Below are 57671 nucleotides of genomic sequence, written 5' to 3'. Positions count from 1 at the left end.
GCCACGCCGGTCGTCGTGTACGACGGCGGACAGGGCTGGGCGGCCGCCCGCGCGTGGTGGCTGCTGCGCTGGACAGGTCACCCGGACGTGCGAGTCCTTGACGGCGGGTTGCCGTCCTGGGAGGGGCGACTTCAGTCCTCCGTGCCCGGTTCCGCCCTCGCCGAGGGCGACTTCGAGCCGGTCCCCGGCGCGACGGGCCTCCTGGACGCCGACGAGGCCGCCGCGCTGGCCCGCGCGGGGGTTCTGCTGGACGCGCGCGCGGGGGAGCGCTACCGCGGCGAGGTGGAGCCGATCGACCGGGTCGGCGGCCACATCCCGGGCGCCCGGTCCGCGCCCACCACGGACAACGTCGGCCCGGACGGCCGCTTCCTGCCCGCGGAGGAGCTGAACGCCCGTTTCAAGGCCCTCGGCGCCACCGACGACACCGAGGTCGGCGTCTACTGCGGCTCGGGAGTCTCCGGCGCCCACGAGGTCCTGGCCCTGGCGGTCGCGGGCATCCCGGCGGCCCTGTACGTCGGTTCCTGGTCGGAGTGGTCCTCGGACCCGGAGCGGCCGGTCGCGGTGGGCCCCGACCCCCAGTAGCCAGAGCGCCGTACGACGAGAAAGGGCCGCGCTCCACGAGCGCGGCCCTTTCTCGTCGTACGACTGACTACTCCTGCTTCTTTCTGCGCGTGCCGAACACGATCTCGTCCCAGCTCGGCACGGCCGCTCTGCGACCGGGGCGGACGCCGTCGGCCTCGGCCTGGCGGTCGGTGGCGCCGATGAGACGGTCGCGGTGGCTGGCCACCGAACGCGGCATGAGGACGTCCGCGTAGGCGGAACCGGCCGAGGCCGCGGGAGCGGGTGGCTCCTCCACCTCGGGCTCCTCCTCAAGGGCGGCAGGTTCCTCGGCGGTCGCCGTCTCGGACGGCCGCTCCGGTACGACCATGTCGCCCCGGAAGCTCGGTACGGCCTCCAACAGGCTGGTCAGCGAGTCCCGTTCACCGACGGTCTCCTCGACGGGCTCGGCCGGCGGCAGGCTCGGCCGGTCGAGGGCACGGTCCAGCGGCCGGTCGCGCGGCAGCCTGGCGATACGCGGCACGAACGGAAAGCTGGGCTCCGGTGCGCCGAGGTCCTCGGACTCGCCGATCAGCGAGCGCGCCTCCTCGTCGACGGCCTGGACGAGCCGCCGGGGCGGGTCGTAGGTCCAGCTCGCCGAGTGCGGTTCGCCCGCGACGCAGTAGACCAACAGGACTTCCCAGGTGCCGTCGTCACGGCGCCAGGAGTCCCACTGGACGGTGTCCTTCTCGGCTCCGCGCAGCAGCAGCCGCTCCTGCACGGCCTCGCCGAGCTGCGGTCCGGCGTTCTCGCCGGGCCGGCGGACCGGGGTCTTGCGGGCTCGTTCGGCCATGAAGGCGCGCTCGGCGAGCACAGGGCCCTCGAAACGCCGTACACGGTCTACGGGAATTCCTGCGAGCTGGGCTACCTCTTCCGCGGTGGCACCCGCGCGTATACGCGCCTGGATGTCGCGGGGACGGAGATGGCTTTCGACCTCGATCTCGATCTGACCGAGGCGGGGACGGTCGCCGCGTACCGCCGCGCGCAGTCGCTCGTCGATCGGAAGCGTGTACTCCGTTGAGTCGGCAGCCTTCAGCACCAGCCGTGTGCCGTCATTCGAGACGGCCACGACACGCAGTTCGGGCATGGGGACCTCCCGGGTGGTGCCTGCCGACGTCACGTGCGTCGCTGCTTCCGCTAGTCGAGTGTGGCCTGCCCGGGTGCAGCCTGCCACAACCTTGCCGAGTTGCCCGGCGTGTCGGGCCGGGGCCCTGGATCACCGTTATGGCACGGTTACTTATTCGCAACGCTAAGTGACGAACTCCGTCACCCTGTGCAACTAGCCCCCTCCCGGCCGCCCTTGAAGGCCACGGACGCCCTGGCGGGAGACCGGACCCAGGGCTCGCAACAGTACTCCATTTGGGCCACGTGCGTGGATTGCCGCGCTACTCAACTTCGTTCAAGAAGCGATCTCGGGCCGTCCGTTGAGCGGTTTTCGCGATCTTGAAAGTGGCGTACTTCACGGAATCCCTACGCCCCCAACACCCGCCGCAGATAGTCGTTCTGGAACCGCCGGTCGGGATCCAGCCGGTCCCGGAGCGCGGTGAACTCGCCGAAGCGCGGGTAGACCCCGCTGAAGTACTCGGCGTCGCGCGTGTGCACCTTGCCCCAGTGCGGGCGCCCCTCGTGCGCCGTGAAGATCCGCTCCGCGGCCGTGAAGTACGCCTGGTACGGCGTCCCCTTGACCATGTGGACGGCGATGTACGCGCTGTCGCGGCCGGACGCGGTGGACAGCGTGATGTCGTCGGCGGGCGCGGTACGCACCTCCACGGGGAAGCTGACCCGCAGTCCGGAGCGGTCGATCGTCCTCTTCAGTTCGCGCAGCGTCTCGACGACGGCCTCGCGCGGGACGGCGTACTCCATCTCCACGAACCGCACCCTGCGGGGCGATGTGAAGACCTTGTACGGGATGTCGGTGTAGCTCCGCGCGGACAGCGCCTTGCTGGAGATCCGGGCGATCGAGGGGATCGTGCCCGGCGCCGCCCGGCCGACCCACTGGGCCACCTGGAAGACCCCGTTGGAGAGGAACTCGTCCTCGAACCAGCCCTGGAGTTGCGGCACCGGCTTCTCGGGCCCCGCGCTGCGGTTGTTGCGCTTGGTGTTGGTGCTGCCGGTGTGCGGGAACCAGTAGAACTCGAAGTGCTCGTTCTCGGCCCAGAGTTCGTCGAAGGTGCTGGTGACCTTGTCGAAGCTCATGGGCTCCTCGCGGGCCGTGAGCAGGAAGATCGGCTCGACGGCGAACGTGATCGCGGTGACGACGCCGAGCGCCCCCAGGCCGATCCGGGCGGCCGCGAAGACCGCGCGCTCTTCTTCGGTCCCCTTCTCAGAACAGCTGAGCACCGAGCCGTCGGCCGTGACCAGCTCAAGTCCTCTGATCTGGGCGGCGATCGAGCCGGACTCACGGCCGGTGCCGTGGGTGCCGGTGCTGGTGGCCCCGGAGACCGTCTGTTCCATGATGTCGCCCATGTTGGTGAGCGACAGACCCTCGCGCGCGAGAGCCATGTTGAGCCTCTTGAGCGGGGTACCGGCCTCGACCGTGACCGTCATGGCATCGCGATCAATGTTGCGGATGCCGGTCAACAGTTGAGGGCGGATCAACACACCGTCGGTGGCGGCGATGGCCGTGAAGGAGTGCCCGGTGCCGACGGCCTTCACCCTCAGGCCGTCCTCGGCGGCCCTGCGCACGGCAGCCGCCAGCTCGTCGACCGAGGCGGGCGTGACCTCCCGCGCGGGACGGGCGGCGACATTGCCGCCCCAGTTACGCCACGTGCCGTTCTTCCCGCTCGCTGCCGTGCTCAACGGTGCCTCCCCGACGTGGAGCCGGCCTGCTGAGCCGGCGGTACCCCAGGAAACCGACCGCGACCGCGACGGCCCCGGACACCGCCGGAACCCCGTACCCGGCCCGCGCACCGGCCGCGTCGATGACCCAGCCGGCGATGGAGGAGCCGAGCGCCACCCCGACCGCCAGCCCGGTGCTGATCCAGGTCATGCCCTCGGTCAGTTGCGCGCGTGGTACGTGCTGTTCGATCAGGGACATCGTCGTGATCATCGTCGGAGCGATGGACAGACCCGCAACGAACAGCGCCACGGCCAGAAACGGCAAGTTTCCGACCAGTAGGAGGGGGATCATACTCACGGCCATCGCGCATATGCCCAGCAGCCAGCGAGGTTCGGGGGCCCCTGTGAAGCGCAACAGTCCGAACACGAGGCCGGCCACGCAGGAACCGGCCGCATAGAGCGCCAGTACGAGGCTCGCTGCGCCCTTGTGGCCCTGTTCGTCGGCGAAGGCCACGGTGACCACGTCCACCGCTCCGAAGATCGCGCCGGTCGCCACGAAGGTGGCCACCAGGACCTGCAGGCCGGCGGAGCGCAGGGCCGAACCGCGGCTGTGGTCCGTACGCGGATGCGGTGCCGGTTCGGTGGCGCGCTGCGCGGTCAGCCAGAAGACGCCGATCGCCAGGAAGCAGGCGGCGAGCAGTGGCCCGGCCTCAGGGAACCAGGCCGTGGACAGACCGATGGAGATGATCGGGCCGAAGATGAAGCACACCTCGTCGATCACGGACTCGAAGGAGTACGCGGTGTGCAGCTGCGGGGTGTCCCGGTACAACGCCGCCCAGCGCGCACGGATCATCGCGCCGAGGCTCGGCACCGCCCCGATGCCGACGGCGCAGACGAACAGGGTCCAGTCCGGCCATCCGAAGTGCGCGGCGAGCAATAGTCCGGCGGATGCCGCGAGCGCGACGAGCGTCGCGGGGCGCAGTACCCGCCGCTGCCCGTGCTGGTCCACCAGGCGTGAGATCTGCGGTCCGACCGCCGCGGCGGCCAGCGCGATGGTGGCCGACAGCGAGCCCGCGAGGCCGTACCTGCCGGTGAGCTGGGAGATCATCGTGACCACGCCGATGCCCATCATCGACAGGGGCATCCGGCCGACGAAGCCCGCGGCGGAGAAGCCCTTGGAGCCGGGAGCGGCGAACAGGGCGCGGTAGGGGCTGGGCACGGGATCTCCGGTCGGACAGGGGCAGCTGGGGGCTTGAGGCTGGGGTAAGGCGCGAACTCGGCTTATACAGCTTACGAGTGAGGTGACCCTAACGCACCCGGTCGAACAGCCCGGGAACCCGGGTGGTCACCCCGCCGTTTCCCGGCTGTCAGTACCGGATGACAGGATCGCCCCATGCGAGACGCGCTCGACGCCACCCCCTACGACGCCCTGCTCCTGCTCTCGTTCGGAGGCCCCGAGGGTCCGGACGACGTGGTCCCGTTCCTGGAGAACGTGACGCGAGGGCGTGGCATCCCCAAGGAACGCCTCAAGGAAGTCGGTCAGCACTACTTCCTGTTCGGCGGGGTCAGCCCCATCAACGACCAGAACCGCGCCCTCCTGGACGCCCTCCGCAAGGACTTCGCGGACCACGGCCTGGGCCTGCCGATCTACTGGGGCAACCGCAACTGGGCGCCCTACCTCACCGACACCCTGCGCGAGATGGTCGCCGACGGTCACCGTCGCATCCTGGTCCTCGCCACCAGCGCCTACGCCTCCTACTCGGGCTGCCGCCAGTACCGCGAGAACCTCGCCGACTCGCTGGCCGCGCTCGAGGCCGAGGGCCTGGAGCTGCCGAAGATCGACAAGTTGCGGCACTACTTCAACCACCCCGGCTTCCTGGAGCCCATGATCGACGGGGTGCTCGCCTCCCTCGCCGAGCTCCCCGAGGACGTCCGCGACGGCGCCCACCTCGCCTTCTCGACCCACTCGATCCCGAACGCCTCCGCGGACACCTCGGGACCGGTGGAGGGCCACGGCGAGGGCGGCGCGTACGTTGCGCAGCACCTGGAGGTCTCCCGGCTGATCGCCGACGCGGTCCGCGAGCGCACCGGCGTCGACCACCCCTGGCAGCTCGTCTACCAGTCCCGTTCCGGGGCCCCGCACATCCCGTGGCTGGAGCCCGACATCTGCGACCACCTGGAGGAGCGCCACGAGTCCGGCGCCCCGGCCGTGGTGATCGCCCCCGTCGGCTTCGTCTCCGACCACATGGAGGTCCTCTACGACCTCGACACTGAGGCCAAGGCCAAGGCCGAGGAGCTGGGCCTGCCGATGCGCCGCTCGGCGACCGTCGGCGACGACCCGCGATTCGCCGCCGCGGTCCGCGACCTGGTCCTGGAGCGCGCCGCGGTGGAGCGCGGCCAGGAGGTCACGCCCTGCGCCCTGGGCGCCCTCGGAGCCGACCACAACCTCTGCCCGGTCGGCTGCTGCCCGGCCCGCGCGCCCAAGCCCGCCGCCGCGGGCGCCGACAGCCCGTACGCGTGAGGAGCCCCGTGACCGACCCCCTGCACGCCGAACTGCTCCAGCTCGCCCAGGAGGCGGCCCGTCGCGCCGGCACCCTGCTGCGGGACGGCCGCCCGGCCGACCTCGCGGTCGCCAGGACCAAGTCCAGCCCCATCGACGTGGTGACCGAGATGGACATCGCGGCGGAGAAGCTGATCACCGACCTGATCTCCGAACACCGCCCGGACGACGGCTTCCTGGGGGAGGAGGGCGCCTCGACGCCGGGAACCAGCGGCGTCCGCTGGGTGATCGACCCCCTCGACGGCACGGTCAACTACCTCTACGGGCTGCCGACCTGGTCCGTCTCCATCGCGGCCGAGCAGGACGGCGAGACCGTCGTCGGGGTCGTGGTGGCGCCGATGCGCGGGGAGACGTACCACGCGGTCCGGGGCGGGGGTGCCTGGGCCACGGGCGCCTGGGAGGGCGAGCGGAAGCTGACCTGCCGCCCCTCCCCGCCCCTGGAGCAGGCCCTCGTCTCGACGGGCTTCAACTACGTCACCGGTGTCCGCACCCACCAGGCCGAGGTGGCCGGGAAGCTGATCCCGCTCCTGCGTGACATCCGGCGCGGCGGCTCGGCGGCGGTCGACCTGTGCGACCTGGCCGCGGGCCGCCTCGACGGCTACTACGAGCGGGGCCTGAACGCCTGGGACTACGGCGCGGGCGACCTCATCGCCAGAGAAGCGGGCGCCCTGACCGGCGGACGCCCCGGAGAACGCCCCAACCCCGCCCTGACGGTCGCGGCCACCCCGGGCGTCTTCGCACCCCTCCAGCGGCTCCTGGAGGACTTCGGCGCCTGGCACGACTGACGGGCTGACGCCGTACGAACACGAGGTGAACAGGTTCGTGCGCCGACGCAGCGGGCCCCCGGCGCTGGATTCGCCGGGGGCCCGCTGTCGTGCCGCGAAGTCGATCAGACGCTAGGCGCTGACCTCCACACCGTGTTCGGCGGCGAGGCGGCGCAGGTCGTCGAGTTCGCCCTGCTCCACCTCGACGAGGAAGTCGTCGCCCTCGTTGCGAGCCCGCGTCAAGTCGGTCTCGGTCGCCCTTATGCGCTGCAGAAGTCCTGCGGTGAATGCGTCCATGCTGCGCCCCCTCGTCCTGGGTCGTGGGTCGGTGGCACGGGGGTGTGCCGTTCGGAAGGGGCGATCACGTCTCTTGCGGGTGCCCAGCGCAGCCCTGCTGGGCGGCGACGGTGCCGGACACCCACGCCCGCCCTGGACAAGCGGATCGCCTCGTGCCGCATGGTGGTACGGCACATGCAGAGCGTGATCGCGGGGTGTAAAGCCGTCCTCCCCCCGCTCCCTCCGACGGAAACCTCAACCGCGAGAGAAAATCCTGCATTCCCGCTCTCACACCCGTCTTTCAGTCGCCCCTCACCCGTCTTACAGCCGACTTATGGCCGAAAAGGGCAGGATGGAGGCCAACACTCACCGAGACCCCTGCGCAGGCGTGCCCGAGGCGCGCTACGCGGGTGGACACAGGAAGGACAAGCGACGTGCGCGTACTCGTCGTCGAGGACGAGCAACTGCTCGCCGATGCGGTGGCCACCGGACTGCGCCGGGAGGCCATGGCCGTCGACGTCGTGTACGACGGTGCGGCCGCCCTGGAGCGCATCGGCGTCAACGACTACGACGTGGTCGTCCTCGACCGCGACCTCCCCCTCGTCCACGGCGACGACGTCTGCCGCAAGATCGTCGAACTCGGCATGCCCACACGCGTGTTGATGCTCACGGCGTCCGGCGACGTCAGCGACCGCGTCGAGGGCCTGGAGATCGGCGCCGACGACTATCTGCCCAAGCCCTTCGCGTTCAGCGAGCTGACGGCACGCGTGCGTGCCCTCGGCCGCCGTACGAGCGTGCCGCTGCCGCCGGTCCTGGAGCGCGCCGGGATCAAGCTCGACCCCAACCGCCGCGAGGTCTTCCGCGACGGCAAGGAGGTCCAGCTGGCCCCCAAGGAGTTCGCCGTCCTGGAGGTGCTGATGCGCTCCGAGGGCGCCGTCGTCTCCGCGGAACAGCTCCTGGAGAAGGCCTGGGACGAGAACACCGACCCCTTCACCAACGTCGTGCGGGTGACCGTCATGACCCTGCGCCGCAAGCTCGGCGAACCCCCGGTGATCGTCACCGTCCCCGGCTCCGGCTACCGGATCTGATAACCCGTGGCCTCGACTCCCGCTCCTCCCCAGGCGCCCCCGAAGCCCACCTGGGACCCCAGGAGGCCGGCGCCGCAGCTGCCCTGGCTGCGCCCGACGATCCGCATAAGGCTCACCCTGCTGTACGGCGGCATGTTCCTGATCGCGGGCATCCTGCTGCTGTCGATCATCTATCTGCTGGCCGCACAGGCGCTCAACGTCGGCAGCGACCTGCCCTTCAAGATCACCTCGGGCAGTCTCGCCAGTGACACCTGCAACCTGCCCTCGAACGCGTCCTCCGACGTCATGAACAAGGCGATGGCCGACTGCGTCAACGTGCAGCGCCAGCACGCCCTGGACAACCTGCTCAGCCGCTCCCTGCTGGCCCTGCTCGGTCTCGCGATCATCGCCTTCGCCTTCGGCTACGCGATGGCGGGGCGCGTCCTGTCGCCGCTCGGCCGCATCCTGCGCACCGCGCGCGCGGTGGCCGGCTCGGACCTCTCCCGCCGGATCGAGCTGGACGGCCCGGACGACGAGATCAAGGAACTGGCCGACACCTTCGACGACATGCTGGAGCGCCTGGAGCGGGCCTTCACCGCCCAGCAGCGCTTCGTCGGCAACGCCTCGCACGAGCTGAGAACACCGCTCGCGATCAACCGCACGCTCCTTGAGGTCCACCTGTCCGATCCGGGCGCCCCGGTGGAGCTCCAGCAGCTCGGCAAGACGCTGCTGGCCACCAACGAACGCAGCGAGCAGCTCGTGGAGGGCCTGCTGCTGCTCGCCCGCAGTGACAACCAGATCGTCGAGCGCAAGCCCGTGGACCTCGCCGAGGTCGCCGAGCAGGCGGTCGACCAGGTGCACGGTGAGGCCGAGGCCAAGGGCGTGGCGATCCGCGGCGAGCAGAAGTCGGCGGTCGTCCAGGGCAACGGCGTCCTGCTGGAGCGCATCGCCCTGAACCTCGTGCAGAACGCCGTGCGGTACAACGTGCCGGAGGACGGCTGGGTCGAGGTGACCACGGAGGTCCAGCACGGCCACGCGGTACTCACGGTCTCCAACACGGGCCCGGTGGTGCCGGCGTACGAGGTCGACAATCTCTTCGAGCCCTTCAAGCGGCTGCGCGGCGCCGACCGCACCGGAAGCGACAAGGGCGTCGGGCTCGGCCTGTCCATCGTGCGGTCCGTGGCGCGGGCGCACGGCGGACACATCACGGCTCAGCCGCGCGAAGGAGGTGGGCTCGTGATGCGAGTAACCCTGCCGGTCTGAGATCATGGCCCCCGCACTGAGATCGACACCCGGGGATGTTCGCTTTGCGCGGAATTTTCAAGGTACCGAGTGAACCAATCCGTGTGTGATCGATCACAAGGGAGAATTTCCGGCCATCTACTCTCAGTGATCATGCGCCCTGTCGGAAAGCCGGGAAAATCCGGGTTTTCAGGGGTCCTGATCACGGGAAGTACACGGTGAGACGCCTTTGAAGTGCGGGATTCGGACCGTGTACGGTCCCGATCGCCATCCAACCCGATCACTCAAGAGGAGTCCGGTTGGGTGTCGATTGAGTAACAGACCTTGATGTGAGGCAAAATCTCCGCCTCGGGTCGGGCACAAGTCCGGCCTCTCACGCGTTACGTGCGCTGGAGACACCGCAGACACCCAGAGGGGGAGAGCGACATGGCAACGGATTACGACACCCCACGCAAGACCGACGACGACGTCGACTCGGACAGCCTTGAAGAGCTCAAGGCCAGGCGTAATGACAAGTCGACGTCCGCCGTGGACGTGGATGAGTTCGAGGCCGCCGAAGGCCTGGAACTGCCCGGAGCGGACCTCTCGAACGAAGAGCTGGCCGTTCGGGTGCTGCCCAAGCAGCAGGACGAGTTCACCTGCATGAGCTGCTTCCTGGTGCACCACCGCAGCCAGCTGGCCCGGGAGAAGAACGGCCAGCCGATCTGCCGCGACTGCGACTGAGGGCGGGTCGGGCATGACTGGCTCGACCCCTCCTTGGAAGCGCCGCTCTCCCCGGAAGGGAGCGGACCAGGGGCCGTTCGACGGCCCCCAGCGTGCGCGTGACGACGAGCGGGGCTCTTCCGATCCGGGAGCCTCGCTCGAACCGGCGGCCGGCCGGGCTGACCTCCTGGCGCCGACCGGTCCGACCGGAACGCCCGCGCCCGTCGCCAAGCGACGGGTGGCGGCGATCCGGGACAGGGCCCGGGAAGGGGTCCGCAAGGGCGGCAGCCGGGCCAGGGCGGGCCTGGCGTACCTCACCGACCGGATCATCGAGAACGCCCCGCGAATCCCCGTACGCGACCTCGCGACCCTCCGCCGCCAGTTCCCCGGGCTCGGCCCCGAGGAGCTCGCGGACAAGCTCGTCACCGGCGCCGCGAGCGCCACGGCGACGGTCGGGGCCGGGGTGGGCGCGGCGGCGATGCTTCCCGTGCCGCCTGCGATGCCGACCGAACTGGCCGCCGAGATCACCGGCGTGGCCGCGATCGAGCTGAAGCTGATCGCCGAACTCCACGAGGTCTACGGCGTACGTCCGCCCGGGAACCTCAAGGAGCGCAGCACCGCGTATCTGAACTCCTGGTCAGGAGAGCGCGGGATCGACGTGAAGAAGCCGTCGACCGTGAGCGGCGCGCTCAACGGCCCGATGAAACAGCAGTTGCGGCAGCAGATCATGAAGCGCATGATCCGCGACCTGCCGAACCTGATGCCGTTCCTGGTGGGCGCGGCCGTCGGGGCGGTCATGAACCGCCGGGACACCAGAAAGCTCGCCGAGCGGATCCGCAAGGATCTGCGCAGGAGCCAGGTGTCGTGGGAGGACTTGTCCCAGCTGCCGGCCCTGGAGATTCCGGCGGATCCGCTTCAGCTGGAGAAGTAAGACTTCCGTGAGACTTCGGGCTCCACCGTCCGGACGGTCGGGTGAGGCCCTGCACGAATGTTCTAGGCGGCGGCCGTCCGGGCGGCCTTCAGCGCCTCGGCCAGCCGCTCCGGCTCCCGCGTCGACAGATACAGATAGGGCGTCGGGTCGGCCGGGTCGGTGACCTCCACCTTCAGCGCCCTGGGAATGTAGGAGCGCAGCAGCAGGAAAGCGCGGGTGTCGGCCTTGTAGGTCCGCCAGGCCCTGGCCTCCTCCGGGTCCAGGACCTCCGCCTCGCCCAGCGCCGACACCGGGATCTTCGCCTCGCCCGCGATCAGGGAGTCCCCGACGACGCGGATGCGCATCGAGCCGTAGGAACTGGCGCAGACCGCCGCCACGGCGGTGCCGCCGACCAGGCCGCCGAGCAGCGGAAGCGTCCCGAAGGGAAGCAGGATCAGCGCGAAGGAGACCCCGACCAGGAAGGAGATCAGCCACCAGGAGCGGGGGGCGGTGAGGCGTTCGTCGTACGGGGCGGCGGAGGGCTGCATGAAGCCAAGCTTGGCACGGTGTCCTGACAGGCCCGACGCGCGGGTAAGGTCTGCGCCTGTGAGTGGTACTTCCCCGGCTCTCCAGCCTCCCGCCGACGCGTCGCAACCCGTGCGACACCCGGACGCTCCCGCGCCCGGTGAGCCGCTCGGTGCGCACTACGGCCAGTGTTTCGGCTGTGGCGGCGAGCAGCCCCACGGGCTGCACCTGGAGGCCCGGGCCGGCGAGGGGGTCTCGGTCACCGCCGAGTTCACCGTGCGCCCCGCCCATCAGGGCGCTCCCGGACTCGCGCACGGCGGTGTGCTCGCGACCGCCCTCGACGAGACGCTGGGCTCGCTCAACTGGCTGCTGCGCACGATCGCCGTGACCGGGCGCCTGGAGACCGACTTCGTACGGCCGGTGCCCGTCGGCACGGTGCTGTACCTGGAGGCCGAGGTGACGGCGGTGGCCGGGCGGAAGATCTACTCGACCGCGACCGGCCGGATCGGCGGCCCCGAGGGACCCGTCGCGGTGCGCGCGGACGCCCTGTTCATCGAGGTCAAGGTCGACCACTTCATCGACAACGGCCGCCCGGAGGAGATCCGGGCCGCCATGGACGACCCGGACCAGGTCCGGCGTGCCCGTGCCTTCGAGGTGAACCCGTGAGCCGTGATCCCCTGAACGTGCTGATCCGCCGCGTCGACCCGGACGTACCGCTTCCGGCGTACGCGCACCCCGGTGACGCGGGGGCCGATCTCAGGACCACCGAGAGCCGTGAACTCAAGCCGGGGGAGCGGGCCGTGCTGCCCACGGGGGTGTCTGTGGCGCTGCCGGAGGGGTACGCGGCCTTCGTGCACCCCCGATCCGGCCTCGCCGCCCGCTGCGGTGTCGCTCTCGTGAATGCCCCGGGGACGGTTGATGCCGGGTACCGTGGGGAGATCAAGGTGATCGTGGTGAATCTCGACCCGCACGAGTCGGTGCGGTTCGAGCGCTTCGACCGGATTGCTCAACTCGTCGTCCAACAGGTCGAGAGGGTCCGCTTCCAGGAGGTCGCGGAGCTTCCCGAGTCGGCGCGGGCCGAGGGGGGCTTCGGGTCCACCGGCGGTCACGCCGCCGTGGGCGACGGGGGCGATACAGGCGCTGGGGCCGCCGTGGGCGGCACAACGGGTGGGAATCGATACGCATCGGTCGTATCCGACCGGGAAGGACAGTGACGTGTTCGGACGTCGCAAGAAGAAGGGTGCCGCCGAGGACGCGGCCGGCGAGGCCGAGCAGGTCGTCGACAGTGTCGACACTGAGGCGGACGACGTAGAGCGCCAGCGGGTACGACTGGAGCCGGAGCCGCGCCCCGACGGGCCCTGGGACGACACCGAGGTCCGCGACCCCGCCGAGGGCCGGGTGGACCTGGGCGGTCTGTTCGTGCCGGGCGTCGAGGGCATGGAGCTGCGGGTCGAGGTCGCGGGCGACGCGATCGTCGCGGCCACCGTCGTACTGCGCGACAGCGCCATCCAACTGCAGGCCTTCGCCGCTCCCAAGCGCGAGGGCATCTGGGGCGAGGTGCGCGAGGAGATCGGCTCCGGCATCACCCAGCAGGGCGGCATCGTCGACGAGGTCGAGGGTCCGCTGGGCTGGGAGCTGCGCGCCCAGGTTCCGGTGCAGCTTCCGGACGGCACGGGCGGCTTCCAGGTCGTGCGGTTCGTGGGTGTGGACGGGCCGCGCTGGTTCCTGCGCGGTGTGATCTCGGGCCAGGGCGCGGTGCAGCCGCAGGCGGCCGGGCTCCTGGAGCAGATCTTCCGGGACACGGTCGTGGTCCGCGGCGAGGGCCCGATGGCGCCCCGCGACCCCATCGTCCTCAAGCTCCCGAACGACGCCCAGATGGTCCCCGAGGGCGTCCAGCAGCAGGACGAGGGCTCCCGCTTCTCCGGCGGCATGGGTCAGCTCCAGCGCGGACCGGAGATCACCGAGGTCCGGTAGTCGTACGACGTCGAGGGCCGTACCCAGTCACGGGGTGCGGCCCTTTGTTCCGCTGTACGTAGCCAGTTCAGGGTGCACGTAGAGTTCCTGTGCTGCCGGGGCCGTACGGAAGGTCGGCGGGTGCTCCTACGCGCACCACACGCCACGTCAGCCACCCTGCCCCGCTGAGCGGGCGGTCCCGCGCGTCAGAGTTGTGTCAAAGAGTGCCCCGACGTCGGCCATGACCGCGTTCACCGGGATTGTTGGCCGTAAGGTCGACGCTGCGTAGGCAGTAGTGACCGGAAGACAATGGGCCCATGGGACGCGGCAAGCTTCGGATCTATCTCGGTGCGGCACCGGGCGTCGGGAAGACGTACGCGATGCTGTCCGAGGCGCATCGCCGGATGGAGCGGGGCACCGACTGTGTCGTGGGCTTCGTGGAGCATTACGGGCGGCCGCGCACCGCGGTGATGCTGCACGGGCTCGAGGAGATCCCGCGCCGGGAGATCGAGTACCGGGACTCCGTCTTCACCGAGATGGACGTCGATGCCGTCCTGCGGAGGGCTCCCGCCGTCGCCCTGGTGGACGAACTCGCGCACACCAACATTCCGGGCTCCCGTAACGCCAAGCGGTGGCAGGACGTGGAGGAGCTGCTGGTGGCCGGCATCGACGTCGTCTCGACGGTGAACATCCAGCATCTGGAGTCGCTCGGTGACGTCGTCGAGTCGATCACCGGGGTCCGGCAGCAGGAGACCGTGCCCGACGAGTTCGTACGGCGGGCCGACCAGATCGAGCTTGTCGACATGTCGCCCCAGGCGCTGCGCCGGCGGATGGCGCACGGCAACATCTACCAGCCGGACAAGGTCGACGCGGCCCTGTCCAACTACTTCCGGCCCGGCAACCTGACGGCGCTGCGCGAGCTCGCGCTGCTGTGGGTGGCCGACCGGGTCGACGAGTACCTCAACGAGTACCGCAGTGAGCACCAGGTCTCGAAGATCTGGGGATCCAGGGAGCGGATCGTGGTCGGGCTGACCGGGGGCCCGGAGGGGCGGACGCTGATCCGGCGGGCCGCACGGCTGGCCGAGAAGGGCGCCGGCGGTGAGGTGCTCGCCGTCTACATAGCCCGCAGTGACGGGCTGACCTCCGCCTCGCCCAAGGAACTCGCCGTCCAGAGGACTCTCGTCGAGGACCTTGGAGGAACCTTTCACCACGTGGTCGGCGACGACATACCGGCCGCGCTGCTCGACTTCGCGCGCGGGGTCAACGCCACCCAGATCGTCCTCGGCTCCTCCCGCCGCAAGACCTGGCAGTACGTCTTCGGACCGGGCGTGGGCGCGACCGTCGCGAGGGAGTCCGGGCCCGACCTGGACGTGCACATCGTCACCCACGACGAGGTCGCCAAGGGGCGTGGTCTGCCCGTCGCCCGGGGCGGCCGGCTCGGAAGGGCGCGGATCCTGTGGGGCTGGCTGGTCGGCGTGGCGGCACCGGTGCTCCTGACGGTCCTGCTCACCACCGTCGACCTCGGCCTCGCCAACGACATGCTGCTGTTCCTGGCGGTCGTGGTCGCGGCGGCCCTGCTCGGCGGGCTGTTCCCGGCGCTTGCCTCGGCCGCGGTCGGCTCGCTGCTGCTGAACTACTTCTACACGCCGCCCCTGCACCGCTGGACCATTGCCGATCCCCGGAACATCGTCGCCATCGTGATCTTCGTGGGGGTCGGCATCTCGGTGGCCTCCGTCGTCGATCTGGCGGCCAGGAGGACCCATCAGGCGGCCCGGCTGCGCGCCGAGTCGGAGATCCTGTCCTTCCTCGCCGGGAACGTGCTGCGCGGCGAGACCGGTCTGGAGGAGCTCCTGGAGCGGGTCCGCGAGACCTTCGGGATGGAGTCGGCGGCCCTGCTGGAGCGGGCGAGCGACGTCGACCCGTGGACCTGCGCGGGCCGGGCGGGCCTCGGACCGTCCGTGGAGCGGCCGGAGGACGCCGACGTCGACATGCCGGTGGGGGACCACATGGCGCTCGCGCTCACCGGCCGCGTGCTGCCCGCCGAGGACCAGCGGGTGCTGGCCGCCTTCGCCGCCCAGGCCGCCGTCGTCCTGGACCGGAGCCGGCTCCAGGAGGAGGCCGACCAGGCCCGCACGCTCGCCGAGGGCAACCGCATCCGCACGGCGCTCCTGGCCGCCGTGTCGCATGATCTGCGCACGCCCCTGGCCGGCATCAAGGCGGCCGTCTCGTCGCTCCGGTCCGACGACGTGGCGTGGTCCGAGGAGGACCAGGCGGAGCTCCTGGAAGGCATCGAGGACGGTGCCGACCGGCTCGACCACCTCGTGGGCAACCTGCTCGACATGTCCCGCCTCCAGACCGGCACGGTCACCCCGATCATCCGCGAGATCGACGTCGACGAAGTGGTGCCGATGGCGCTCGGCGGGGTGCCGGACGGGAGCGTCGAGTTGGACGTCCCCGAGTCGCTGCCCATGGTCGCCGTCGACCCGGGGCTCCTGGAGCGGTCGGTGGCCAACCTGGTCGAGAACGCCGTCAAGTACAGTCCGCCCGGCAGCACGGTCTGGGTCTCCGCCAGCGCCATCGCCGACCGGGTCGAGGTACGGGTCGTCGACCGCGGCCCCGGCGTCCCCGACGAGGCCAAGGAGCGCATCTTCGCGCCCTTCCAGCGCTACGGCGACGCCCCGCGCGGTGCCGGGGTCGGGCTCGGGCTCGCGGTGGCCCGGGGTTTCGCGGAAGCCATGAACGGCACCCTCAATGCCGAGGACACGCCCGGCGGTGGCCTCACTATGGTGCTGACACTCCGCGCGGCACACGCGCGCGTGCAGCTCCCCGAAGAGCCCTTCACGGAAGCAGAACCCGAAAGGCAGGCCACATGACCAGAGTGTTGGTCATCGACGACGAGCCGCAGATCGTGCGCGCCCTCGTGATCAACCTCAGGGCACGCAAGTACGAGGTCGACGCGGCGCACGACGGTGCCACCGCACTGAAACTCGCCGCCGCCCGCCACCCCGACGTGGTCGTCCTGGACCTGGGCCTGCCCGACATGGACGGTGTCGAGGTGATCAGGGGGCTGCGCCGCTGGACCCGGGTGCCGATCCTCGTGCTGTCCGCCCGGCACTCCTCCGACGAGAAGGTCGAGGCGCTGGACGCGGGCGCCGACGACTACGTCACCAAGCCCTTCGGCATGGACGAGCTGCTCGCCCGACTGCGGGCCGCCGTGCGCCGCGCCGAGCCCACCGGGGGCGAAGAGGACGATGTCCTGGTGGAGACCGACGAGTTCACCGTCGACCTGGCCGCCAAGAAGGTCCAGCGGCACGGCAGGGACGTACGTCTCACCCCCACCGAGTGGCACCTGCTGGAGGTGCTGGTCCGCAACACCGGCCGGCTGGTCAGCCAGAAGCAGCTCCTGCAGGAGGTCTGGGGGCCGTCGTACGGGACGGAGACGAACTACCTGCGGGTGTACATGGCCCAGCTGCGGCGGAAGCTGGAGGCGGACCCCTCGCATCCGAAGCACTTCGTCACGGAACCCGGCATGGGATACCGGTTCGAACGCTAGTGCTGCGGGTACAACGCTGTCGGCGGGCCCCGGTACGCTTTCGGATATGAGTGCTGTTCCGCGTTCCGAGAAGCCGGTGGGCCGGTTCCGGCGCATGCTCGACCGGCTCTCCTCGTCGCAGGAGGACCTGGAGTCCGAGGAGCTGCGTGAGGACACCGAGACCGCCGGCTGCACCCGGATCGGCGACTGTCACGACCGTCAGATCGTGACCGTTACTGGTACCTTGCGCACGGTCACCCTGCGGCCGCGCGCGGGCGTCCCGGCCCTGGAGGCCGAGCTGTTCGACGGCTCCGCCGCCCTGGACGTGGTGTGGCTCGGCAGGCGCTCCATCGTCGGGATAGAACCGGGGCGCAAGCTGATCGCGTCGGGCCGGATCTCGATGAGCCGGGGCCGCCGGGTGCTGTTCAATCCGAAATACGAACTCCGACCCGTGGGACGGGAGTAGCCGGTGACGTCTCTCGACAAGCCGACCGAAGACACTCAGGCCGATGACGCGCGGGCGGTGACCGAGGCCGCCCTGTTCGAGGCGTTCGGCGGCGTCCGGGGCATGGTCGAGACCGTTCTGCCAGGCCTGCTCTTCGTCACGATCTTCACGATCAACAAGGACCTGCACCTCTCGGCGATCGCCGCGCTCGCGGTGTCCCTGCTGCTGGTCGTGGTCCGCCTGGTCATGCGCGACACCGTCAAGCACGCCTTCAGCGGAGTCTTCGGGGTCGCCTTCGGTGTCGTCTTCGCGATGATGACGGGCAACGCCAAGAACTTCTATCTGCCGGGCATGCTGTACACGCTGGGCCTGGGTCTCGCGTACGTCATCACCACACTCGCGGGTGTCCCGCTGATGGGGCTCATCCTCGGCCCGGTCTTCAAGGAGAACCTCTCCTGGCGGACCCGCAACCCCGGCCGCAAGAAGGCCTACGCCAAGGCCAGTTACGCCTGGGGTGCGATCCTGCTCGCCAAGTGCGCGATCCTCTTCCCGCTGTACTGGTGGGCCGACACCGCCCAGCTCGGCTGGGTCCTGGTCGCCCTGAAGATCCCGCCCTTCCTGCTGGCCGTCTGGCTCACCTGGGTATTCCTCGCGAAGGCGCCGGCTCCGATCGACGTGTTCGCGGAGATGGAGGCGGAGGAGAAGGCCGAGGAGGAGCGCAAGGCGGCGCAGGCCGCGGAGCGTGGGGATACCGAGGCCGCGGGCGGGCGGCACCGGCGCGAGGCGTAGTCGCCTGTACTTCCGGTACGACGACGGAGGGCGCCCTGCGTGTGCAGGGCGCCCTCCGTCGTCGTACCGCTTAGGAGGCGTCTTCCCTGCGTACCGACAGCAGGTCCTCCAACTGCTCCTCGCGGGCCTGGGCCGCCACGAAGAGGAGTTCGTCGCCGGCCTCCAGGGAGTCCTCCCGGGACGGGGTGAGGACGCGGGTGCCGCGGATGATGGTGACCAGGGAGGTGTCCTCGGGCCACTCCACGTCGCCGACCGTCGTGCCGGCCAGGGCCGACTCCTCGGGGAGGGTCAGCTCGACGAGGTTCGCGTCGCCGTGGCTGAAGCGGAGCAGGCGGACCAGGTCGCCGACGCTCACCGCCTCCTCCACCAGGGCGGACATCAGGCGCGGGGTGGAGACGGCGACGTCCACGCCCCAGGACTCGTTGAACAGCCACTCGTTCTTCGGGTTGTTCACCCGGGCGACGACGCGCGGGACGCCGTACTCCGTCTTCGCCAGCAGGGAGACGACCAGGTTGACCTTGTCGTCGCCGGTCGCGGCGATCACGACGTTGCAGCGCTGGAGCGCGGCCTCGTCCAGGGAGGTGATCTCGCAGGCGTCGGCGAGCAGCCACTCCGCCTGCGGGACGCGCTCGACCGAGATGGCGGTCGGCGCCTTGTCGATGAGAAGGACCTCGTGGCCGTTCTCCAGCAGTTCGCCCGCGATCGAGCGGCCCACCGCGCCGGCACCGGCAATGGCGACCCTCATCAGTGACCGCCCTCCTCTTCGGGGCCCTCGGCGAAGGACGCCTCGACCTTCTCGATGTCGTCTGTACGCATCATCACGTGGACCAGGTCGCCCTCCTGGAGCACGGTCTGCGAGGTGGGCAGGATCGCCTCGCCGAGGCGGGTCAGGAACGCCACGCGGACGCCCGTCTCCTCCTGCATCTTGCTGATCTTGTGGCCGACCCAGGCGGTCGAGGCGTGCACCTCGGCCAGCTGGACGCCACCCGTGGGGTCGCGCCACAGCGGCTCCGCGCCGGACGGGAGCAGCCGGCGCAGCATCTGGTCGGCCGTCCAGCGGACCGTGGCCACGGTCGGGATGCCCAGGCGCTGGTAGACCTCGGCGCGGCGGGGGTCGTAGATGCGGGCCGCGACGTTCTCGATGCCGAACATCTCGCGGGCCACGCGGGCGGCGATGATGTTGGAGTTGTCGCCGCTGGAGACCGCGGCGAAGGCGCCGGCCTCCTCGATGCCCGCCTCGCGCAGGGTGTCCTGGTCGAAGCCGACTCCGGTGACACGACGACCGCCGAAACCGGAGCCCAGTCGTCGGAAGGCGGTGGGGTCCTGGTCGATCACGGCGACCGTGTGCCCCTGTTGCTCCAGGGTCTGGGCGAGAGCGGAACCCACTCTCCCGCAGCCCATGATGACGATGTGCACGACCGTCCTTCCGGTGTCAATAATTACTGCTCAGCCACATCAGGGTCTCAGACCGACGCCCAAGCTACACACGCGCGGTAGGACGACGGCACCCCTGTGCACGGTTGCCCGTTACTTCGTGTCGTCAGCGGCGGCTGATGCTGCGGACACTCGCGAGCGTCAGGATTCCGAGGCCGACGAGGGTGGCGGCGGCGCCGATCAGCTCTGCGGTCGTGTGCACGGGACCTCCGGGGGCGGCGATGGACGGGGTCTTGTCATATAGGCATGCCGCTCCGCCCGCCTGGGGAATCCGTAGCCGGAGAGTGTCTTGTTTTCACCCGGAGAGCAGATGCGGGGTGCCGGGTGGTTGGCCGCCCGTTCGAACGCTTACGCTTCTCTGTTGTGTCCAAACTGACCGACGTGCCCAAACGCATCCTGATCGGGCGCGCACTGCGCAGTGACCGGCTCGGGGAAACGCTCCTGCCGAAGCGCATCGCCCTTCCCGTGTTCGCCTCCGACCCGCTGTCGTCCGTGGCGTACGCGCCCGGCGAGGTGCTGCTGGTGCTGTCCATCGCGGGCGTGTCGGCATACCACTTCAGCCCGTGGATCGCCGTCGCGGTCGTCGTGCTGATGTTCACGGTGGTCGCCTCCTACCGGCAGAACGTGCACGCGTACCCGAGCGGCGGCGGCGACTACGAGGTGGCCAACACCAACCTCGGCCCCAAGGCCGGCCTCACCGTCGCCAGCGCCCTGCTGGTCGACTACGTCCTGACCGTCGCCGTGTCGATCTCCTCCGGCATCGAGAACCTCGGCTCCGCGGTGCCCTTCGTCGTCGAGCACAAGGTGTTCTGCGCGATCGCCGTGATCGTCCTGCTCACGCTGATGAACCTGCGCGGGGTCAAGGAGTCCGGCTCGCTCTTCGCGATCCCGACCTACGTCTTCGTCGCGGGCGTCTTCGTCATGATCGCCTGGGGTTCGTTCCGCGGACTGGTCCTCGACGACACCATGCGGGCACCGACGGCGGGATACGAGATCAAGGCGGAGCACCAGGGGCTGGCCGGTTTCGCGCTGGTCTTCCTGATGCTGCGCGCCTTCTCCTCCGGCTGTGCCGCGCTCACCGGTGTCGAGGCGATCTCCAACGGCGTGCCCGCCTTCCGCAAGCCCAAGTCGAAGAACGCGGCGACCACGCTCGCGGCGATGGGCCTGCTGGCCGTCACGATGTTCTGCGGGATCATCGCGCTGGCCATGGTCACCAAGGTCCGCATGGCCGAGAACCCGGCCGTCGACCTCATCCACAACGGCGTCGCCCTCGGCTCCGACTATGTCCAGAACCCGGTGATCTCCCAGGTCGCCGAGGCCGTCTTCGGCAAGGGCAGCTTCCTGTTCATCGTGCTCGCCGCGGCCACCGCGCTGGTGCTGTTCCTCGCCGCCAACACCGCCTACAACGGCTTCCCGCTCCTCGGCTCGATCCTCGCGCAGGACCGTTACCTTCCGCGTCAGTTGCACACCCGCGGCGACCGCCTCGCCTTCTCCAACGGCATCGTGCTGCTGGCGGGCGCGGCAGCGCTGCTGGTGTGGATCTACGGGGCCGACTCGACCCGGCTGATCCAGCTGTACATCGTCGGCGTGTTCGTGTCCTTCACGCTCAGCCAGACGGGCATGGTCCGGCACTGGAACCGCCACCTGGCGACCGAGAAGGACGCCTCGAAGCGCAGCCACATGATCCGCTCCCGCGCGATCAACGCCTTCGGTGCCTTCTTCACCGGCCTGGTCCTGGTCGTCGTCCTCGTCACCAAGTTCACGCACGGCGCCTGGGTGGCGCTGCTCGGCATGTGCATCTTCTACGCGACGATGACGGCGATCCGGAAGCACTACGACCGCGTCGCCGAGGAGCTCGCCGCGCCCGAGGGGCCGAGCGACGACAGTCTGCGGCCCTCCCGCGTCCACTCCGTCGTCCTGATCTCCAAGATCCACCGCCCGGCGCTGCGGGCGTTGGCGTACGCCAAGCTGATGCGCTCGGACTCGTTGGAGGCGCTGAGCGTCAACGTCGACCCAGCCGAGACCAAGGCGCTGCGCGAGGAGTGGGAACGGCGCGGGATCGCCGTACCGCTGAAGGTGCTTGACTCGCCGTACCGGGAGATCACGCGCCCGATCATCGACTACGTGAAGGGGCTGCGTAAGGAGTCGCCGCGGGACGCGGTGTCCGTGATCATCCCCGAGTACGTGGTCGGCCACTGGTACGAGCATCTGCTGCACAACCAGAGCGCGCTGCGGCTCAAGGGCCGGCTGCTGTTCACACCGGGGGTCATGGTGACCTCGGTGCCCTATCAGCTGCAGTCCTCCGAGGCGGCTCGCGATCGTGCGCGCAAGCGGCAGGAGTGGAACGCGCCGGGTGCGGTGCGGCGGGGGCCGGCCGCTGTGGACCGGGCGAAGGAGTCGTCGACGCCGAAGTAGACTGGTGGGCTGTTGTCCCGGTGGGCTGTCGTCCCGCCTCTTCCCTTGACGTTGTGGAGTCACCCCGCCATGCAGGCAGAACCGAAGAAATCGCTGGTGGGGGTCGACTACGAGGTCGAGGTGGGGCCCGTCGCCCACGGCGGGCACTGCATCGCCCGTACGGCCGACGGTCAGGTGCTGTTCGTCCGGCACACGCTGCCCGGTGAGCGGGTCGTGGCCCGGGTGACGGAAGGTGAGGAGGGCGCGCGTTTTCTGCGTGCGGATGCTGTCGAGGTCCTGGAGGCGTCCAAGGACCGTATCGAGGCGCCCTGCCCCTACGCCGGACCCGGCCGCTGCGGGGGCTGTGACTGGCAGCACGCGAAGCCGGGCGCGCAGCGGCGCCTCAAGGGCGAGGTCGTCGCCGAGCAGCTGAAGCGGCTCGCGGGCCTCACGCCCGAGGAGGCCGGCTGGGACGGCACCGTGATGCCGGCCGAGGGCGACAAGCTGCCGGCGGGCGAGGTGCCCGCGTGGCGCACGCGTGTGCAGTACGCGGTGTCTGCGGATGGTCTTGTGGGTCTGCGTCGGCACCGTTCGCACGAGGTCGAGCCGATCGAGCACTGCATGATCGCGGCGCCGGGCGTGAGCGAGCTGGGCATCGAGCAGCGCGACTGGTCCGGGATGGCGTCGGTGGAGGCGATCGCGGCGACGGGGTCGCAGGACCGCATGGTGATCCTGGAGCCTCGTCCGGGAGCCCGTCTTCCCCTCGTGGAACTCGACAGGCCCGTCTCCGTCATGCGCGTCGAGGAGAAGGACGGCGGCATCCACCGCGTCCACGGCCGCGCGTTCGTGCGCGAGCGGGCCGACGGCCGTACCCACCGGGTGGGCAGCGGCGGCTTCTGGCAGGTGCACCCGCAGGCCGCCGACACCCTGGTGAAGGCGGTCATGCAGGGCCTGTTGCCGCGCAAGGGCGAGATGGCGCTCGACCTGTACTGCGGTGTGGGCCTGTTCGCGGGCGCGCTGGCCGACCGACTCGGCGACCAGGGTGCGGTACTCGGCATCGAGTCCGCCAAGCGGGCGGTGGAGGACGCACGGCACAACCTCGCCGGCTTCGACCGGGTGCGGATCGAGCAGGGCAAGGTGGAGTCCGTCCTCCCGCGGACCGGGATCACGGAGGTCGACCTCATCGTGCTGGACCCGCCGCGGGCGGGGGCGGGACGGAAGACGGTCGAGCATCTGTCGTCCCTGGGGGCGCGGCGGATCGCGTATGTCGCCTGTGATCCGGCTGCGTTGGCCCGGGATCTGGGGTACTTCCGGGACGGAGGGTATCGGGTGCGGACGCTCAGGGTTTTTGATCTGTTTCCGATGACGTCGCACGTGGAGTGCGTCGCAATCCTGGAACCCGCTGCAAAGGGCTCTTGACCTGCGGTTCTCTGAATTCTTTCGTCTGCTCGACCTGTTTGGCAAAGTGGGAACGGGTGAAGGCGGACGATGCCGCGTGACCTGCGCATTCGTCCGAGGGGGAGGGGTGCGTGGCGGTGGCGGAGCCCGTTGGTTCCTGCGGCGTGACGCACGAATGACGCACGGGCTGAAAGACCGTCAGGTCGTTGGCGAGGCTGGAGCAGGTGCGGAGATGAGCTGGGCGGCTTCCTCGTGGGCTCACGTTTGTCTTGCTGCTGGGCAGGAGTCCGCTCCGAAGGTCACGCCCCTGACGTGGTGCGCCCGGTTCTCGGTAGCCCAATGCCCGTGAACACGTTCCGCATGAGGTCAACAGTGTGCGCATGGTGCGCGGTCAGGCTCGTGATCAGGTAGACGTGTTCTGGCACGCGTCGGCAGGTTCAGGCCAATCGCAAGAACGACAGAGCCGTGCGAATGCGAAGCCGGGTCGCGCCGCGGCCCCTGGCGGACCGCCACCTCATCCTGCGGGTGATACGGAACGATCCGTGTCGGGTGAACCCTCCCCGAACCTGCGCTCGGCGGCATACGCTGGCCAGCCAGTGCCGCCGTGATCACCAGGAGCCCGGGAGGTGCGGCGGGAGGTAGGGCAACGGGACCTGGGGCAGGCTGCCCGCCTGAGCACAGGGGCATGCTACCGACGCCATATGGGAGTGCGTGCTGTGGCCAGCGGCTCACCTGGCCCGTAGGACGTCGAGCGCTGTGAGTGCCATGTGCAGTTCGGTGCGGTGTTCGCCGGACTCGAGATCGCAGTCGAGTATCCGCTCGATGCTGCGCAGACGTTGGTAGACGGTCTCGCGCGACAGACCGCCGGAGCGGGCTGCCAGGGTCTTGTTGCCTGCCGCGTCAAGGTAGTGGCGCAAGGTCGTCAGCAAGTCCGTCCCGTGGCGGGCATCATGGTCGAGGAGTCGGCTGAGCCGGCGCTCGGTGAAGTCCTGGATCCGGATGTCCTCCCGGAGCGCGAAGAGAAGGCGGCGCAAGCCGATGTCGGACGGCTGGTGGTAGGAGCGTCCCGGCGGGAGCGGCTGGCCGGGCTCGGTGGCTTCGGTGACGCGGGTCGCCTCGCGGAAGGATCGGGCGACATCGAAGAGGTCCGCCGCCTCGCTGCCTGCGCTGACGGTGGCCCCCGGCGCCAACTCGAGTACGGTGCGGCTCAGATGTTCGACCACGGGTGGGCAGGGCTGGCCGGGGCGCAGGGACAGGAGGATGCCGAGGCGCGTGGGGCCGAGAACGCCGACGAGGGCTTGTGTCCCCTGCTTCCTCAGCTCTTCGCACAGGAGGGCCTCGCTTTTCGTCGCGTCCGTCTCCTGAGGGAAGTCCGCGAGCACGGCCATGAAGCCGCAGTCCTTGGTGGACAGACCCAGTGCGGCGACCCGGGCCGCGGCGTCCGCAGGAGAGTGGTGACGTTGTCCGACGAGGTCGCGCAGGAGATTGCGGTGTGCGGTGCGTTCCCAGGGCACGGGGTGGATGACGCGGGCGATGGTGAGGGCCATCGCAGCTCTCTCCAGAACGGTCACAGCCGTCGGGCCGAATGTCGAGGGGGTGGGCCGACCTGACGGAGCGGGCAGCATGACCACCCGGCCCCAGCTTTCGCCCTGGTACTCCACGGATGTCACGAGCCAGCCGCCGGGTCCGGACACGGATGTGCGGCCGGCGGGAGGTGTCGCTCGTGAGCGCCGTTCCCAGTCGCTGAGCGCTGCCTCGACCGTGCCTGCGGAGGGCGCGCAGATCAGTGCCTGGTGGGCCAGATTCTCCAGTACGACGGTGTGGCCGCTCATCTCAGCGGCGGCACGTACGACCTCCTCGGGCACAGCGCCGCGCAGGGTGAGGGCGGTGAACGCCTCGTGAATGCGCTGGGTCCGGCGCATCTCCTCGGCCTGGTTGCCGAGGATGAGAGCGTGGACGACTTGTGTGACCTCAAGGAAGTTGACGTCCTTGGCCAGGGTCACGAGGGGGAGCCCGCGCGCCTCGCAGGCATGGACCAGGGCGTCCGGCGGGCGGTGGTAACGGCGGACCAGTTCGATGACCAAGGCTGCCGCGCCGATGTCGGCGAGTTCGTTCACGTAGCGGCGGACACCGGCCGGCTCCTCGGGCAGGGGCATGCCGGTGGTCAGTACGAGCTCGCCGCCCTTGAGGAAAGAGGCAGGGTCGGTGAGCTCGGTCATGTGAACCCAGCGGACGGGGCGGTCGAGGAGGTCTGCTCCGGTGACGACCTGTGGCTGCCCGGCGGCGAGGACGGGAAGGGTCAGAACGTCGGCCACGGTGAGCGGATGGTTGGCGGTGGCCATGTCCGGGCCTGCCAAGGAGGCGTCAGGACCGTCGGTGACGGGCCGCGCAGCCGTGTGGTGGTTCTCGTGCATGGGGCCTCCCGGGGTGCTCCGTCACCTTGACAATCCTCGCTGACCTGCGCAAGAGCTCTGAAAGGGCTGCTGTGAGCAGGACGAGCGGGGCGTGACGCCGGGTGCGGCTGACACAACGTCCAGATGCCGTGGCGGGGGCGGACAGATCGCGCATTGGCGTCATCGAGGTACGCGGAGATGCTCGACCGGACCGGAGCCAGACCGACGATCCGCCGGGAGACGAACATGACTGCACTGTCGCCGCACCTACGCCAGGCCACGCCCGTGGTGGCGGTCCGGGGAGAGGGCGTCCACCTCTACGGTGAGGACGGCCGCCGCTACCTCGACTTCACCGCCGGCATCGGCGTGACCAGCACCGGGCACTGCCACCCCAAGGTCGTAGCGGCCGCCCAGGAACAGGTGGGCACCCTCGTCCACGGCCAGTACACGACAGTCATGCACCAGCCGCTGCGGCGGCTTGTCGACAAGCTGGGCGAGGTCTTGCCCGAGGGGCTCGACAGCCTGTTCTTCACCAACTCCGGCAGCGAGGCGGTGGAGGCCGCGCTGCGGCTGGCCCGGCAGGCCACCGGCCGCCCCAATGTCATCGTCTGTCACGGCGGCTTCCACGGCCGTACGGTCGCCGCCGCCTCTATGACGACCTCTGGCACCCGCTTCCGGTCCGGCTTCTCCCCGCTGATGAGCGGTGTCGTCGTCACTCCGTTCCCGTCCGCATACCGATACGGCTGGGACGAGGAGACCGCGACCCGCTTCGCGCTGAAGGAGCTGGACTACACGCTCCAGACGATCTCCTCGCCCGCCGACACTGCCGCGATCATCGTCGAGCCGGTGCTCGGCGAGGGTGGATACGTCCCCGCCAACCGCGCCTTCATGGAGGGCCTGCGGGAGCGGGCGGACCGCCACGGCTTCCTGCTGATCCTCGATGAGGTACAGACGGGCGTCGGCCGCACCGGCCGCTTCTGGGGTCACGACCACTTCGGCGTCACGCCCGACATCCTCGTCACCGCCAAGGGCCTGGCCAGCGGCTTCCCGCTGTCAGGAATCGCCGCCTCCGAGGAGCTGATGACCAAGGCGTGGCCCGGCTCGCAGGGCGGTACGTACGGCGCCAACGCCGTCGCCTGCGCCGCGGCCTGCGCCACCCTCGACGTCGTCCGCGACGAGAGGCTCGTCGAGAACGCCGAGGCGATGGGCAAGCGTCTTCGCCAGGGCCTGGAGGCGGTGGCCGACCGGACCGCAGGTATCGGCGACGTACGCGGCCTCGGGCTCATGCTCGCCACCGAGTTCGTCACCGAGGACGGCAGTCCGGACCCCGAGACTGCCGCCCGTGTGCAGCGGGCCGCTGTCGACCAGGGTCTGCTCCTGCTTCTGTGCGGCGCCTGGAACCAGGTCGTGCGGATGATCCCGGCCCTGGTGATCGACGAGACGGCGGTGGACCAGGGACTCCAGGCATGGGCGGCCGCGGTGGAGGCCGGCACATCGGGAGCGGCGCGGCGATGACGTGGTCGGGCCGGGGTGGCGTCCTTTCCGGCCGCACCGGCCTGCGCGCACCGAGGGTTCCTGTGCGGTCGTCACCGCGGCGACGGTCCGCCTGGTGGCGACCGCACAGGCTTCCACACCGCTCCCTCGCGTCCGAGTCAGGAGCTTGCGAAGTCGCGCGGGTGAGCAGCCAGGTTCTCCGGCGCTGCGGTACATCCAGCAGCGCCGGAGGCGTGGGCCTTCACCGCGTCCGCGTCGTAGCAGTCGAACTCGACATACCACCAGGCATGGCCCTCGGGGAGGCCGGTGACGGCGTCCGGGCTGCCGTGGGCCTGCATGGTGGCGACGAGCGCCTCAACCAGCTGTGACTGTGCTCGGTGACAGAAACGGTCACCGCATCGGGGGTCCGTGCTTCGTCGAGGCTGTCCTCCACGCAACCATGGTCGGGACCATCGAGTCGTCGGCTGCTGTGTTGAGGGGCAGAGGGTGCGTAATGGATGTTCGGCAGTTGGAGTACTTCCTTGCGATCGTTGATCGTGGGGGGTTCAACCGTGCGGCCTCGGCTCTGTACGTGTCGCAGCCGTCGCTGTCGCAGGCCGTGCGGGCACTGGAGCGTGATCTCGGTTCCGAGTTGTTCCATCGCATCGGGCGCAGGGCAGTGCTGACGGAAGCCGGAAGGGCTCTGATCGAGCCTGCCCGCGAGGCGGTGCGGAGTTTGGAGACGGCGCGAGCCAGTGTCGCGGCGGTGCATGAGCTGCGTGAGGGGCGCCTGGACGTGGCATCCGTGCCCTCGCAGGCGGTGGAGCCGCTGACGAGTCTGGTGAGTGCCTTCAGTCACCGGTATCCCGGCGTCTCCGTGGCCATCAAAGCGGCGTTCACCGCGCGTGACGTGATCGACATGGTGCGCACGGGTGCCGTGGAACTGGGGCTCTTGGCGTCCGCCGGGCCGCTTTCCGACAAAGAGGTCGTCTGCCATGCGCTGGGGCGGCAGCGCTTTGCGCTGATGGTGCCGGCCGACGGCCCGTTCGCTGATCGGACAGCGGTGGGGTGTCAGGAGCTTGCCGGACAGCGGCTGATCGTCGGGCAGCCGGGTACCGGAATGCGCGCCTACGTCGACGCGCTGCGGGAACAGGGCATCGAGTTCACCGTCGCCGCCGAGACCGAGCACCGGGTGTCGCTCATGCCCCTGGTACTGGCCGATGTGGGGCTCGCGGTGGTCATGGATTCCTGGCGGGACCTCGCCCGGCAGCTGGGCGCCCGCGTCCTGGACATCGAGCCGGAGAACACCTTGGACATCGCTCTCGTCAGCCGCCGCGGCAGCCTGTCGCCGGCGGCCGCCGCGTTCGTCACGGCTGCCCTCTCAGCCGCCGGCAACTGATAGGCGCCGCTTATAAGGGGTATCCGCTTTACGTCTTGGACGCCCCGCGGACCGCCTTGCTGCAATCGACGGTATGACGACCAACCACCGCATTGCCCTGATCCCCGGCGACGGCATCGGCGCCGAGGTACTGCCCCCAGCGCAGCAGGTGCTCGATGTTCTCGGCCGCCGCCACGGCTTCAGCCTGTCCTACACGTCCTACGACTGGTCGTGCGAGCGGTACCTGCGGGAGGGCGCGATGATGCCCGCCGACGGGATCGACCAGCTGCGCGATAAGGACGCGATCCTGCTGGGCGCCGTCGGCTACCCGGGGGTGCCGGACCATGTCTCGCTGTGGGGGTTGCTGATCCCGATACGGCGCAGCTTCCGCCAGTACGTCAACCTCCGGCCCGTCCGTGTCTTCGCAGGCATCGACAGTCCGGTGCGCGGCGCGCGGCCGGGCGAGGTCGATCTCGTCGTCGTGCGGGAGAACGTCGAGGGCGAGTACAGCGAGATCGGCGGACGGCTGAACCAGGGAACGGCCGAGGAGCTGGCCGTCCAGGAAGCGGTGTTCACCCGGGCCGGGGTCACCCGTGTCGCCGACTACGCGTTCTCGCTCGCCGCCCGCCGCCGGGGGAAGCTCACCTCCGCCACCAAGTCCAACGGCATCATTCACACCATGCCGTTCTGGGATGAGCTGATCGCCGAGAGGGCTGCCGAGCACCCCGGAGTCTCCTGGGACCAGGAGCACATCGACGCGCTGGCGGCCAAGTTCGTCCTCGACCCCGCCCGTTTCGATGTCGTCGTCGCCTCCAACCTCTTCGGCGACATTCTCAGCGACCTCGCGGCCGCGGTCGCCGGATCCATCGGCATCGCCCCGGCGGCCAACCTCAATCCCGAGGGCGACTTCCCCTCGATGTTCGAGCCGGTACACGGCTCAGCGCCCGACATCGCGGGCCAGGGCATCGCCAACCCGTTGGGCGCGATCTGGTCCGCGGCCATGATGCTCGACCACCTCGGCCATCCCGCCGCGGCCAAGGACATCACGGACGCGATCGCGTCGGTCCTGGCCAAGACCGATACCCGCACCCGTGACCTGGGCGGAACCGCGACCACCGCCGAGTTCACCGACAGGCTGATCGAGCTCCTCTGAGCGATGTTCTTCCGCGGTGGGCGGCAGGGACGACGCCGCCCACCGGTCATCATTCCCGCGCGCCCTCTGCCGGTGCTTCTCCCGCGTCCAGAACCAGCACCGCGACGTGCAGGGACGTGCGCTCCAGTCCTGACTCCAGGTCGCAGCCGAGGAGCCGCTCGATGGTGTGCAGGCGCTGGTAGTACGCCTGCCGGGACATGCCGGCGCGTTTCGCCGCGACGGACTTGTTCCCGGCCGCCGCCAGATAGGCGCGCAGTGCCGGGAGCAGATCGCCGCTGTTGCGGTCGTCGTGCTCGATGAGGCGGGTCAGTTGCCGCTCGGCGTACCGCTGAAGACGGGTGTCCTCCCGAAGGATGCCGAGCAACTCCGGTAGCCGGACGTCGGCGGGGACGTAGAACCACCGCTCGGGGGAGGCCGGTGTGATCGCCTCGGCCGTCTGCTCCGCCTCCTGCCACGACCCGGCGATCCCGCCGAGGTCGGTCACCCCGGGGCCGACGGCGACAACTGCCCGCGGTCCAAGTTCTTCCCGGGCCAGGCGGCCGATCCGTTCGGCGACCGGCTGCCAGGCGCTCGCCTGTGCCAGAGCCATGAGGACACCGATGCGGCCCGGGGCCGTCTCGCCGACCAGGGTGCGGACACCGGTGTGCGTCAGCGCCTTCGCGATCCGTTCGTCGAGGTGTTCCCCCTCGGTGCCGGTGTACGGGTGGCGGATGACCACGGCGAACAGGCGGTGTCCGAGGGTGGGCAGTCCCAGTGCCTCGGCGCGGGCGCGGGCGTCCGCGGGGGAGCGGAAACGCCGTTCGTACAGGTCCCGCAGTACGGAGCGGTGGGCCCGGCGCTCCCACCACGCCTGCCCCGCCAGACGCGCCATGGTCAGCGCGATCGCCGCACGCTCCAGCACCAGGACGTGCTCCGGGTCGGGCTCGGCGCTCAGCCGGTCCTCCAGCAGCACCAGCCGCCCCCACGGGCCGTGGTGGTCCTGCACCGGCGCGATCAGCCACCCCTCCGGGCCGCTCGGCGTGATCCTCTCCGGCGTCGGGGCGGCCCGCGAACGCCGCGACCAGGCCGACACCACCGGCTCGTACGGCCGGCCGAGCAGCTCGCACATCAGGACCCGGTGGGTGAGATCCTCCAGCACCACGGGGGCTCCGGTGAGCTCCGCGGTGGTGTGCACCAGTTCCTCGGGGTCCGCGCCCCGCAGCGTCAGGGCCGTGAAGATGTCCTGGATGTCCCGCCCGCGGCGCAGCAGGGCCCCCTGGGCGTCGAGGATGAGCGCGTGCACCGTCTGCGTGACGTCGATGAACCGGACGCCCCGGGCCAGCTCGACCAGCGGCACATCACGGGCATGGCACGCCGCCACCAGCTCCTGGGGCACCTTCTGGTACCGGTACCCGAGCTCCACGATCAGGCCGGCCGCGCCGACGTCCGAGAGCTGGTCGACGTAGCCGCGCAGCTCGGAGGCCTTCTCGGGATGCGGCACACCGGTCGTCAGGATCAGCTCGCCGCCCTCCAGGAAGTCCGCGGGGTTGAGCAGCTCGGTGACATGCACCCAGCGCACCGGGCTGTCCAGCCGTGACTCGCCTGCCAGCACGCGAGGCATCCCTTCGGCGAGCACGGGCAGGAGCAGTACCTCCCTGAGCGTGGGGAAGTGCCCGGTTGCGTGACGTCTGGGTGGCATAGGTGGTGCTTTCTTCCGAGGGGAATCGGGCTCACCTTCGCATCGGCCACTCATCGTGACAAGAGGCGGCCCGTCATTCGGGCAGCCCGGTCGTCCGCCGTGACAGACCGTCTCAAGAAGGCCCCGAGGCGGAACACAGTGTGGGTTGCCCTGCGGGTTCTCCCGGGCGGAGAGTGAACGCCATCCCCAGCAGGACGCGAACCGGAAAGGTCCACACGGTGTCCGCACAGTGCTGGGGCCCCACTGCCCCCCCACCACACCATCGAGAGGAGCGACCTCATGCGCATCCCGAAGCGCGTCGCCGTGATCGGTGCCGGCAGCATGGGCAGCCAGACCATGTGGCGACTGGCCGCCCGCGGAGCCGAGGTCATCGGCTACGACCGCTACGCACCGGGTCACGACCGCGGCGCGGCCGGGGGCGAGAGCCGTATCTACCGAGCCGCCCACCTCGGCGAGCCGGGGTACATCCCGCTGCTGCGGCTGGCGGACCGGTTGTGGGAGCAGCTCCAGGCGGAGACGGGCCGGTCGCTGCTACGCCGCAGCGGCAGCCTGGTGATGGGAGAGACCGCCTCACCGTCCCTGCGCCTCCTTCTGTCCACCAGCGCCGCCCACGGGCTGGATCACGAGGTCCTGGACCGGGAGGAACTCGTCCGCCGCTACCCGCAGCACCGGCTCCCGGACGGACACACCGCTGTCCTCGACCGGTTGGGCGCCGTCCTCAGGCCGGAGGCGTCGATCCAGGCCGCCGCCGCCCATGCCGAGCACCTGGGCGCCCGGCTGCACCGCTACACCACGGTGCGCGAGGTCGCCCCCGCGGCCGGCGGTGGGGTGCGGATCGTCACCGACCAGGGCACGGACCACGTGGACGCCGCCGTGGTGACCGTGGGCCCCTGGATCAACAACCTGCTCCCGGACCTGCCCCGGACCATCGATGTCCGCCGGGTGATCTGCTCCTGGCACCTGCCCACCCGCCACGACTGGTTCGCGGGCAGCGCCCCTTCCTTCGTGCGCGCCGCACCCCACGACTGCTTCGGAATCCCGTCGCCCGACGGCATCTCCGTCAAGCTCGGTCTCTCCTTCAAATACCATGCGCCGGTGCCCGAGCCCGAACGGCTCGACCGTACTGTCCGCCCCGACGAACTCGGTGTCTTCCGCGAGCTCATCGATGAACTCATGCCCGACCTGAACCCCGACCCCATCAGGATGTCGGCCTACATGGAGGGCTACACCAAGTCCGGAAACCCGCTCGTCGGTCATCTCCCCGGCGAGGACGACATCATCGTCATGGCCGGGTTCTCCGGCAGCGGTTTCAAGTTCTCGCCCGCGATGGGCGAGATCGCCGCCGACCTGGCGCTCGACGGCACCACGGAGCACCCTGTCGACTTCCTTGCTCCGGCAGGAGTCGGCGCCGCCTGATCCCCGGCGGTTGCCGACGTCATCACCCCCTCATGACGTCTCTGTCGTGAGCATGCCTGAAAAGGGCCTGCACCGGCCCTGACCACTTCCCCGACGCAAGAAAGTGGAGCACTTCCATGCCCATTCCCTCGTTCCAGTTCCGCCCGAAGTACGTCTCGTTCGACTGCTACGGGACGTTGATCGAGTGGCCGATGACCCCCATCACGCGTGAACTCGTCGGCGACCAGATCCCCGCCGAGCAGTGGGACCAGTTCGTCAAGGAGTTCCGCGGCTACCGCTACGACTCGGTCCTCGACAAGTACTACCCCTACGAGCAGACGCTGCAGGCCGCCTTCGAGGGCGTCTGCCGCAAGTGGGGCATCAAGGCGGTCCCGGACGCGGGCAAGCGGCTCGCCGACGGCGTGCGCAGCTGGGGCCCGCACGCGGATGTGCCGGCACCGCTGAAGAAGATGGGCGAGAACTACAAGCTGGTGATCCTCTCCAACGCCGACGACTCCTTCCTCGCCGAGAGCGTGCCCCGGCTCGGCGCCGACTTCCACGCCGTCTTCACCGCCGAGCAGGCCGGCTACTACAAGCCCCGCTACGCCGCGTTCGAGTACATGCTCGACCAGCTCGACGCGTCCCCCGAGGACTTCGTGCACGTCTCCTCGCACACCCGCTACGACCTGATGCCGATGCACGACATGGGCTTCCGCAATCTTGTCCTGCTGGACCGCGGCTGCGACCCGGTCACCCACGGCTACGACTACGTGACCGTCAAGTCCCTGGACGAGCTCAACCAGATGCTGGGCATCTGACGCCCGACGCTCACCCGCTCACCAGCCCCCCGTCCGACCCGCACGTCGTCCCCGCATCCCCGCATCCCCAGGAGGCACCGCCATGGAAACCAACCGGACAGGCCGCAGAAACGCATTCCGCACCGCAGGCGCCGTGGCCGCCGCGATGCAGGTCAACAGACACCTGAGCATCCCGCTCGTCACCACCGCCCTGGCCCTCGCGCTCGCCGCGTGCGGGTCGACCGGCACCGCGCAGAACGCGGGGGCGAAGGGCACGACGCAGGGCGGGGGAGTCGGCGCGTCCGCCGAGCACACCGACGACATCTCGGTGGGCGTGAATCCGGACCAGAACGCGGTGAAGCTGCTGCCCGCGAGCGTGAAGGCCAAGGGCACGCTCTCGGTGGCGATGGACCTGTCGTACCCGCCCACCACGTTCATGGCATCGGACAACAAGACCCCGATCGGCTTCAACCCGGACATGTCCCGGCTGATCGCTGCCAAGCTCGGCCTGAAACTCCAGATCAACAACGTCAAGTTCGACACCATCATCACCGGCCTGCAGGCTGATCGGTACGATTTCACCAGCTCCACCATGGGCGCCACCAGCGACCGGCTGAAGGTGCTCGACATGGTCGACTACATCAACTCCGGGACAGGAGTGTCCGTCCCCTACGGCAACCCGCAGAAGCTGGGCACTCACACGCTGTGCGGGCACCGCGTCGCCGTCCCCTCCGGCAGCACCGCGGAGCTCCAGTGGCTGCCCCAGCTGTCCAAGCAGGACTGTACGAGCCAGGGCAAGCCGGCCATCAAATCCGTGACCCTGCCCAGCGTGAACGACGCTCTGACCCAGCTGGTCTCCAAGCGGATCGACGCGGTGATGTACGACTTCACCTCGCTCGAGTGGGCGGCCGCGCAGCAGCCCAAGACGTTCGACGTCCTCAGGCCCCTGGTGGCCACCAAGCCCGCGACCGTCGCGCTGAAGAAGGACTCGCCGCTGACCCCCGCGGTGAGGGCTGCCATCCAGTCGATCATCGACGACCCCAAGTACACCCAGGCGCTCGGTCGCTGGGGTCTCAAGGACCTCGGGATCAAGACCGCGGCCATGGCCGTCCCGCAGGACTGACATGTCCACGGATCTGATCGGTACGAAGACCGGGAGCCGACCGATGTCACCATTGCTGGCCGAAGAAAAGAAGCGGGTCACGCCGAAACGTCCGCGCGACTACGTCGCCTGGGCCGTCGCGATCGCGATCGTCGCCGGTCTGGTGTGGACCGCGGTGACGAACGAGAACTACCGTTGGCCGGTGGTGTTCAGCTACTTCACCACCGAGACCATCCTCAACGGCCTGCTGATCACGCTCCTCCTGACCGCGGCGAGCATGGCCCTGGGCACGCTGCTCGGGCTGGTGCTGGCGGTGATGCGCATGTCGCACCAGCGGCCCGTCTCCGGGCTTGCCCAGCTCTACATCACCTTCTTCCGCGGCACCCCGGTGCTCGTGCAGCTGGTCTTCTGGTTCAACATCGCGGCCCTGTATCCGCACCTCTCGATCGGCATCCCGTTCACCGACATCTCCACGCCGGTGAACGTGAACGCGATCATGACGCCGATGACCGCGGCCATCGTGGGACTGACGCTCAATCAGGCCGCCTACATGTCCGAGATCATCCGCGGCGGGTTCGCCTCGGTCAGCCGCGGACAGCACGAGGCGGCGGAGTCCCTGGGCATGTCGGGGTTCACCAAGCTCCGGCACGTGATCATCCCGCAGACCATGCCAGCGGTCATTCCGGCCACCGGCAACCAGGTGATCGGCATGCTCAAGGAGACCTCGCTGGTGAGCGTGCTCGGCGTCGCCGACCTGCTGAACAGCGCACAGTCGATCTACGCCCGCAACTACCAGACGATCCCGCTGCTGATCGTGGCCAGTCTCTGGTACCTGATCATGACGCTGGTGCTGAGCGTGCCGCAGTCCATGATCGAGCGCCGTTTCTCCCGCTCGACCCGGGCGCGGCTGACTCCGGCCGCCACGCCGGCCGAGCCGGGGGCGGGCCAGCCAATTCCCACCACGAGGGAGTCCCTGCTGTTAACGCCGACGGAACGATCGTCGCACGCAAGCTGTGCAAGAGCTTCGGACGTCACCAGGTCCTGCGTGACATCGACCTGACCGTCGCGGCCGGAGAGATCTCCTGCATCATCGGACCGAGCGGATCGGGCAAGTCCACCCTGCTGCGGTGCATCAACGGCCTGGAGACCGTCGACCGCGGAGTCCTGCGAGTCAATGGAGAGGACTTCGGTTACGTCGAGAAGGACGACGCCTACCATGCCGTCCGCCCGCAGCGGCTGGCCGAGCAGCGTGCCCGCATCGGCATGGTGTTCCAGCAGTTCAACCTGTTCCCGAACATGACCGCCGAAAGCAACGTCATGTCCGGACCGGTGCTGGTGCAGAAGAAAAACCGCGCCACCTGCCGGGAGCAGGCACAAGAGCTGCTGGCCAAGGTCGGCCTCAAGGGCTGTGGCCACAAGTACCCCGCTCAACTCTCCGGCGGCCAGCAGCAACGCGTGGCCATCGCCCGCGCGCTGGCGATGGAACCCACCATCATGCTGTTCGACGAACCCACCAGCGCGCTGGACCCCGAGCGCGTGGGTGAAGTACTCGCCGTCATGCGCGACCTCGCCGGCAACGGAATGACCATGCTGCTCGTCACCCACGAGATGGGCTTCGCCCGCGAAGTCGCCGACGAGGTCCTGTTCATGGACGAAGGCATCGCAGTCGAGCGCGGCGACGCCCGCGAAGTCCTGGGCAACCCCCGTGAGAAACGAACCCAGGCCTTCCTCGAAAGGGTCCTGTAGAAGCGGCTGGGACCGACGTGACGTCCGCACCCTGCAGGTCCCGGTCCCCAACGCCTCCCAGTCAGACGTCGATCCGACCGTCGCTGACGTCGCCGTCGGCCGGGCTCCTGGTGGTGCCCGGCCGCGCCCCGCCCCCCTTCGAAACTCCCCGCTAAGGACCCGACATGAAGACGATTCCCTACTGGATAGAAACCGCCGGGGCGTTTCCCGACCGATCCGGCAAGCCGCTGACCGAGGACACCGACCTGGTGGTCATCGGCGCCGGCCTGACGGGTCTGTCCACCGCCCTGCACTCCGCCCGCAAGGGCGCCCGCGTCACCCTCGTCGAAAAGGGCCAGATCGGCTCCGGTGCCTCCGCCCGCAACGGCGGGATGGCCAACCTGGGCTTCACCATCGGCGTGGGCCAGGCCATCCGCCGGTACGGACTGGAGCGGGCCCGCGAGATCTACAACTCCTACGGCGAGGCCGTCGACACCGTCGAGCGGCTCGTGAACGAGGAGTCCATCGACTGCCAGTTCCGCCGCGTCGGACGCCTGGGCGTAGCCTCCCGCCCCGCCCACTTCGAAGCCAAGAAGGCCCAACAGCGCGCCCTGGCCAAGCACTTCGGACACGAGACCACTCTGATCGGCAAGGCCGAGCTGCGGTCCGAGATCGGATCCGACGCCTACCACGGCGGCCTGCTCGACCCGTTCAGCGCGGCCCTGCACGTCGGCCGCTTCGTGCGCGGTTTGGCCGAGGCGTGCGAGCGCGCCGGTGTAGAGATCCACGAGCGCAACGCTGCTATCGGCGTGCGGCGTACCGCCGCCGGCCGGTTCGAGGTCAGCACCGAGCGCGGTGTCATCCGTGCCGGGCAGGTCATGATGGCCACCGACGCCTACACCGACAAGAACTTCCCCTGGCTGCGTCGCCAGCAGGTCTGCGTGGGCAGCTTCATCATCGTCACCGAGCCGCTGGGCGAGGAGCTCGCCGGGGACATCATCCCCAAGGCCCGCCTCATCGTCGACTCGAACAAGGTCTGCCACTACTTCCGGCTCACCCCGGACAACCGGCTGCTGTTCGGCGGCCGCGCCCGCTTCGCACCGTCCGACCCCACCTCGGACAAGAAGAGCGGGGCCGTCCTGTTCCGTGAGATGTGCGAGATCTTCCCCCAGCTCTCCCGTACCAAGATCGAGTATGTGTGGGGCGGCTCCGTCGGCTTCGCCATGGACCGCATCGTGCACGCCGGGCAGACCGAGGACGGCGTCCACTACTCCATGGGATACGCCGGCCACGGCGTACAGATGGCCACCCACATGGGGCACGTCATGGCCGAGGTGCTGGACGGCCACCCCGAGGTCAACCCCGTCCGCGACATCGCCCCGCCCCGCATCCCCCTCTACAACGGCACCGCCTGGTTCCTGCCCTTCGCAGGCGCCTACTACAAGACGCTCGACCGCATCCGCTGACCGGTCGGCAGCCTCTCTACACCCACAAGGAGATACCCACGATGACTGTCGTCCGTGATGTTCCCAAGCAGCTGTTCATCGGCGGCGATTGGCAGGACGCCGAGTCCGGCCGGACCGTGTCCGTCGACAATCCGGCAACCGGCGAGGAACTGTGCCAGGTCGCCGACGCCTCACCCGCCGACGGCCGTCGTGCGGTCGAGGCGGCGGTCGCCGCGCAGGCCGCCTGGGCCGCTACCCCGCCGCGCGTGCGCAGCGAGATCCTGCGCCGCGCCTACGACATCATCATCGCGCGCACCGAGGACCTCGCGCTGCTGATGACCCTGGAGATGGGCAAGCCCCTGGCCGAGGCGCGTGCCGAGGTCGCCTACGGCGCGGAGTTCTTCCGCTGGTTCTCCGAGGAAGCCGTGCGTATCGACGGCGGCATGATGACCGCCCCCGACGGCAGGAACCGTCTGCTGGTCGCCCGTCAGCCCGTCGGCCCCTGCCTGCTCATCACTCCCTGGAACTTCCCCCTGGCGATGGGCACCCGCAAGATCGGCCCCGCCGTCGCAGCCGGCTGCACCATCGTCCTCAAACCCGCCCCCCAGACCCCCCTGACCAGCCTCGCCCTGGCGGAGATCCTCACCGAAGCGGGTCTGCCGGCCGGGGTGCTGAACATCGTCACCACCACCGACGCCGCCGGCGTCGTCGAACCCCTCCTGCGCGGCGGGAAGATCCGCAAGCTCTCCTTCACCGGCTCCACCCAGGTCGGGCGGATCCTGCTGGCCCAGTGCGCCGACACCGTCATCCGCACATCCATGGAACTGGGCGGCAACGCCCCCCTCATCGTCTTCGACGACGCCGACCTCGACGTGGCCGTCGAGGGCACCATGGTCGCCAAGATGCGCAACATGGGCGAGTCCTGCTGCGCGGCCAACCGCATCTTCGTCCAGGCTTCCGTCGCTGAGGAGTTCTCCTCCCGCCTCGCAGCCCGCATGGCCGCCCTCACCGTCGGGCCCGGCACCGAACCCGGCACCGACGTCGGCCCCCTCATCGACCTCGCCGGCCGCAGCAAGGCCCACGACCTGGTGCGGGACGCCGTCAAGCGCGGTGCCACCGCCCTGACCGGCGGTGAACTCCCCGAAGGGCCGGGCTGCTTCTACCCGCCCACCGTCCTCACCGGCATCGCCCCCGACTCCGCGATCATCGACACCGAGATCTTCGGCCCCGTCGCCGCGATCCGCGCCTTCGAGACCGAGGATGAGGCCGTCGCCGCCGCCAACGACACCGAATTCGGTCTGGCCGCCTACCTGTTCACCCAGAACCTCCACCGTGCCCTGCGTGTCGCTGAACGCCTCGAAAGCGGCATGATCGGCATCAACACCGGACTGGTCTCCAACCCCGCCGCGCCCTTCGGCGGCGTCAAGCAGTCCGGCCTGGGCCGCGAAGGCGGACTCGTCGGCATCGACGAGTTCCTGGAGTACAAGTACATGGCCGTCCCCGTCGGAGCCTGACATGGGCGAGCGACTCGTCGTCCTCTACCGCGGCAACCGGCCCCCCGGCACCGACCGCATCGAAAGCCTCGCGGACACTGTCTACGCGACCGAGGAGGAACTGCCCTACCTCCTCCCCGGCGCCGACGTCCTCCTGGCCTGGGTGACCAGCACCCCGGCCATCCGCGAGGCCTGGCCCGACGATCCGGAGAAGGCACCCCGCTGGGTCCACGCGGCGTCAGCGGGCGTGGACTCCTTCCTGTTCCCCGCTCTCGTGGACGATCCGCAGGTTGTCCTGACCAACGCCCGCGGGGTCTACGAACAGCCGACCGCCGAGTACGTCCTCGGCATGATCCTCGCGCTCGCCAAGGACTTCCCCGGTACCTGGGAGCACCAGCGGCGCCGCGAGTGGCGTCCGCGCCCCAGCGAAGGCATCACCGGACGCGCCGCGCTGGTCTGGGGGACGGGTCCGACCGGCCGGGCCATCGCCCGGCTGCTGTGCGCCGTCGGGATGCGGGTGAGCGGTGCCGGCCGCACGTCCCGCACGGACACCCCCGACTTCGGCACGGTCCACGGTACGTCGACCCTGCGCTCCGCCCTGGCAGAAGCGGACTACGTCGTCCTGGCCGCCCCGCTCACCCAGGACACCCGGGGCATGGTCGACGCCTCCGCGCTCGCCGCCATGAAGCCGGGGGCGCGGCTGATCAACGTAGGCCGGGGCGGACTCGTCGACGAGGAGGCGCTGGTCGATCACCTCGCCGCCGGACGGCTCGCCGGCGCGGCTCTGGACGTGTTCGCCCAGGAACCGCCGCCTGCCGAGTCCCCCCTGTGGGACATGCCTGGCGTGATGATCTCCCCGCACACGGCGGGCGAGACCACCAGCGAGCGGGAGGAGCTCGTCGAGATGTTCCTCGACAACTTCGCCCGGCACACCGAGGGCCGGCCGCTGCGCAACCTGGTGGACAAGCAGCGCGGATACGTGGTCGACGAAACGCCCCCAGCCTGAAGGCGAGTAGCACGCGCCCCGACCGGTAGGAGTCACCGGTCGGGGCGCGTGCTACTCGCCTTTTCTCTCTCCGACTTGCGGACCGGGCGGTAGCCGCCCGGTCCCATCGCTTCGCCGAGCCAGGTTTATGAAACGGTCAGGTAGATCTTGCGCACGGTTTCGATGGTCTTCCAGACACCGACGTAGCCCGGCTTCATGACAAAGCTGTCGCCTGCCTTGTAGATCATCGGCTCGCCGCCTTCCGGCGTGAGTTCGATGACGCCGGAAAGGATGTGGCAGAACTCGAAGAGCTCGCCCTTGATCGAGTGCGTCTCGCCGGGTGTGGCTTCCCAGACGCCCGTCTTGATCGTTTCCCCGCGGGCGGCGTCCTGGGCCCAGGTCTTGTAGGTCGGGTTGCCGGAAATCAGGCGTTCCGGCAGCGGGCCGGACTCCTGGGGCGCGAAGGAGGGGTTGGGATCGATGGTCTTCAGGAGCGACATTTCTTTTCCTCTACTGGATGTGACAACGACGAAAATCCGGAGCGGACATACCAGGCGTCACCGGGCCGAGTTCGACCAGACTCATCGCGCTTCTCGGAGCAGGGCCTGACGGCTGCCGCCACGGGCGTGCCGGACGATCGGCATCGAAGGCGACCTGATGGGCGGCGGCCTGCACCGGCGGTGTGGAGCGTGCGACTGCCCCGGCCCATCGAGTATTTCTGACGCCCCGCACGGAGCCCACGCGTGATCTGTCCGTCGCGGGCACGATGTTCGGACGTTGTGTCAGGCGAAAGGCCAGAGGGGCCTTCATGGCCAGGAGCGGATCGGTCGCCACGGGCGCATGCAGCGGCACGGACGGGTCTGCGAGCATCAGGTGCTCATGCGTTTTTCCCTCGCCGGCTCCAGTACTCGTGGAGCCAGCGGAGACCCTCGCTCGTGCCGGCTCGGGGGCGGTACTCGCAGCCGATCCACCCGTCGAAGCCCAGCTCGTCGACCACGTCGAACAGATGGCGGACGTTGAGCTCACCCCGGTCGGGCTCGCCCCGGTCGGGCACGCCCGCGATCTGCAGATGACCGACCCGGCCGGTCGGCAGGTCGCGGCGCAGGGTCGCGGTGAGGTCGCCCTCGACGATCTGGCAGTGGTAGAGGTCGAGCTGCACCTTCAGATGCGAGGCTCTCACCTCCTGCACCACGGCGTGGGCCTCGGCCTGGGTACTCAGGAAGTAGCCGGGCATGTCACGGCCGTTGATCGGCTCGATCAGGATGTCGACGCCCGCCGCGGCGGCCCGTTCCGCGGCCCAGGCCAGGTTGGTCAGGTAGGTGGCGCGGTGCTTGGCACGCTCGGCTGGTGTCGCGGCAGGCCGGACCAGTCCGGCCATGAGGTGCACCCGCGGGCAGCCCAACACCGCTGCGTACTCCAGCGCCCGGTCGACCCCGGAACGCACCTCCGCCTCTCGCCCGGGCAGTGCTGCCATCCCGCGCTCCCCGGACTCCCACGCTCCGGGAGGGGCGTTGAAGAGCACCTGCTCCAGCCCGTGGTCATCGAGCCGGCGGCGCAGCTCGGCGGCGTCGTACGCATAGGGGAAGAGGTACTCGACGGCCTGGAAGCCGTCGGCCGAGGCCGCGGCGAAGCGGTCGAGGAAATCGTGCTCGGTGTACATCATGGACAGGTTCGCTGCGAACCTCGGCATGCTGGCTCCTGTGTTTTGGCCGTGCTTACCTGCGTAGACGGAAGATCTGGGCGTTGATCCCGGAGCGGGCCGACCAGGCGGCCATCCGTGCGTCATCAAAGCCGGACCGCAGTGATGCGGTGCGATCATCTGGCTCCGCAATCTCCCTGTCATTCCATGGTCTCGAAGGCCCTTGCCGTGGCACGGACAGGTTCAGCCGCCTGCGCGTTCAGCACACGCACCGTGTCCTCCGCTCCGCTGCGCGGGCTGGAGAGCACGGGCTTGCCGACGGCTTCGGCGGTCGCGGGAGCCAGCCGTGCCATGGACGCCTGTGCCAGCACGATCACGTCGACCTCGGTGGCCAGCGCCCGTGCCCCGTGCAGCACCATCGCGTCGTGGTGGTCGCGGTCACCGGACATCAGCACCGAGAAGGCGCCCTCGCAGAGCCGCTCCCGGACGGTGACATCGCGACCGGCCGCCCGGGCCTTCTCCTCGACGAGGGAACGGGTCGGCGGCAGCGTCGTGGGGACCGTGGCCAGGACGCCGACGGCGTCAGCGGTCTCGACCGCTGACGCGGTCATCGCATCGTCGATCTTGACGATCGGGACGGAGACCAGACGCCGGGCCACGTCGATGGCCGGACCGACCGAGGAGCAGGCGGAGAAGATGACGTCGGCGCCCGCGGCCTCCGCCGCCTGGGCCAGGTGCACCATGCGCTGGGTGCTGGCAGGTGAGACCTCACCGTCGCGCACCACGGCTGCGAGCACGTCGCTGTCGACGAAGTGCAGGACGTGGGCGTCCGGCGCGAGTTCCGCGAGGTGTTCGTTGATGACCGAATTGGGGTTGATGAACAGCAGGCTGGTGTGCAGCACGGCGATCGAGGCAGTGGTGGACATGGTGTCTCCAACAGGGTGAGGTATCGGGCCGCGTGCCGGTGAGGGCACGAGAGCACGAGACGAAGTGGTGCGGTCCAGGTCGGCGGGGCTGAGTTCAGGTCAGGCGTTTTGCCCTTCGGCGTGGGGGCTCAGGCGGCCGATGACATCCAGGGCTGCGTCCCGGACCGCGTCGCGGCCCGCCGCCCACAGGGAGACGACGTCGGAGCCGGGCAACGCGGACGGGAGGGTCACGTGGGTGGCCTCCAGATAGGCGCGGCGCAGCTCGGCGTTGACGTTGACCTTGGCGACGCCTCGGGCGAGAGCGCCGTGCAGCTCCTCGACGGGCAGACCGCTGGCGCCGTGCAGGACGAGAGGGACGTTTACGGCCTCGTGGATCGCGGCCAGCCGCTCCAGGTCCAGGCGGACCGGGTGCTTGGTGAAGCCGTGGACGTTGCCGACGGCGACGGCGAGCGCGTCCACGCCCGTCGCGGCCACGAATTCGGCCGCCTGCTGTGGATCGGTCATCGCCGCGGCCTGCGCGACGGCGTCGGTGGAGACGTCCTCGTCGCCCGGCAGGGCACCGAGCTCGGCCTCCACCCAGGCACCGTGGGCACGAGCCCGCCGGACCGCCTCCTGCGTCAACGCGATGTTCTCGGCGAACGGCAGATGGGAGCCGTCGACCATGACAGAGGTGTAGCCCGCCTCCAGGCAGTCGGTGATCTCCTCCAGGTCCCGGCTGTGATCGAGGTGCACACCGAGGCGGGCGGCGGAGTGTCCGGCCGCGTGCAGCGCCAGCCGCATCAGGGCCTCGCGCCCGGCGTGCTTGAAGGGACTGGAGCCCGCCTGGATGACGACCGGCCGTCCGGCGGCCTCAGCGGCGGCCGTGATGCCCTGGACCGTCTCCAGGTTGTAGGCGACGAAGCCAGGCAGGGCGTGACCGGCGGCCACCGCCTCCTTGAGGGCATCGGTTCCGTGCAGCAGCATCAGGCACTCCTGAGCAGGTCGAGGGCGTCGGCCAGGGCGTCGGCGCCCCCGACGTTCCCGGCGAAGACGATGTAGGGGATGCCCGCGGCCGGGCCGTCCGCGGGCTCCCAGAGCGAGACGATGCCCGGCAGTAGGGTGCCCCGGGCCCAGGCACGGCGGATCTCAAGGCCGTGGGTGGCGGTGTCGCTGGAGGTGATCCCGCCTTTGGCGACGACGAAGGCGGGCCGCCCGGTGGCGTTGACCTGCCGTACGGCCTCGACGAGCGCGGCGGAGACCCGGCGCGAGATCGCGAGACTGTCGTCCGCGTCGTCACCCGTCACCAGCACGCGAGAGGTACGGATCACGGCGTCCGCCGAGTCCAGAGCGCCGGCGGCCGCGGCCGCGACCTCGGCGATGTGGGCGTCACGCCGCTCCTCGTCGAGCAGCAGGGCCACATCCAGCACGTACTCGGCGATCCCGCCTCGCTCCCTCAGCCGGTCCAACTGCCGTGTGGTCAGCGCGACATGAGACCCCACGACGATGAGACCGTGCGGTGCGTCCCCGCGCAGCGGATGCAGTTCGGCTGGGGTGAGCGGTGCCTGCGCAGCCTGTCCGGCGCGGGCCCTGACGAAGGACGGCCCGACCCGGTACAGCAGTCGCGTGCCGTTCTCCTCCGCCTGTGCGAGGGCCAGGGCCAGCACCCGCAGATCGTCGTCGCACACCGCGTCGACCACGGCAGTGCGCCCGCCGCGCAGCGAGGACAGCAGCCGCGCCGTGTGCGCCGGGCCGCCGCCGCGCAGGTCGTCGAGGGTGACGCGCAGAACCTCGTCCGCGGGGATGCGTCCGCCCGTCTTCTCCTCGACCCACTCGGGCAGCGACGAGCTGCGGTAGCCGAAGGTGGTGTCGCGGGCGAACTCGCTCTCGCCGACCGGGAGCAGGCCGTCGGCGGTGCGCATCCAGTGGTGGGAGTTTACGGTCAAGCGGCCTGCCTCAATGTAGGCGGGGACCAGCACGACCCCGTCGACCGTGCCGAGTTCCTCGGTCAGGACGTCGGTCTCCAGCGGGAAGTGGCCGCGAAGCGTGGAGTCCCCGCGGCTGGCCAGCACATAGCCGGTGCCCTCGGCCGCCGACGCCGTGCGCAGGGCGCGCACCACCTCGCGGTTGCGGGCGGCGGCGTCCTCGGGGGACAGGCTGCGGGTGTTGGTGAGGACGAAGAAGACGGTGCTGTCCTGGCGCAGCGCCCAACGCAGATCGTCCACCGTCCAGGACGTCAGGACGGGCACGTCGGTGACCGTCTGGGTGCCGGTCGGATCGTCGTCGAGGACGACGAGACGGGGGCCGCCGGATATGCGGGCGGCCACTTCCGCGGCGCTCACCTCGTGGACTGGAGGCAGCCCTTCCAGCACCGCTGCCTCGGGGACGGGCCCGGTCTGGGCATGACGGGGTAGAGACATGGCGAATTCCTGGTCTGTTACGAGTGGTTGAGGGGGAACGTCAGTCGAGGTCGCGCCTGATCACGTCACACCAGGGCTTGACCGGGCCCCGCGATGGTCTCGGGACGGAGCAGCTGGGCGAGGGTGTCGGCGGGGAGGAGGCCCTTGTCCAGTACGAGTTCGGCGACGCCGCGTCCAGTGGCGAGGGCCTCCTTGGCGATGCCGGTGGCCGCCTCGTAGCCGATGTACGGGTTGAGGGCGGTGACCAGGCCGATGGAGTTCTCCACCGCCGCCCGTAGCACCTCGGTGTTGGCCGTGATCCCTGCGACGCACCGCTCGGTCAGGGTCAGGCACGCGCGCTGAAGGTGCGTGATGCTCTTTGAGAGGGAGTGCAGGATGACCGGCTCGAAGGCGTTCAGCTGGAGCTGCCCGGCCTCGGCGGCCATGGTGATCGTGACGTCGTTGCCGATCACCTCGAAGGCGACCTGGTTGACGACCTCGGGGATCACCGGGTTGACCTTGCCGGGCATGATGCTGGATCCGGCCTGCACCGGCGGCAGGTTGACCTCGTTCAGACCCGCGCGCGGCCCGGACGACAAAAGACGCAGGTCGTTGCAGCTCTTGGAGAGCTTGACCGCGATCCGCTTGAGCACACCGGACATCTGCACGAACGCTCCGCAGTCCTGGGTCGCCTCCACCAGGTTGACCGCGGTCACCAGTGAAAGCCCGGTGATCTGCGACAAGTGGCGCCGCACCGACTCGGCGTACCCGGCAGGCGAATTGAGGCCGGTGCCGATCGCCGTGGCGCCCAGGTTGATCTCGTGGATCAGCTCCACCGCCTCCGCCAGTCGGCTGCGGTCCTCCTCCAGCATGACCGCGTACGCCGAGAACTCCTGCCCCAGTGTCATCGGCACCGCGTCCTGCAACTGGGTGCGACCCATCTTCAGCACGTCACGGAACTCCACCGCCTTGGCCGCGAACGCGTCCTGAAGCACCGCCATCGCCTTCAGCAGCCCGCGTACCGCGTACACCGTCGCGATCTTGACGGCGGTCGGATAGACGTCGTTGGTGGACTGACCGAGGTTGACGTCCTCATTCGGGTGCAGGAATCCGTACTCCCCCCTGGCGTGGCCCAGCAGCTCCAGCGCCCGGTTGGCGATCACCTCGTTGGCGTTCATGTTGGTCGAGGTGCCGGCTCCGCCCTGGATGACGTCGACGACGAACTGGTCGTGCAGCTTGCCGTCACGGATCTCCCGGCACGCCTCCACGATGGCAGCGGCCTTCCTCGGCTCCAGCAGGCCGAGTTCCTCGTTCGCCCGGGCGGCGGCCTCCTTCACGGCGGCCAGAGCGTCGATCAGATGCGGGTAGGCGGCGATCGGTGTCCCCGTGATGGGGAAGTTCTCCCTGGCGCGCAGGGTGTGGACGCCCCAGTACGCCTCGGCGGGTACGTCGCGGGGGCCGAGCAGGTCGTGCTCGCTGCGGTGAGCTACGGCGGTCATGGCAGGCCGGGCCTTCTCTCGGAGCATGTTCAGGCGGGCGTGTTCGTGGGGTGTGCCAAGGGGGCGCGTGAGCCGACACGCCAGGGCGGTGGGGACTTCCCACGATCACGCGGCGGAAATCTGCGCCGTGTCACCGCCGTGGGTATCGGCTCAGAACGACTTCTCCTTCGCCTTGCATTAGGCGCGGCCGAAGGGCAGGAAGCGGGCGGGCGGCAGGACCTCGGTCCCGGGTCCCGATGCCGTCACCGGAGATGAGGGTCGTGCGGTGGTTCTGGGTTCGTCATAGGGCCGATTGCAGCAGCGGGCCGGGCAGCGCGTCCAAGACGCAATGCCGATGTGCCTTATAAGGTCGCCCTATAAGGCGGCTTTACTGCGGTTCCGTCAGCTCCGTCCAGGAAATACATCGCCGCCGAGGACATTGGGCCGCGGCGGCTGATCTGCCGACGCCCGGCCAGCTCTTCGCGGTCCACCGTCCTGCCCGGAGGGGCAGACCCCGCACCCGACGCCGCGAGCGTGGTCCGGCGAAACCGGTGACGACCACGTACTGCTTCACCTGCACGGCGATCTTGAGACGGCTGCCCTTCCCCGGCCAGTACTTCGACCCGGAAACCGGCCTTTCTGGGGCTCGCCCCAGGCTGCGAGGAAACCGTCGTGCATGTCTGCCGAGGCCGACGCCGACGCCGTCGATGCCGAGCCGGGACGGCGGACAGGTTGACGAAGGCGTGCACCTCCACGAGTGCCTCGTCACCGTGCGCGTGCCGAGGCAGGCATGCCGTTCGTCGGCGTGCCGCAGCGCTGCGACCGGATTGCGATAGCGAAGTGGCCGTCGGGATCCTCGGTCGGAGGGGCAGAGGCATCGTATGGGTGGAGGAGGTGGGGCCGACGCGCACCGGGTGGGACGGGATCGTGATGCCTCCTCCCCTGTGGCGGGTTAGGTGCCTGCCGCATCCCTCTGTGTCTGTGCCCCTGCCTTTCCGTACGCCCCCTGAATAGTGCCTGCCAATCAGGGTGGCGTCCCGCCAGGTGGTGTAGCGGATCAAGGCGCCGGAATCCGCAGGTCATCGCCGCATCGGTGCGGTTCGGGGCCGCGCATGGCGCTGACGGCAGGTCAGCCGCTGCGCGACCCGGGAGCCATGTCCCATGGCGTGGCCGACGCGCGGTTACCGGAACTCGTCGAGCAAGGTCGCTTAAACCACGAAGTGGGACACGACCCCAATCAGCGGGTTTCTTCCGTCGGCCTGCCGATTCCGAAGGGAATGTGGGCGGGGCGCCCGCGTTTCGCGCCGCCACGGGCGGCTCGGTTGCTCCCAGTGGGCTGTGGCCATAGTTGTGGTCGTGGTCCTCGTGTCTCTGACGCAAGTCTGCGGCGGTGACGCACGTATGACGCACGGAGTCATTCACGGGATCTGGACCGGGCGGGAAAACCGCCTCTGACCTGTGCGTTCTCTGGAGTGGCCCAGGCCGCACATGTTCCCGATGACTCATCATGTGGAGTGCGTGGCGATTTTGGAGCCTGCTTCGAAACGGCTCTGACCTGCGGCTTCTGCTGGATGACCCAGGCGTGGCGGGTACGCGCGATCTCTTTCCCAAAGTCCATCGCGTGGAGTGCGTCGCAGGCTCACGCCACATGCCTCACCTGCTGCTTCGAACAGCGGGGTGCGTGCGATGAGCGCTCTGCCCCGCCTTCGTGAGGGGCGGTGCATGTCTTGACGCTCGTTTGACGCTGCTTCTGATGGGGCGTCACGGCGCTCGTTCGATTGGCCATCAAGTCCGCGAAGGTCCTGTTCGGCGTTCGCGGTGTCGGTCTCGGCGGTTTCCGACGTGCGGATGAGGCGCAGGGCCAGTAGGACCAAGCGGTCAGAAGATGTCCCGAGGCCGGTGACTAGCGTGTCTCCTTGGACCTGCTCATCGGTTGATCGGATGTATCTGTCCGGTGGGTGATCACTGATGCGATGTAGGACCGGAGCGAGCCGCTGATGCCGACCGATCCGGTCCGTGGTCGGCGATGGGCCGACCCTCGTCGAACCCTGGAGGCCATCGCGTGGCAGTACCGCACCGGCTCGCCTTGCCGTCCACAGCCCACCTGAGCAGCCGTTTGTGAGCGGTCTGGAATGGTCGCTGCGCTCCTGGCAGTGGCCGATGGTGACATCGGTTGGACCGTGTCGGTGGACTCCACCGTCTGCCGGTCTCACCAGCACGCCGCCGGAGCCAGGAAAAGGGGCGCCATTTCGGGCTGGGCCCGATGACCACGCGCTCGGACGTTCCCGCGGCGGCCTGAGTGCGAAGATCCATCTCGTCAGCGACAGCCATGATCACGACGGCGCCGGCCGCCGCGTGTCACGTCACGCGAATGCCCTCGCGGTCTTCGAGGGCGCTGATGGCGGTGGCGGTGAGGCCGTGGGTGATGTGGCCTCGCATCAGCTGGGCGGCTTCGGCGGCGCGGCCGTCCACGATCAGGGAGACGAGTTGGTGGTGTTCCTGGAGGTCCCTGGTGCGGGGTTCGTCGCCGGGCGGGAGTTCGAGTGCAGCACGACCGCGAGTCACTCGGACACGGCATCAGCGCGATGCTCTGGCTCAGCGTCGCCCCCTCCGCACTCGATGCCGCCGGACGGAAACTGGCAGAACACCACGAGGTTCGCTTCGCCGGCGCCACCACCGGCCAGGCCAACCTCGTCGCCACCGTCGCCACCGTCGCCAGCCCGAGCACGGGCGAGCTCTACACATACCTGAGCGAGAAGATCGGCGGCATCGACGGCGTGCAAGCCGTGGAAACCGCCCTGACCTTGCGGCATGTCAAGCAACTCACCTACGAGCCGAGCCCATGACCGCCGAACGGCCACCAGGCGAATGAGATCGCACATCGCCCCGTGCGTACGGACCGACGGAGCGACCGTGGTGGGGTGGTGCTGCACTGTCGACCAACCCGCTCGTCGCCTCTGTGTCTCGCCGCCTCGCGGTGCAGGGCATGCAGCCCGGCAGCCCTACGACAGCTCCCTCAGCCTGCCGTTCAACCTCGGCGAGCGGGTCGGCTGTGTGTGCGGAGGACCGCGACTGATCACCCCCACCACCAGGCAAACAGGGTGCACAGAACCGGCGTTCCGGGGTAGAAGTCGGACTGTCGTCCTTGCAGTTCCGCTCCGGCATCAGCGACCCGAGCGGAGAACCCGAGGTCTGGGATGTGATCACGATGGACAAACCGCTGAACGGCACACCCGTGCGGACCACAGTGCACACGGTCCCGGGACGAGAAAGCCTCTTGACCAAGATCAGCGATCTGCAGGAGGAGATCGGCCAGCTGCAGGAGGCCATCGTCTCCCACGCCGTCATCGACCAGGGGATCGGCGTGGTCATTACCCTCGGCACCCTCCGGCCCGACCAGGGCTTCGAAGTCCTCCGCGAGGTCTCACAGCACACCAACATCAGACTGCGGCAGATCTCCGAACACCTGGTCGACTGGGTCCACAGCGAACAACTGCCCGACGAGATCCGCACCGCTCTGGACGAGGCACTCGCAACCGCGCGGTCCAACTGAAGGCACAGTTCTGCCGTCCGCTGTCTCAGCCGGACGGCAGAGCGGGCGGACGAATTGAACGCTGGCTCACTGCCGAACCGGCACGCGACGCGACCTCCGCCCACCGTGTCCCCGAGCGCATCCAGCCGAAACGCACCACGCCCAGGCCCCCCGTCACCGCTTGTCGAGCGGAGGTCAGAACGAGGCACTTATCGGCGACCCGACGGTACTCATGCCCGCATGCCGTGCAGCGAGGTCCACAACGGCAGCCACGGTGCCGACCGTCGTCCGGGCCGCCACCATCGGGCTGGAGGGAAAACCGCAGGACCGTCCGCAGTTGCCGCCCCCCTGGGTTGACCCCGGCTGTTTCAGCGGTACGGGTGAGCTGACGTCCTGACGGCGGAAAGCGCCGCTGACCTGCAAGGTGCCTCTGTCGAGTGCGTATCCGGTACAGGGACAGGAAAGCTTCCGGTGGTCAGGCGTACCAGGTCGGGCCACGGGCTGTCGGTGGCGCTCGCGGAAGCTGGAGCTGCCGGGTCCAGCGCGGATGCTGCGGTCCAATGACGGATCCGCCAGTACCACCACGCAGACTGTGGTCCCGGCCACCAAGGTCTCCTGCCAGCCGCTCGCTGCGCCCGGTCTGGAGGCGCTGACCAACTGTGGCGTCTTCTACGGCTCAGCCAGGGACCGCCGATCCATGGATGAACCTTCCTCTCCCGCCCCTGCGCGGGCGCCCCTACGGTCGAGGCTGCGGGCGCTCACCGGCCCGCCGTACCGAAGGAGCACGACCCCCATGAAGATGACCGGCAACACGATCCTGATCACCGGCGGAACCTCGGGCATCGGCCTCGGCCTGGCCCTGCGCCTGCACGAGGCCGGCAACAAGGTGGTCGTCGCCGGCCGGCGCAAGGAACTCCTCGACAACATCACGGCCGAGCACCCGGGCATCGACGGGCTCGTCCTCGACGTCGCGGACCCCGACTCGATCGCCCGGGCCCGTGAGACGGTGGCGGCGAGCCACCCGGGGCTGAACGTCCTGGTCAACAACGCGGGCATCATGCTCCGGGAGAACCTCCTCGACCCGGCCGAACTCACGATCGCCGAGGATCACGTCGCGACCAATCTGCTCGGCACTATCCGGATGACGTACGCCTTCCTGCCCCTGATCGCGGGTAAGGACGACGCGGTCGTCATGAACGTCACCTCCGCGCTGGCGTTCGTACCGTACCCGAGCACCCCGACCTACAGCGCGACCAAGGCCGCGCTGCACTCCTTCTCCGAGAGCCTGCGCATCCAGCTCGCCGGTGCTGACGCCGGCGTCCAGGTGATCGAGGTCGCCCCGCCGGGCGTGCGCACGACCCTGCTGGGTCAGGAGGACAACGAGCACGCCATGCCGTTGGACGACTTCCTCACCCAGGCCCTCGACCTGCTTCGCGAGAAGCCCGACGCGAAGGAGATTGTCGTGGAGGGTGCCAGGTTCATCCGCGACGCGCAGGCCAACGGCTCCTACGACAACGTACTCGCCATGATCAGCAGCAGCTGACCGACCTGTAGGGACCGACGCGGGACAACAGCGCACGCAGGTTCTGTCAGGTCTCGTCTTGGACGGACGCGAATGGGCCGCCTCGCCTCGGTCGTCGCACGGGAGTCACGACCGGTTCGGTCCTGAGCACGGACGGGCGCCCATGAGTGCATGGCCGCACCGGCGCAGATCGTCGTCTCGGCCAGGCTGGGCTGACGAGACCCGGGGGCGCTCCCGGAGCGGCGGGCGTCGCCGGCGGGGGACCGCCGCAGGCCGTCGTCCCTACCCGCGGCCGACGGCACACCGCCGACGGTCAGCGGATTTCCCACCGGGTCATGCAGGTCAAGGGGCCACTGGATCGCCCCCCGCGAGCGCCCCTCGGCGTCGGCCTCACCCATGAGCGGCTTCGCGCGTGTGGGAGAGGAGTGCTCAGCCATGGATCGGCGGTCTCTGGATAGCCGGCCGGGATACGGCGAGGATGGGGGCATGGACAAGAAGGAACTGGCGGAATTCCTGCGTTACCGGCGTGAGACGCTGCGACCCCGCGACGTCGGGTTGGTCGAAGGGCCGCGCAGGCGTACGCAGGGGCTGCGACGCGAGGAGGTCGCGCAGCTCGCCGGAATGTCCACCGACTACTACGCCCGGCTGGAACAGCAGCGTGCTCCGCAGCCCTCCATCCAGATCACCGCGGCTCTCGCCCGGGCGCTGCGGCTGTCCCTGGACGAGCGAGACCATCTCTTCGTCCTCATCGGCCACAACGCCCCGGCCCGCTTCCACCGCTCCGAACATGTCAGCCCGCCGCTGATGCGGGTCCTGGACCGCCTGGACGACTCCCCGGCCATGGTGCAGACCGATCTGTTCGACACTCTCGCGATGAACCCCTTGGCCGTGGCGCTGCTCGGCGACCAGACCCGCCACACCGGTCTGGGCCGCAGCGGCTACTACCGCTGGTTCATGGACCCGGCCGAACGGCTGATGGTTCCCGAGGAGAGCCACGAACGCCACGGCCGTGCCCAGGCGGCTCGCTTGCGGGCCGCGCTGACAGCCGGCAGCGACACCTCCCGAGCCGCCCGGATCCTCGCCGAACTCCAGGAACACAGCCCCGAGTTCGTCCGCATGTGGGAACTTCAAGAGGTCGCCCAACGCTACGACGACTGCAAGACCGTCCTTCATCCCGAACTCGGCCGCATCGACGTCGACGCCCAGGTCCTGTTCACCGAGAACCGCGCCCAGACCCTGGTGGTGCTGACCACCCGCCCGGGCACGGAGAGCCACAGCAAACTCGGACTGCTCTCCGTCATAGGGCACCGGCAGCTCACCCCCTGACATCCTGGGACGGGCGACGGATCAAGGCTCGGCACAGGATGGGGCCGGAGAAGGCACCTTGCAGTGGTGCAGGCTGGACCGGATGACCCTGCTGCACGGTCCTGCCTATACGGCGTCCATCCCTACGGGCGTCCCCGGGGCGACCCGCGGCCACCCCATCAGGAGGGGTGGTGATGCGGGCGGTTGACGGTCCAGGACGCCGGAAGTTCTCTGGACCGGGGCACCCGCTTCCGTACGCCTTCTGCTCTGCGCGCTGCGGCCGGACAGGCAAGCCCGCCGTGCTGTCCGGGCTCCGCGGGCGGGCCGTCGATTTGACCGGATGCCGCCTCCGTTTTACACCGCGAACTACTATCCGCACCTCAATGGGCAGATCGAGGCCGTGGACAACGGCGCGGTGGAGAGCGTGTGGAACGCCGAGCAACTGGGGCGCCCGGTGGTCAAGGCGTGGAACGCCGCCCTGGCCGAGACCCAGCGGACCCGGGGCGTTCTGGCCGGAACGCCCGGCCGGCTCGCCATCCCCGTTGCCGGCGACTCCGAGGAGGCGCGGCGTGTGGCCATGCAGCTCGTGGACGACACCGGCTTCGACCCCTACGACGCGGGAACGCTGGCCGACTCCTGGCGTCAGCAGCCGAACAGCCCCGCCTACTGCACCGAGTTGACCCTCGACGAGCTGCCGACGGCCCTGGCCGCGGCCGACCGCGCCAAGGACGCGGCCATCCGCGACAGCTTGCCGGAACGCCTCGCCACCCTCCCGGCCACGGCCACCCTGGAGGACGTCGTCGAGATGAACCGCGCCGCCCACCGCTGAGTCACCCGAAAGGGCTCTCGCCTCTTCGGCGGGTGCACGCAACGGCACGAGGGCGGCAGCGCCTGCACGCCGCCGACACCAAAGACGAACACGAAGAGCGCGCAGTCTCCCAAGCTGCGGCCTACAGCTCCGCGCGCCGCTGCCTGCGAGGATCCGCAAGCCTGCCGGCACTGCATCCGGCCCTTACGCCGACTGCCTCCTTGCGCGGCCTGCCGTAAAGCGCTGCGCGGCGGCCGCCGTGGCAGCGACTGCGCACCATGGAGAGGATCCACCTTGCCCGGCACCGCATCCCCCTTCACCGACATCGCACGCTCCCGGCGCTCCCCCCGGCGGTTCCTGCCCACCGCCCTGTCCCCTTCGGACATCCGCGGCGTGCTGGAAGACGCACAGACGGCCCCCTCGAACAGCAACACCCAGCCGTGGACGGTCCACGTCGTCTCGGGTGCGGCGCGGGACGCCCTGGGCACAGAGCTGCTCCGGGCAGAGGAGGAGGGACGGACCTCCCCGGATTTCACCGATGGCTACGGCGAGGGCGTCTACCTCGAGCGGTCGAAAGCCCTGGGCGCGAGTGTCTACCGGGCCCGGGGCGTCGAGCGCTCGGACCGGCGCGGCAGGAGGGCGGCGGTCCGCGAGAACCTGCAGGTCTACGGCGCCCCCCATGCCGCCTTCCTGTTCATGCCGGCGCTCGGCGACGGGGTCCGGACGGCCGGCGACATCGGCATGTACGCGCAGAACTTCCTGCTCTCCCTGGCGGCCCGGGGGCTGGCCGGCATCCCGCAGACCGTGCTCGGCGTCTACGTCGACACCGTCCGCGAGTTCCTGGGGGTCCCCTCGGAGCTCAAGCTGCTGTTCGGCATCTCCTTCGGCATGGCCGACCCGGCGGCACCGGTGAACACGCTCCGCACGGAGCGGGTTCCGCCGCAGCGGAGCGTGGTCCTGCATGAGACCCCGGGAGTCCTCGACAGGCCGTAGTCCCTTAGGAGTCCTTTTATGCCCGCCCGGGTCGCGCGGCCTGGCACCGCTCGGCTTCGCTCGCGCGGGAGGGGCCCCCGCCACCGCGTTGCCGAAACGCCCACGTGGACTCCGCCACGAGGGCGCTCCGGCGCCTTGCGATGCACGGCACCAGACCACGCGACCTCATCGGGCGCTCATAGGGAAAGGACCCCTTGGCCCGAGCGGTGCGTAGGCGACGAAGCCGACGCCCAGTTCGTCGAGGACCGGGAAGAGCTGTTCGACGTCCCGCTGAGAAGACGCTTTCAGGCGGCCTCTAGCCGGGGAGGGTTTGGGGAGCACTCTTATCGGGCGGCTTCTGCCATGCGAGTTGCAACTATGCATTGGCTCCACCGTCCTTCACCGCCATTGGTCAGCCGCGCGACATCGCAGCGATGGCGGTGTTCCTCGCTTCTCCCGATGCCCGGTACATCACTGGTGCCGAGTTCCTGGTCTGGTCCGGGACAACGCCCGGGAACCCGGCCGCCTTCGCGGCCGGGGTCGCGACAATGCCTGGCACAATGACGTTCACTCGGATGTTGTCGTCCGCGAGCTCAACGGCTGCCGTGCGGGTGAGTCTGCGAATGGCCCATTTGCTGGCGCCGTATGCCGACAGGCCCGGTGCCGGTCCCATGCCTGCGGTTGAGGAGGTGTTGATGATCGCCCCTCCACCGTTCCGCTTCATTCCGGGCGCACGGCCTGGCTGCCGAGTAGGTGGCCTACGAGGTTGATGTCAAAGATGCGCCGCCAGCCCTCGACGTCCTGCTCGGTCAACGGCGCGCCACGGAAGATGCCGGCGTTGTTCACGAGGACCGTGACCACTCCCCAACGGTCCTCGACCACTGCCAGGGCCGCCGTCCATTCGGCCTTGTCTGTGACGTCCAGGCGAATGGCCAGCGCCCTCTCTTCGAGTTCCTTCGCGACGGCGGTAGCCGCCGGCAGGTCGATGTCGGGAATCGCAGTGGGGTAGCGGCTTCCTGCCGAGCGGTGGGGAAGGATCTCGGTGATGCGGGCCGGATCGGCGGCGGAGAGCTGGACGTCGACGGTCCCGGCGTTCTCCTCAAGGCGCTTGGTGCTGCGGGTGCCGGGAATGGGTGCGACGTCCTCGCCCTGGGCGAGCAGCCAGGCCGGCGCGAGCTGGGCGGGGGTGGTGATGCCCTTGGTGCCGGCCGGACTCCTTACTCGCTCGCGGGCTGGTGGTCAGGCGGCGGCTCGCTCGCCGGCGGGCCGACGGCGCAGGGCCGGGTGCTGGAGGGCCGGAGGGAGATAGGCGGACTGGTCGGGTGAGCCGACGTTGGCGCCGGGTGGAACGATCTTGTCGATCCGGTCAAGGATGTCGTCGGTGAGCGTGACGTCGACGCCGGCGAGCAGGTCGTCGAGCTGCTCCATCGTGCGGGGCCCGATGATCGCGCTGGTCACACCGGGATGGGCGATCGCGAACGCCATGGCGAGGTGGGTCGTCGGCAGGCCCAGCTCTTCGGCGAGCGGGACGATCTGTTCGACGGCGTCGAGCCGACGCTCGTCCCTGAAGCTCGTGAAGATGGCAGCGCGGCGCAGGTCGGTCTGCTGACCCTTGCGGATCCGCCCGGTGAGCATCCCCTTCGCGAGCGGGCTCCAGACCAGGACGCCCATGCCGTAGCGCTGGGCGACGGGCAGGACCTCGGTCTCGATGCCACGGTTGAGAATCGAGTAGGTCGGTTGTTCGGTACGGAACCGTTCCAGGCCGCGCCGCTCTGCCACCCACTGGGCTTCGACGATGTCGGAGGCGGGCATCGTGGATGAGCCGATCGCGCGGACCTTACCGCTGTGGATCAGGTCCGAGAGCGCGGAAAGCGTCTCCTCGATGTCGGTGTCCGGGTCCGGCCGATGGATCTGATAGAGGTCTATGTGGTCGGTCTCCAGACGCCGCAGCGACTGCTCGACCGCGGTGATGATCCAGTGCCTCGAGTTGCCCCGTTGGTTGGGATCGTCACCCATCGGCATATGCAGCTTGGTCGCGAGGACGACGTTGTCGCGGCGTCCCTTGAGGGCCTTTCCGATGATCTGCTCCGACTCGCCGCGACTGTAGGCGTCGGCGGTGTCGACGAAGTTGATCCCGGCGTCCAGGGCCTTGTGGATGATGCGGATCGAGTCATCGTGGTCGCGGTTGCCGACGGCTCCGAACATCATGGCGCCGAGTGCGTAGGGACTGACCTTGATGCCGGTCCGGCCGAGGGTGCGGTACCGCATATGGGCTCTCCTGAGGTGTGGTCGAGGTCAAAGTGAGCACTCTGTCGGTGCCGTACTTTCGATCGACGCGGAACGTTTTCGGTCGAGTCACCCCTGCCTGCACCTGTCCCGGCACGGCGAAGTGTCGGGCTCCTGGCGGCGTGGACTGGTGGGCCGGGGTTCAGGATCCGGTGCTGTAGCGGGTGAGCATGAGGGCGACGGCTTCGTCGACGATCGCGGCGTCGGTGGGGTTGGGCGGGACGAAGTCGGTCCGTACGAGCTGGGGCCACAGGAACTGGCTGCAGATCATGCCGAGGAACTGTTCGGCCACCGCGGATGCCGACTGCGGCTGTCCGTCGGCCGAGCGGAAGTCGAGGGTGCCGGCCTGCGCTTCGGCGTCCAGGTAGTCGCGGAGCCGGTCGAAGAAGGGTCCGCGGTCGATGGCGAAGCCGGCGCCGACGATGTCGGCGAGCTCCGGCATCTG

The 57671-nt window shown here is 69.5% G+C and carries 52 protein-coding genes and 2 pseudogenes (1 of these 54 running past the window's edge); 34 read left to right on the top strand and 20 right to left on the bottom strand.

Annotated elements, in window-relative coordinates; translation table 11 throughout:
- Window positions 1-582 carry the 3' portion of a sulfurtransferase gene (locus AB0D34_RS11975; RefSeq protein WP_362660277.1) on the top strand. It extends 276 nt beyond the left edge of the window, so the window shows 582 of its 858 coding nt (coding positions 277-858); the start codon falls outside the window, past its left edge; it ends in the stop codon at window positions 580-582.
- A gap of 67 nt (window positions 583-649) precedes the next feature.
- Here AB0D34_RS11975 and sepH read toward each other — a convergent pair whose 3' ends face one another.
- From sepH to AB0D34_RS11960, 3 genes are all read right to left on the bottom strand, one after another.
- Window positions 650-1684 carry a septation protein SepH gene (sepH, locus tag AB0D34_RS11970; protein ID WP_362660274.1) on the bottom strand — a complete coding sequence of 345 codons (1035 nt, stop codon included), beginning with the start codon at window positions 1682-1684 and terminating at the stop codon, window positions 650-652.
- Between the two features lie 383 nt (window positions 1685-2067).
- Complete coding sequence (locus tag AB0D34_RS11965) at window positions 2068-3396, bottom strand: D-arabinono-1,4-lactone oxidase (protein WP_362660272.1); 1329 nt, start codon at window positions 3394-3396, stop codon at window positions 2068-2070.
- A complete protein-coding gene (locus AB0D34_RS11960) occupies window positions 3356-4594 on the bottom strand; it encodes an MFS transporter (RefSeq protein ID WP_362660270.1) in 1239 nt (412 codons plus the stop codon). Before AB0D34_RS11960 ends, AB0D34_RS11965 begins: the two co-directional genes overlap by 41 nt.
- 174 nt (window positions 4595-4768) lie before the next feature.
- Between AB0D34_RS11960 and AB0D34_RS11955 the strand changes: the two genes are divergently transcribed.
- Window positions 4769-5896: a ferrochelatase gene (locus AB0D34_RS11955; protein ID WP_362660267.1), complete on the top strand. Its 1128-nt coding sequence runs from the start codon at window positions 4769-4771 to the stop codon at window positions 5894-5896.
- Window positions 5897-5904: 8 nt separating this feature from the next.
- Window positions 5905-6720 (top strand): inositol monophosphatase family protein, encoded by an 816-nt coding sequence (locus tag AB0D34_RS11950; protein WP_362660264.1) that lies wholly within the window; start codon window positions 5905-5907, stop codon window positions 6718-6720.
- A 111-nt stretch (window positions 6721-6831) separates the two neighbouring features.
- Here the strand turns inward: AB0D34_RS11950 and AB0D34_RS11945 are convergent, their stop codons facing one another.
- The gene (locus tag AB0D34_RS11945) at window positions 6832-6996 is read right to left on the bottom strand and encodes a hypothetical protein (protein ID WP_020121920.1); all 165 of its coding nucleotides are present in this window, start codon (window positions 6994-6996) and stop codon (window positions 6832-6834) included.
- 413 nt (window positions 6997-7409) lie between these two features.
- Here AB0D34_RS11945 and AB0D34_RS11940 point away from each other — a divergent pair, with 413 nt between their 5' ends.
- The 4 genes from AB0D34_RS11940 (at window position 7410) to AB0D34_RS11925 (ending at window position 10917) form a co-directional block, all read left to right on the top strand.
- Window positions 7410-8063: a response regulator transcription factor gene (locus AB0D34_RS11940; RefSeq protein WP_007385219.1), complete on the top strand. Its 654-nt coding sequence runs from the start codon at window positions 7410-7412 to the stop codon at window positions 8061-8063.
- A gap of 6 nt (window positions 8064-8069) precedes the next feature.
- A complete protein-coding gene (locus AB0D34_RS11935; protein WP_362660261.1) occupies window positions 8070-9305 on the top strand; it encodes a HAMP domain-containing sensor histidine kinase in 1236 nt (411 codons plus the stop codon).
- Window positions 9306-9710: 405 nt separating this feature from the next.
- Window positions 9711-10007, top strand: coding sequence for a DUF4193 domain-containing protein (locus AB0D34_RS11930; protein ID WP_005481602.1), 297 nt, complete (start codon window positions 9711-9713; stop codon window positions 10005-10007).
- A 13-nt stretch (window positions 10008-10020) separates the two neighbouring features.
- The gene (locus AB0D34_RS11925) at window positions 10021-10917 is read left to right on the top strand and encodes a hypothetical protein (protein ID WP_362660258.1); all 897 of its coding nucleotides are present in this window, start codon (window positions 10021-10023) and stop codon (window positions 10915-10917) included.
- Between the two features lie 62 nt (window positions 10918-10979).
- On the opposite strand, the gene AB0D34_RS11920 is transcribed toward AB0D34_RS11925, so the two are convergent.
- Entirely contained in the window at window positions 10980-11444 is a 465-nt protein-coding gene (locus AB0D34_RS11920) for a DUF3093 domain-containing protein (protein WP_362660256.1), read from the bottom strand.
- Window positions 11445-11502: 58 nt separating this feature from the next.
- On the opposite strand from AB0D34_RS11920, the gene AB0D34_RS11915 reads away from it, so the two are divergent.
- The 7 genes from AB0D34_RS11915 (at window position 11503) to AB0D34_RS11885 (ending at window position 18140) form a co-directional block, all read left to right on the top strand.
- A complete protein-coding gene (locus AB0D34_RS11915; protein WP_362660253.1) occupies window positions 11503-12087 on the top strand; it encodes a PaaI family thioesterase in 585 nt (194 codons plus the stop codon).
- Window positions 12084-12635: a dUTP diphosphatase gene (gene dut / locus AB0D34_RS11910; protein WP_362660250.1), complete on the top strand. Its 552-nt coding sequence runs from the start codon at window positions 12084-12086 to the stop codon at window positions 12633-12635. Before AB0D34_RS11915 ends, dut begins: the two co-directional genes overlap by 4 nt.
- 1 nt (window position 12636) lies before the next feature.
- Complete coding sequence (locus tag AB0D34_RS11905; RefSeq protein ID WP_362660247.1) at window positions 12637-13395, top strand: DUF3710 domain-containing protein; 759 nt, start codon at window positions 12637-12639, stop codon at window positions 13393-13395.
- Between the two features lie 296 nt (window positions 13396-13691).
- A complete protein-coding gene (locus tag AB0D34_RS11900; protein WP_362660244.1) occupies window positions 13692-16247 on the top strand; it encodes a sensor histidine kinase KdpD in 2556 nt (851 codons plus the stop codon).
- On the top strand, window positions 16244-16927 hold the full coding sequence (locus tag AB0D34_RS11895; protein WP_362660241.1) for a response regulator: 684 nt from the start codon (window positions 16244-16246) through the stop codon (window positions 16925-16927). The genes AB0D34_RS11900 and AB0D34_RS11895 overlap by 4 nt, the downstream gene beginning before the upstream one ends.
- A gap of 46 nt (window positions 16928-16973) precedes the next feature.
- A complete protein-coding gene (locus tag AB0D34_RS11890) occupies window positions 16974-17372 on the top strand; it encodes an OB-fold nucleic acid binding domain-containing protein (RefSeq protein ID WP_037710883.1) in 399 nt (132 codons plus the stop codon).
- A gap of 3 nt (window positions 17373-17375) precedes the next feature.
- Window positions 17376-18140: a DUF3159 domain-containing protein gene (locus AB0D34_RS11885; RefSeq protein ID WP_362660238.1), complete on the top strand. Its 765-nt coding sequence runs from the start codon at window positions 17376-17378 to the stop codon at window positions 18138-18140.
- A gap of 70 nt (window positions 18141-18210) precedes the next feature.
- Here AB0D34_RS11885 and AB0D34_RS11880 read toward each other — a convergent pair whose 3' ends face one another.
- The gene (locus AB0D34_RS11880; protein ID WP_362660236.1) at window positions 18211-18885 is read right to left on the bottom strand and encodes a TrkA family potassium uptake protein; all 675 of its coding nucleotides are present in this window, start codon (window positions 18883-18885) and stop codon (window positions 18211-18213) included.
- Window positions 18885-19556 carry a TrkA family potassium uptake protein gene (locus AB0D34_RS11875; RefSeq protein ID WP_007385233.1) on the bottom strand — a complete coding sequence of 224 codons (672 nt, stop codon included), beginning with the start codon at window positions 19554-19556 and terminating at the stop codon, window positions 18885-18887. The genes AB0D34_RS11880 and AB0D34_RS11875 overlap by 1 nt, the downstream gene beginning before the upstream one ends.
- A gap of 381 nt (window positions 19557-19937) precedes the next feature.
- Between AB0D34_RS11875 and AB0D34_RS11870 the strand changes: the two genes are divergently transcribed.
- Window positions 19938-21989 carry an APC family permease gene (locus AB0D34_RS11870; protein WP_362660233.1) on the top strand — a complete coding sequence of 684 codons (2052 nt, stop codon included), beginning with the start codon at window positions 19938-19940 and terminating at the stop codon, window positions 21987-21989.
- A gap of 69 nt (window positions 21990-22058) precedes the next feature.
- Complete coding sequence (locus AB0D34_RS11865) at window positions 22059-23387, top strand: class I SAM-dependent RNA methyltransferase (RefSeq protein WP_362660231.1); 1329 nt, start codon at window positions 22059-22061, stop codon at window positions 23385-23387.
- A gap of 707 nt (window positions 23388-24094) precedes the next feature.
- Here AB0D34_RS11865 and AB0D34_RS11860 read toward each other — a convergent pair.
- Entirely contained in the window at window positions 24095-25780 is a 1686-nt protein-coding gene (locus AB0D34_RS11860) for a PucR family transcriptional regulator ligand-binding domain-containing protein (protein ID WP_362660228.1), read from the bottom strand.
- Window positions 25781-26005: 225 nt separating this feature from the next.
- Here AB0D34_RS11860 and AB0D34_RS11855 point away from each other — a divergent pair, with 225 nt between their 5' ends.
- Window positions 26006-27274, top strand: a complete 1269-nt coding sequence (locus tag AB0D34_RS11855) for an aminotransferase class III-fold pyridoxal phosphate-dependent enzyme (RefSeq protein ID WP_362660225.1) — start codon at window positions 26006-26008, stop codon at window positions 27272-27274.
- 137 nt (window positions 27275-27411) lie between these two features.
- On the opposite strand, the gene AB0D34_RS11850 is transcribed toward AB0D34_RS11855, so the two are convergent.
- Window positions 27412-27591, bottom strand: a complete 180-nt coding sequence (locus AB0D34_RS11850) for a hypothetical protein (RefSeq protein WP_362660222.1) — start codon at window positions 27589-27591, stop codon at window positions 27412-27414.
- Between the two features lie 155 nt (window positions 27592-27746).
- On the opposite strand from AB0D34_RS11850, the gene AB0D34_RS11845 reads away from it, so the two are divergent.
- Window positions 27747-28631 (top strand): LysR substrate-binding domain-containing protein, encoded by an 885-nt coding sequence (locus tag AB0D34_RS11845; protein ID WP_362660220.1) that lies wholly within the window; start codon window positions 27747-27749, stop codon window positions 28629-28631.
- 73 nt (window positions 28632-28704) lie between these two features.
- A complete protein-coding gene (locus tag AB0D34_RS11840) occupies window positions 28705-29763 on the top strand; it encodes a tartrate dehydrogenase (protein WP_362660217.1) in 1059 nt (352 codons plus the stop codon).
- 49 nt (window positions 29764-29812) lie between these two features.
- Here AB0D34_RS11840 and AB0D34_RS11835 read toward each other — a convergent pair whose 3' ends face one another.
- Window positions 29813-31441 carry a PucR family transcriptional regulator ligand-binding domain-containing protein gene (locus AB0D34_RS11835; protein ID WP_362660214.1) on the bottom strand — a complete coding sequence of 543 codons (1629 nt, stop codon included), beginning with the start codon at window positions 31439-31441 and terminating at the stop codon, window positions 29813-29815.
- Between the two features lie 279 nt (window positions 31442-31720).
- On the opposite strand from AB0D34_RS11835, the gene solA reads away from it, so the two are divergent.
- From solA to AB0D34_RS11795, 8 genes are all read left to right on the top strand, one after another.
- Window positions 31721-32857: an N-methyl-L-tryptophan oxidase gene (gene solA, locus AB0D34_RS11830; protein ID WP_362660211.1), complete on the top strand. Its 1137-nt coding sequence runs from the start codon at window positions 31721-31723 to the stop codon at window positions 32855-32857.
- A gap of 116 nt (window positions 32858-32973) precedes the next feature.
- Complete coding sequence (locus AB0D34_RS11825; RefSeq protein WP_362660207.1) at window positions 32974-33654, top strand: haloacid dehalogenase type II; 681 nt, start codon at window positions 32974-32976, stop codon at window positions 33652-33654.
- An 82-nt stretch (window positions 33655-33736) separates the two neighbouring features.
- Window positions 33737-34756, top strand: a complete 1020-nt coding sequence (locus AB0D34_RS11820) for an ABC transporter substrate-binding protein (RefSeq protein ID WP_362660204.1) — start codon at window positions 33737-33739, stop codon at window positions 34754-34756.
- Window positions 34757-34799: 43 nt separating this feature from the next.
- On the top strand, window positions 34800-35795 hold the full coding sequence (locus tag AB0D34_RS11815) for an amino acid ABC transporter permease (RefSeq protein WP_362660201.1): 996 nt from the start codon (window positions 34800-34802) through the stop codon (window positions 35793-35795).
- Window positions 35732-36481, top strand: coding sequence for an amino acid ABC transporter ATP-binding protein (locus AB0D34_RS11810; protein WP_362661001.1), 750 nt, complete (start codon window positions 35732-35734; stop codon window positions 36479-36481). The genes AB0D34_RS11815 and AB0D34_RS11810 overlap by 64 nt, the downstream gene beginning before the upstream one ends.
- 164 nt (window positions 36482-36645) lie before the next feature.
- Window positions 36646-37926 (top strand): FAD-binding oxidoreductase, encoded by a 1281-nt coding sequence (locus tag AB0D34_RS11805; RefSeq protein ID WP_362660198.1) that lies wholly within the window; start codon window positions 36646-36648, stop codon window positions 37924-37926.
- Between the two features lie 41 nt (window positions 37927-37967).
- Entirely contained in the window at window positions 37968-39419 is a 1452-nt protein-coding gene (locus tag AB0D34_RS11800; protein WP_362660195.1) for an NAD-dependent succinate-semialdehyde dehydrogenase, read from the top strand.
- A gap of 1 nt (window position 39420) precedes the next feature.
- Window positions 39421-40404 carry a D-2-hydroxyacid dehydrogenase gene (locus tag AB0D34_RS11795; protein ID WP_362660192.1) on the top strand — a complete coding sequence of 328 codons (984 nt, stop codon included), beginning with the start codon at window positions 39421-39423 and terminating at the stop codon, window positions 40402-40404.
- A 125-nt stretch (window positions 40405-40529) separates the two neighbouring features.
- Here the strand turns inward: AB0D34_RS11795 and AB0D34_RS11790 are convergent, their stop codons facing one another.
- The 6 genes from AB0D34_RS11790 to aspA all read right to left on the bottom strand — a co-directional run bounded on the left by AB0D34_RS11790 (window position 40530) and on the right by aspA (window position 46822).
- Window positions 40530-40883 (bottom strand): cupin domain-containing protein, encoded by a 354-nt coding sequence (locus AB0D34_RS11790; protein ID WP_362660190.1) that lies wholly within the window; start codon window positions 40881-40883, stop codon window positions 40530-40532.
- Window positions 40884-41260: 377 nt separating this feature from the next.
- Complete coding sequence (gene otnI, locus AB0D34_RS11785) at window positions 41261-42073, bottom strand: 2-oxo-tetronate isomerase (protein WP_362660187.1); 813 nt, start codon at window positions 42071-42073, stop codon at window positions 41261-41263.
- Window positions 42074-42222: 149 nt separating this feature from the next.
- Window positions 42223-42948: an aspartate/glutamate racemase family protein gene (locus AB0D34_RS11780; RefSeq protein WP_362660184.1), complete on the bottom strand. Its 726-nt coding sequence runs from the start codon at window positions 42946-42948 to the stop codon at window positions 42223-42225.
- Between the two features lie 99 nt (window positions 42949-43047).
- Window positions 43048-43911, bottom strand: coding sequence for a class II fructose-bisphosphate aldolase (locus AB0D34_RS11775; protein ID WP_362660181.1), 864 nt, complete (start codon window positions 43909-43911; stop codon window positions 43048-43050).
- Window positions 43911-45344, bottom strand: coding sequence for a four-carbon acid sugar kinase family protein (locus AB0D34_RS11770; RefSeq protein WP_362660178.1), 1434 nt, complete (start codon window positions 45342-45344; stop codon window positions 43911-43913). Before AB0D34_RS11770 ends, AB0D34_RS11775 begins: the two co-directional genes overlap by 1 nt.
- A 65-nt stretch (window positions 45345-45409) precedes the next feature.
- On the bottom strand, window positions 45410-46822 hold the full coding sequence (gene aspA / locus AB0D34_RS11765; protein ID WP_362660176.1) for an aspartate ammonia-lyase: 1413 nt from the start codon (window positions 46820-46822) through the stop codon (window positions 45410-45412).
- Window positions 46823-48798: 1976 nt separating this feature from the next.
- Here aspA and AB0D34_RS11760 point away from each other — a divergent pair.
- Window positions 48799-49129 (top strand): annotated as a pseudogene (locus tag AB0D34_RS11760) (IS5/IS1182 family transposase); the annotation flags it as partial.
- Between the two features lie 30 nt (window positions 49130-49159).
- Here AB0D34_RS11760 and AB0D34_RS11755 read toward each other — a convergent pair.
- Entirely contained in the window at window positions 49160-49366 is a 207-nt protein-coding gene (locus AB0D34_RS11755) for a hypothetical protein (RefSeq protein ID WP_362660173.1), read from the bottom strand.
- On the opposite strand from AB0D34_RS11755, the gene AB0D34_RS11750 reads away from it, so the two are divergent.
- From AB0D34_RS11750 to AB0D34_RS11725, 6 genes are all read left to right on the top strand, one after another.
- Window positions 49345-49647, top strand: coding sequence for an Lrp/AsnC ligand binding domain-containing protein (locus AB0D34_RS11750; protein WP_362660170.1), 303 nt, complete (start codon window positions 49345-49347; stop codon window positions 49645-49647). The two genes, AB0D34_RS11755 and AB0D34_RS11750, sit on opposite strands and share 22 nt — an antisense overlap.
- 431 nt (window positions 49648-50078) lie before the next feature.
- Window positions 50079-50354, top strand: coding sequence for an ANTAR domain-containing protein (locus AB0D34_RS11745; protein WP_362660168.1), 276 nt, complete (start codon window positions 50079-50081; stop codon window positions 50352-50354).
- Window positions 50355-51126: 772 nt separating this feature from the next.
- On the top strand, window positions 51127-51876 hold the full coding sequence (locus AB0D34_RS11740) for an SDR family NAD(P)-dependent oxidoreductase (protein ID WP_362660165.1): 750 nt from the start codon (window positions 51127-51129) through the stop codon (window positions 51874-51876).
- A 465-nt stretch (window positions 51877-52341) separates the two neighbouring features.
- On the top strand, window positions 52342-53181 hold the full coding sequence (locus AB0D34_RS11735; RefSeq protein WP_362660163.1) for a helix-turn-helix transcriptional regulator: 840 nt from the start codon (window positions 52342-52344) through the stop codon (window positions 53179-53181).
- A 319-nt stretch (window positions 53182-53500) separates the two neighbouring features.
- A complete protein-coding gene (locus tag AB0D34_RS11730) occupies window positions 53501-53989 on the top strand; it encodes a hypothetical protein (RefSeq protein WP_362660160.1) in 489 nt (162 codons plus the stop codon).
- A gap of 273 nt (window positions 53990-54262) precedes the next feature.
- Window positions 54263-54961 (top strand): nitroreductase, encoded by a 699-nt coding sequence (locus AB0D34_RS11725; RefSeq protein WP_362660157.1) that lies wholly within the window; start codon window positions 54263-54265, stop codon window positions 54959-54961.
- Window positions 54962-55466: 505 nt separating this feature from the next.
- On the opposite strand, the pseudogene AB0D34_RS11720 reads toward AB0D34_RS11725, so the two are convergent.
- From AB0D34_RS11720 to AB0D34_RS11710, 3 genes and pseudogenes are all read right to left on the bottom strand, one after another.
- Window positions 55467-56155: pseudogene (locus tag AB0D34_RS11720) on the bottom strand (SDR family NAD(P)-dependent oxidoreductase); the annotation flags it as partial.
- Between the two features lie 24 nt (window positions 56156-56179).
- Entirely contained in the window at window positions 56180-57208 is a 1029-nt protein-coding gene (locus AB0D34_RS11715) for an aldo/keto reductase (RefSeq protein ID WP_362660154.1), read from the bottom strand.
- 160 nt (window positions 57209-57368) lie between these two features.
- A partial coding sequence (locus tag AB0D34_RS11710; protein WP_362660151.1) for a TetR/AcrR family transcriptional regulator C-terminal domain-containing protein occupies window positions 57369-57671 on the bottom strand: 303 nt, incomplete at its 5' end.

This window comes from Streptomyces sp. NPDC048420, assembly GCF_040651535.1.
In the GTDB taxonomy this organism is placed as follows: domain Bacteria; phylum Actinomycetota; class Actinomycetes; order Streptomycetales; family Streptomycetaceae; genus Streptomyces.
This window is presented reverse-complemented; position numbering and strand designations above follow the sequence as displayed.

Coding starts and splice junctions, on each gene's coding strand:
- sepH (WP_362660274.1), bottom strand. CDS start 1,684: ATGCCCGAACTGCGTGTCGTGGCCGTCTCGAATGACGGCACACGGCTG.
- AB0D34_RS11955 (WP_362660267.1), top strand. CDS start 4,769: ATGCGAGACGCGCTCGACGCCACCCCCTACGACGCCCTGCTCCTGCTC.
- AB0D34_RS11945 (WP_020121920.1), bottom strand. CDS start 6,996: ATGGACGCATTCACCGCAGGACTTCTGCAGCGCATAAGGGCGACCGAG.
- AB0D34_RS11930 (WP_005481602.1), top strand. CDS start 9,711: ATGGCAACGGATTACGACACCCCACGCAAGACCGACGACGACGTCGAC.
- AB0D34_RS11925 (WP_362660258.1), top strand. CDS start 10,021: ATGACTGGCTCGACCCCTCCTTGGAAGCGCCGCTCTCCCCGGAAGGGA.
- AB0D34_RS11920 (WP_362660256.1), bottom strand. CDS start 11,444: ATGCAGCCCTCCGCCGCCCCGTACGACGAACGCCTCACCGCCCCCCGC.
- AB0D34_RS11900 (WP_362660244.1), top strand. CDS start 13,692: ATGGGACGCGGCAAGCTTCGGATCTATCTCGGTGCGGCACCGGGCGTC.
- AB0D34_RS11895 (WP_362660241.1), top strand. CDS start 16,244: ATGACCAGAGTGTTGGTCATCGACGACGAGCCGCAGATCGTGCGCGCC.
- AB0D34_RS11890 (WP_037710883.1), top strand. CDS start 16,974: ATGAGTGCTGTTCCGCGTTCCGAGAAGCCGGTGGGCCGGTTCCGGCGC.
- AB0D34_RS11880 (WP_362660236.1), bottom strand. CDS start 18,885: ATGAGGGTCGCCATTGCCGGTGCCGGCGCGGTGGGCCGCTCGATCGCG.
- AB0D34_RS11865 (WP_362660231.1), top strand. CDS start 22,059: ATGCAGGCAGAACCGAAGAAATCGCTGGTGGGGGTCGACTACGAGGTC.
- AB0D34_RS11860 (WP_362660228.1), bottom strand. CDS start 25,780: ATGCACGAGAACCACCACACGGCTGCGCGGCCCGTCACCGACGGTCCT.
- AB0D34_RS11855 (WP_362660225.1), top strand. CDS start 26,006: ATGACTGCACTGTCGCCGCACCTACGCCAGGCCACGCCCGTGGTGGCG.
- AB0D34_RS11850 (WP_362660222.1), bottom strand. CDS start 27,591: ATGCAGGCCCACGGCAGCCCGGACGCCGTCACCGGCCTCCCCGAGGGC.
- AB0D34_RS11845 (WP_362660220.1), top strand. CDS start 27,747: ATGGATGTTCGGCAGTTGGAGTACTTCCTTGCGATCGTTGATCGTGGG.
- AB0D34_RS11840 (WP_362660217.1), top strand. CDS start 28,705: ATGACGACCAACCACCGCATTGCCCTGATCCCCGGCGACGGCATCGGC.
- AB0D34_RS11835 (WP_362660214.1), bottom strand. CDS start 31,441: ATGCCACCCAGACGTCACGCAACCGGGCACTTCCCCACGCTCAGGGAG.
- solA (WP_362660211.1), top strand. CDS start 31,721: ATGCGCATCCCGAAGCGCGTCGCCGTGATCGGTGCCGGCAGCATGGGC.
- AB0D34_RS11825 (WP_362660207.1), top strand. CDS start 32,974: ATGCCCATTCCCTCGTTCCAGTTCCGCCCGAAGTACGTCTCGTTCGAC.
- AB0D34_RS11820 (WP_362660204.1), top strand. CDS start 33,737: ATGGAAACCAACCGGACAGGCCGCAGAAACGCATTCCGCACCGCAGGC.
- AB0D34_RS11815 (WP_362660201.1), top strand. CDS start 34,800: ATGTCACCATTGCTGGCCGAAGAAAAGAAGCGGGTCACGCCGAAACGT.
- AB0D34_RS11805 (WP_362660198.1), top strand. CDS start 36,646: ATGAAGACGATTCCCTACTGGATAGAAACCGCCGGGGCGTTTCCCGAC.
- AB0D34_RS11800 (WP_362660195.1), top strand. CDS start 37,968: ATGACTGTCGTCCGTGATGTTCCCAAGCAGCTGTTCATCGGCGGCGAT.
- AB0D34_RS11795 (WP_362660192.1), top strand. CDS start 39,421: ATGGGCGAGCGACTCGTCGTCCTCTACCGCGGCAACCGGCCCCCCGGC.
- AB0D34_RS11790 (WP_362660190.1), bottom strand. CDS start 40,883: ATGTCGCTCCTGAAGACCATCGATCCCAACCCCTCCTTCGCGCCCCAG.
- otnI (WP_362660187.1), bottom strand. CDS start 42,073: ATGCCGAGGTTCGCAGCGAACCTGTCCATGATGTACACCGAGCACGAT.
- AB0D34_RS11780 (WP_362660184.1), bottom strand. CDS start 42,948: ATGTCCACCACTGCCTCGATCGCCGTGCTGCACACCAGCCTGCTGTTC.
- AB0D34_RS11775 (WP_362660181.1), bottom strand. CDS start 43,911: ATGCTGCTGCACGGAACCGATGCCCTCAAGGAGGCGGTGGCCGCCGGT.
- AB0D34_RS11770 (WP_362660178.1), bottom strand. CDS start 45,344: ATGTCTCTACCCCGTCATGCCCAGACCGGGCCCGTCCCCGAGGCAGCG.
- aspA (WP_362660176.1), bottom strand. CDS start 46,822: ATGACCGCCGTAGCTCACCGCAGCGAGCACGACCTGCTCGGCCCCCGC.
- AB0D34_RS11740 (WP_362660165.1), top strand. CDS start 51,127: ATGAAGATGACCGGCAACACGATCCTGATCACCGGCGGAACCTCGGGC.
- AB0D34_RS11735 (WP_362660163.1), top strand. CDS start 52,342: ATGGACAAGAAGGAACTGGCGGAATTCCTGCGTTACCGGCGTGAGACG.
- AB0D34_RS11730 (WP_362660160.1), top strand. CDS start 53,501: ATGCCGCCTCCGTTTTACACCGCGAACTACTATCCGCACCTCAATGGG.
- AB0D34_RS11715 (WP_362660154.1), bottom strand. CDS start 57,208: ATGCGGTACCGCACCCTCGGCCGGACCGGCATCAAGGTCAGTCCCTAC.